Source organism: Curtobacterium sp. VKM Ac-2922, assembly GCF_022815645.1.
Lineage (GTDB): Bacteria > Actinomycetota > Actinomycetes > Actinomycetales > Microbacteriaceae > Curtobacterium.
In genome coordinates this window covers 189,199-246,504 of record NZ_JALGRO010000005.1, presented here as the reverse complement: position 1 = coordinate 246,504, position 57,306 = coordinate 189,199, and the positions used below count along the sequence as shown (strand labels likewise).

General features: G+C 70.0%; 55 protein-coding genes. 24 read left to right on the top strand and 31 right to left on the bottom strand.

Going from position 1 to position 57,306, the window contains the following annotated elements; all coding sequences use genetic code 11:
• Nucleotides 1-89: 89 nt before the first annotated feature.
• On the top strand, nt 90-1,382 hold the full coding sequence (locus MT346_RS08325) for an acyltransferase (protein ID WP_243562414.1): 1,293 nt from the start codon (nt 90-92) through the stop codon (nt 1,380-1,382).
• A 161-nt stretch (nt 1,383-1,543) separates the two neighbouring features.
• A complete protein-coding gene (locus MT346_RS08320; protein WP_243562412.1) occupies nt 1,544-2,362 on the top strand; it encodes a cytochrome c oxidase assembly protein in 819 nt (272 codons plus the stop codon).
• Nucleotides 2,363-2,657: 295 nt separating this feature from the next.
• On the opposite strand, the gene MT346_RS08315 is transcribed toward MT346_RS08320, so the two are convergent.
• Entirely contained in the window at nt 2,658-4,301 is a 1,644-nt protein-coding gene (locus MT346_RS08315) for a DHA2 family efflux MFS transporter permease subunit (RefSeq protein ID WP_243562410.1), read from the bottom strand.
• 47 nt (nt 4,302-4,348) lie between these two features.
• On the bottom strand, nt 4,349-4,906 hold the full coding sequence (locus tag MT346_RS08310) for a PadR family transcriptional regulator (RefSeq protein ID WP_243562408.1): 558 nt from the start codon (nt 4,904-4,906) through the stop codon (nt 4,349-4,351).
• A gap of 157 nt (nt 4,907-5,063) precedes the next feature.
• On the opposite strand from MT346_RS08310, the gene purS reads away from it, so the two are divergent.
• The 4 genes from purS to MT346_RS08290 are packed head-to-tail and all read left to right on the top strand — an operon-like array spanning nt 5,064 to nt 9,410.
• The gene (gene purS, locus MT346_RS08305) at nt 5,064-5,327 is read left to right on the top strand and encodes a phosphoribosylformylglycinamidine synthase subunit PurS (protein ID WP_056123105.1); all 264 of its coding nucleotides are present in this window, start codon (nt 5,064-5,066) and stop codon (nt 5,325-5,327) included.
• A 5-nt stretch (nt 5,328-5,332) separates the two neighbouring features.
• The gene (gene purQ, locus MT346_RS08300) at nt 5,333-6,028 is read left to right on the top strand and encodes a phosphoribosylformylglycinamidine synthase subunit PurQ (protein ID WP_243562428.1); all 696 of its coding nucleotides are present in this window, start codon (nt 5,333-5,335) and stop codon (nt 6,026-6,028) included.
• 59 nt (nt 6,029-6,087) lie between these two features.
• A complete protein-coding gene (gene purL, locus MT346_RS08295) occupies nt 6,088-8,469 on the top strand; it encodes a phosphoribosylformylglycinamidine synthase subunit PurL (protein ID WP_243562427.1) in 2,382 nt (793 codons plus the stop codon).
• A gap of 11 nt (nt 8,470-8,480) precedes the next feature.
• Nucleotides 8,481-9,410, top strand: coding sequence for an NAD(P)-dependent oxidoreductase (locus MT346_RS08290; RefSeq protein WP_243562406.1), 930 nt, complete (start codon nt 8,481-8,483; stop codon nt 9,408-9,410).
• An 18-nt stretch (nt 9,411-9,428) separates the two neighbouring features.
• Here the strand turns inward: MT346_RS08290 and MT346_RS08285 are convergent, their stop codons facing one another.
• The gene (locus tag MT346_RS08285; RefSeq protein ID WP_243562404.1) at nt 9,429-10,484 is read right to left on the bottom strand and encodes a beta-propeller fold lactonase family protein; all 1,056 of its coding nucleotides are present in this window, start codon (nt 10,482-10,484) and stop codon (nt 9,429-9,431) included.
• Entirely contained in the window at nt 10,481-10,786 is a 306-nt protein-coding gene (locus MT346_RS08280) for a chorismate mutase (protein WP_243562402.1), read from the bottom strand. The genes MT346_RS08285 and MT346_RS08280 overlap by 4 nt, the downstream gene beginning before the upstream one ends.
• A 31-nt stretch (nt 10,787-10,817) precedes the next feature.
• On the opposite strand from MT346_RS08280, the gene MT346_RS08275 reads away from it, so the two are divergent.
• Nucleotides 10,818-11,222, top strand: coding sequence for a DUF1304 domain-containing protein (locus MT346_RS08275; RefSeq protein ID WP_243562401.1), 405 nt, complete (start codon nt 10,818-10,820; stop codon nt 11,220-11,222).
• 136 nt (nt 11,223-11,358) lie between these two features.
• Here MT346_RS08275 and MT346_RS08270 read toward each other — a convergent pair whose 3' ends face one another.
• On the bottom strand, nt 11,359-12,372 hold the full coding sequence (locus MT346_RS08270; RefSeq protein ID WP_243562399.1) for an iron-siderophore ABC transporter substrate-binding protein: 1,014 nt from the start codon (nt 12,370-12,372) through the stop codon (nt 11,359-11,361).
• A gap of 58 nt (nt 12,373-12,430) precedes the next feature.
• On the opposite strand from MT346_RS08270, the gene MT346_RS08265 reads away from it, so the two are divergent.
• A complete protein-coding gene (locus tag MT346_RS08265; protein ID WP_243562397.1) occupies nt 12,431-13,315 on the top strand; it encodes a shikimate dehydrogenase in 885 nt (294 codons plus the stop codon).
• A gap of 56 nt (nt 13,316-13,371) precedes the next feature.
• On the opposite strand, the gene MT346_RS08260 is transcribed toward MT346_RS08265, so the two are convergent.
• The 3 genes from MT346_RS08260 to MT346_RS08250 are packed head-to-tail and all read right to left on the bottom strand — an operon-like array spanning nt 13,372 to nt 15,186.
• Nucleotides 13,372-14,337, bottom strand: a complete 966-nt coding sequence (locus MT346_RS08260) for an SDR family NAD(P)-dependent oxidoreductase (protein ID WP_243562396.1) — start codon at nt 14,335-14,337, stop codon at nt 13,372-13,374.
• 8 nt (nt 14,338-14,345) lie between these two features.
• Complete coding sequence (locus MT346_RS08255; protein WP_243562394.1) at nt 14,346-14,732, bottom strand: YchJ family protein; 387 nt, start codon at nt 14,730-14,732, stop codon at nt 14,346-14,348.
• 28 nt (nt 14,733-14,760) lie between these two features.
• Nucleotides 14,761-15,186, bottom strand: coding sequence for an organic hydroperoxide resistance protein (locus tag MT346_RS08250; RefSeq protein ID WP_243562392.1), 426 nt, complete (start codon nt 15,184-15,186; stop codon nt 14,761-14,763).
• Nucleotides 15,187-15,307: 121 nt separating this feature from the next.
• Between MT346_RS08250 and MT346_RS08245 the strand changes: the two genes are divergently transcribed.
• The 4 genes from MT346_RS08245 to MT346_RS08230 all read left to right on the top strand — a co-directional run bounded on the left by MT346_RS08245 (nt 15,308) and on the right by MT346_RS08230 (nt 19,104).
• Nucleotides 15,308-15,988 carry a hypothetical protein gene (locus tag MT346_RS08245; RefSeq protein ID WP_243562390.1) on the top strand — a complete coding sequence of 227 codons (681 nt, stop codon included), beginning with the start codon at nt 15,308-15,310 and terminating at the stop codon, nt 15,986-15,988.
• A gap of 5 nt (nt 15,989-15,993) precedes the next feature.
• On the top strand, nt 15,994-16,584 hold the full coding sequence (locus MT346_RS08240) for a hypothetical protein (protein WP_243562389.1): 591 nt from the start codon (nt 15,994-15,996) through the stop codon (nt 16,582-16,584).
• 707 nt (nt 16,585-17,291) lie between these two features.
• Nucleotides 17,292-18,065, top strand: coding sequence for an SOS response-associated peptidase (locus MT346_RS08235; protein WP_243562387.1), 774 nt, complete (start codon nt 17,292-17,294; stop codon nt 18,063-18,065).
• A 151-nt stretch (nt 18,066-18,216) separates the two neighbouring features.
• Entirely contained in the window at nt 18,217-19,104 is an 888-nt protein-coding gene (locus tag MT346_RS08230; RefSeq protein WP_243562385.1) for a VanZ family protein, read from the top strand.
• A 19-nt stretch (nt 19,105-19,123) separates the two neighbouring features.
• Here MT346_RS08230 and MT346_RS08225 read toward each other — a convergent pair whose 3' ends face one another.
• Nucleotides 19,124-19,447 (bottom strand): hypothetical protein, encoded by a 324-nt coding sequence (locus MT346_RS08225; RefSeq protein WP_243562383.1) that lies wholly within the window; start codon nt 19,445-19,447, stop codon nt 19,124-19,126.
• Nucleotides 19,448-19,741: 294 nt separating this feature from the next.
• Here MT346_RS08225 and MT346_RS18040 point away from each other — a divergent pair, with 294 nt between their 5' ends.
• Nucleotides 19,742-19,873 carry a hypothetical protein gene (locus tag MT346_RS18040; protein ID WP_279396832.1) on the top strand — a complete coding sequence of 44 codons (132 nt, stop codon included), beginning with the start codon at nt 19,742-19,744 and terminating at the stop codon, nt 19,871-19,873.
• Between the two features lie 79 nt (nt 19,874-19,952).
• On the opposite strand, the gene MT346_RS08220 is transcribed toward MT346_RS18040, so the two are convergent.
• The 5 genes from MT346_RS08220 to MT346_RS08200 all read right to left on the bottom strand — a co-directional run bounded on the left by MT346_RS08220 (nt 19,953) and on the right by MT346_RS08200 (nt 25,811).
• Entirely contained in the window at nt 19,953-20,501 is a 549-nt protein-coding gene (locus tag MT346_RS08220; protein WP_243562382.1) for a sortase, read from the bottom strand.
• Nucleotides 20,502-20,932: 431 nt separating this feature from the next.
• On the bottom strand, nt 20,933-22,750 hold the full coding sequence (locus MT346_RS08215) for a DUF4012 domain-containing protein (RefSeq protein WP_243562380.1): 1,818 nt from the start codon (nt 22,748-22,750) through the stop codon (nt 20,933-20,935).
• A 35-nt stretch (nt 22,751-22,785) separates the two neighbouring features.
• Entirely contained in the window at nt 22,786-23,757 is a 972-nt protein-coding gene (locus MT346_RS08210) for a GDP-L-fucose synthase (RefSeq protein WP_243562378.1), read from the bottom strand.
• Nucleotides 23,757-24,785, bottom strand: coding sequence for a GDP-mannose 4,6-dehydratase (gmd, locus tag MT346_RS08205; RefSeq protein WP_243562376.1), 1,029 nt, complete (start codon nt 24,783-24,785; stop codon nt 23,757-23,759). The genes MT346_RS08210 and gmd overlap by 1 nt, the downstream gene beginning before the upstream one ends.
• A 114-nt stretch (nt 24,786-24,899) precedes the next feature.
• Nucleotides 24,900-25,811: a polysaccharide pyruvyl transferase family protein gene (locus MT346_RS08200; protein WP_243562374.1), complete on the bottom strand. Its 912-nt coding sequence runs from the start codon at nt 25,809-25,811 to the stop codon at nt 24,900-24,902.
• Nucleotides 25,812-25,980: 169 nt separating this feature from the next.
• Between MT346_RS08200 and MT346_RS08195 the strand changes: the two genes are divergently transcribed.
• Nucleotides 25,981-26,838: a glycosyltransferase family 2 protein gene (locus tag MT346_RS08195; RefSeq protein ID WP_243562373.1), complete on the top strand. Its 858-nt coding sequence runs from the start codon at nt 25,981-25,983 to the stop codon at nt 26,836-26,838.
• A gap of 66 nt (nt 26,839-26,904) precedes the next feature.
• Nucleotides 26,905-28,281: an O-antigen ligase gene (locus MT346_RS08190; RefSeq protein WP_243562371.1), complete on the top strand. Its 1,377-nt coding sequence runs from the start codon at nt 26,905-26,907 to the stop codon at nt 28,279-28,281.
• Nucleotides 28,282-28,537: 256 nt separating this feature from the next.
• Here MT346_RS08190 and MT346_RS08185 read toward each other — a convergent pair whose 3' ends face one another.
• The 8 genes from MT346_RS08185 to MT346_RS08150 form a co-directional block, all read right to left on the bottom strand.
• Entirely contained in the window at nt 28,538-29,788 is a 1,251-nt protein-coding gene (locus MT346_RS08185) for an oligosaccharide flippase family protein (RefSeq protein WP_243562369.1), read from the bottom strand.
• Nucleotides 29,789-29,800: 12 nt separating this feature from the next.
• On the bottom strand, nt 29,801-30,943 hold the full coding sequence (locus MT346_RS08180) for a glycosyltransferase (RefSeq protein ID WP_243562368.1): 1,143 nt from the start codon (nt 30,941-30,943) through the stop codon (nt 29,801-29,803).
• Nucleotides 30,940-31,506 (bottom strand): serine O-acetyltransferase, encoded by a 567-nt coding sequence (locus MT346_RS08175; RefSeq protein ID WP_243562366.1) that lies wholly within the window; start codon nt 31,504-31,506, stop codon nt 30,940-30,942. Before MT346_RS08175 ends, MT346_RS08180 begins: the two co-directional genes overlap by 4 nt.
• A complete protein-coding gene (locus tag MT346_RS08170; RefSeq protein ID WP_243562365.1) occupies nt 31,503-32,564 on the bottom strand; it encodes a glycosyltransferase family 4 protein in 1,062 nt (353 codons plus the stop codon). The genes MT346_RS08175 and MT346_RS08170 overlap by 4 nt, the downstream gene beginning before the upstream one ends.
• A gap of 63 nt (nt 32,565-32,627) precedes the next feature.
• The gene (locus MT346_RS08165; protein ID WP_243562364.1) at nt 32,628-33,254 is read right to left on the bottom strand and encodes a WecB/TagA/CpsF family glycosyltransferase; all 627 of its coding nucleotides are present in this window, start codon (nt 33,252-33,254) and stop codon (nt 32,628-32,630) included.
• Nucleotides 33,255-33,425: 171 nt separating this feature from the next.
• On the bottom strand, nt 33,426-34,892 hold the full coding sequence (locus MT346_RS08160; protein WP_243562362.1) for a sugar transferase: 1,467 nt from the start codon (nt 34,890-34,892) through the stop codon (nt 33,426-33,428).
• Between the two features lie 13 nt (nt 34,893-34,905).
• The gene (locus tag MT346_RS08155; RefSeq protein ID WP_243562361.1) at nt 34,906-35,799 is read right to left on the bottom strand and encodes a hypothetical protein; all 894 of its coding nucleotides are present in this window, start codon (nt 35,797-35,799) and stop codon (nt 34,906-34,908) included.
• Nucleotides 35,800-35,871: 72 nt separating this feature from the next.
• Nucleotides 35,872-37,332 carry a polysaccharide biosynthesis tyrosine autokinase gene (locus MT346_RS08150; protein WP_243562359.1) on the bottom strand — a complete coding sequence of 487 codons (1,461 nt, stop codon included), beginning with the start codon at nt 37,330-37,332 and terminating at the stop codon, nt 35,872-35,874.
• A 152-nt stretch (nt 37,333-37,484) separates the two neighbouring features.
• Here MT346_RS08150 and MT346_RS08145 point away from each other — a divergent pair, with 152 nt between their 5' ends.
• The 3 genes from MT346_RS08145 to MT346_RS08135 all read left to right on the top strand — a co-directional run bounded on the left by MT346_RS08145 (nt 37,485) and on the right by MT346_RS08135 (nt 40,572).
• A complete protein-coding gene (locus MT346_RS08145) occupies nt 37,485-38,207 on the top strand; it encodes a CPBP family intramembrane glutamic endopeptidase (protein WP_243562357.1) in 723 nt (240 codons plus the stop codon).
• A 44-nt stretch (nt 38,208-38,251) separates the two neighbouring features.
• Complete coding sequence (locus MT346_RS08140; RefSeq protein ID WP_243562355.1) at nt 38,252-39,601, top strand: PP2C family protein-serine/threonine phosphatase; 1,350 nt, start codon at nt 38,252-38,254, stop codon at nt 39,599-39,601.
• 83 nt (nt 39,602-39,684) lie between these two features.
• Nucleotides 39,685-40,572, top strand: coding sequence for an alpha/beta hydrolase family protein (locus MT346_RS08135; protein ID WP_243562353.1), 888 nt, complete (start codon nt 39,685-39,687; stop codon nt 40,570-40,572).
• A 608-nt stretch (nt 40,573-41,180) separates the two neighbouring features.
• On the opposite strand, the gene MT346_RS08130 is transcribed toward MT346_RS08135, so the two are convergent.
• From MT346_RS08130 to MT346_RS08110, 5 genes are all read right to left on the bottom strand, one after another.
• Nucleotides 41,181-41,501, bottom strand: coding sequence for a hypothetical protein (locus MT346_RS08130; protein WP_243562352.1), 321 nt, complete (start codon nt 41,499-41,501; stop codon nt 41,181-41,183).
• 219 nt (nt 41,502-41,720) lie between these two features.
• Nucleotides 41,721-42,284, bottom strand: a complete 564-nt coding sequence (locus MT346_RS08125) for a low molecular weight phosphatase family protein (RefSeq protein WP_243562350.1) — start codon at nt 42,282-42,284, stop codon at nt 41,721-41,723.
• Nucleotides 42,281-43,570: an adenylosuccinate synthase gene (locus MT346_RS08120; protein WP_243562348.1), complete on the bottom strand. Its 1,290-nt coding sequence runs from the start codon at nt 43,568-43,570 to the stop codon at nt 42,281-42,283. Before MT346_RS08120 ends, MT346_RS08125 begins: the two co-directional genes overlap by 4 nt.
• 115 nt (nt 43,571-43,685) lie before the next feature.
• Nucleotides 43,686-43,856 carry a hypothetical protein gene (locus MT346_RS08115; protein ID WP_243562346.1) on the bottom strand — a complete coding sequence of 57 codons (171 nt, stop codon included), beginning with the start codon at nt 43,854-43,856 and terminating at the stop codon, nt 43,686-43,688.
• Between the two features lie 131 nt (nt 43,857-43,987).
• The gene (locus MT346_RS08110) at nt 43,988-47,614 is read right to left on the bottom strand and encodes a S8 family serine peptidase (protein WP_243562344.1); all 3,627 of its coding nucleotides are present in this window, start codon (nt 47,612-47,614) and stop codon (nt 43,988-43,990) included.
• Nucleotides 47,615-47,767: 153 nt separating this feature from the next.
• Here MT346_RS08110 and MT346_RS08105 point away from each other — a divergent pair, with 153 nt between their 5' ends.
• From MT346_RS08105 to MT346_RS08090, 4 genes are all read left to right on the top strand, one after another.
• Nucleotides 47,768-48,418, top strand: a complete 651-nt coding sequence (locus MT346_RS08105; RefSeq protein WP_243562342.1) for a TetR/AcrR family transcriptional regulator — start codon at nt 47,768-47,770, stop codon at nt 48,416-48,418.
• Nucleotides 48,415-49,143 carry a hypothetical protein gene (locus MT346_RS08100; protein WP_243562341.1) on the top strand — a complete coding sequence of 243 codons (729 nt, stop codon included), beginning with the start codon at nt 48,415-48,417 and terminating at the stop codon, nt 49,141-49,143. The genes MT346_RS08105 and MT346_RS08100 overlap by 4 nt, the downstream gene beginning before the upstream one ends.
• Entirely contained in the window at nt 49,140-51,374 is a 2,235-nt protein-coding gene (locus tag MT346_RS08095; protein ID WP_243562339.1) for a YhgE/Pip domain-containing protein, read from the top strand. The genes MT346_RS08100 and MT346_RS08095 overlap by 4 nt, the downstream gene beginning before the upstream one ends.
• A gap of 211 nt (nt 51,375-51,585) precedes the next feature.
• A complete protein-coding gene (locus tag MT346_RS08090; RefSeq protein WP_243562337.1) occupies nt 51,586-52,584 on the top strand; it encodes a LacI family DNA-binding transcriptional regulator in 999 nt (332 codons plus the stop codon).
• Nucleotides 52,585-52,684: 100 nt separating this feature from the next.
• Here the strand turns inward: MT346_RS08090 and MT346_RS08085 are convergent, their stop codons facing one another.
• The 3 genes from MT346_RS08085 to MT346_RS08075 form a co-directional block, all read right to left on the bottom strand.
• A complete protein-coding gene (locus tag MT346_RS08085; RefSeq protein WP_243562336.1) occupies nt 52,685-53,374 on the bottom strand; it encodes a TrmH family RNA methyltransferase in 690 nt (229 codons plus the stop codon).
• Nucleotides 53,375-53,392: 18 nt separating this feature from the next.
• The gene (locus MT346_RS08080) at nt 53,393-53,677 is read right to left on the bottom strand and encodes a hypothetical protein (protein WP_243562334.1); all 285 of its coding nucleotides are present in this window, start codon (nt 53,675-53,677) and stop codon (nt 53,393-53,395) included.
• A 117-nt stretch (nt 53,678-53,794) separates the two neighbouring features.
• Entirely contained in the window at nt 53,795-54,469 is a 675-nt protein-coding gene (locus MT346_RS08075; RefSeq protein ID WP_243562332.1) for a TetR/AcrR family transcriptional regulator C-terminal domain-containing protein, read from the bottom strand.
• Nucleotides 54,470-54,561: 92 nt separating this feature from the next.
• Here MT346_RS08075 and MT346_RS08070 point away from each other — a divergent pair, with 92 nt between their 5' ends.
• Together MT346_RS08070 and MT346_RS08065 are read left to right on the top strand one after the other, a co-directional pair.
• Entirely contained in the window at nt 54,562-55,359 is a 798-nt protein-coding gene (locus MT346_RS08070; RefSeq protein WP_243562331.1) for an HAD-IIA family hydrolase, read from the top strand.
• Nucleotides 55,360-55,361: 2 nt separating this feature from the next.
• Nucleotides 55,362-56,150 carry a methyltransferase domain-containing protein gene (locus tag MT346_RS08065; protein WP_243562329.1) on the top strand — a complete coding sequence of 263 codons (789 nt, stop codon included), beginning with the start codon at nt 55,362-55,364 and terminating at the stop codon, nt 56,148-56,150.
• A 158-nt stretch (nt 56,151-56,308) separates the two neighbouring features.
• On the opposite strand, the gene MT346_RS08060 is transcribed toward MT346_RS08065, so the two are convergent.
• A complete protein-coding gene (locus MT346_RS08060) occupies nt 56,309-57,181 on the bottom strand; it encodes a L,D-transpeptidase (RefSeq protein ID WP_243562327.1) in 873 nt (290 codons plus the stop codon).
• Between the last annotated feature and the right edge of the window lie 125 nt (nt 57,182-57,306).

Genomic DNA, 57,306 nt, shown 5'->3' with positions numbered 1-57,306 from the left:
TTCCCGTACCGGAATACAATGTGTCACGGTTCGGTCGCGATCGGCTGGACAGCGCCTGGGAACCGCCGACCGCCCGGTAGCGTCACGCCATGTCCACTCAGCAGGCGCAGACCCGCGTGGACGTCCGGGGGATCATCGCGCAGCGAGACCTGGTCGTCGACCTCATCCGGACGGCGTGCGTCGTCCTCGTCGTCGTCGTGCACGTCACGATGGTCGGGATCGCCGCCGACGACGCCGGCATCCGCGTCACCAGTCCCCTGCAGCAGGCGGACTGGTACGTGCCGGCCACCTGGGTCGGGCAGGTGATGCCGCTGTTCTTCGTGGTCGGCGGGTTCGCCAGTGCGGTCGGGTGGCGCAGCACCGTGGCCCGCGGCGGGGGCGCCCGCGACTGGACCGCGACCCGGCTGGTGCGGTTGTTCCGCCCGGCGGTCCCGCTGCTGGTCGTGCTCGCGCTGGGGCTCGGGGTCGCCACGGCCCTGGGCACACCGGCCGACCTGCTGGCGACCGTGGCGTTCGGCATCGGGTCGCCGCTGTGGTTCCTCGCCGCCTACGGCATCACCCAGTGCTGCGTGCCGCTGATGGCACGCCTGCACGCCCGCGCTCCGTGGCGCACCCTGGGCGCACTCCTGCTGCTGGCGGGCGTGGTCGACGCGGTCCGCCTGTCCACCGGGGTCGCCGACGTCGGGCTGCTCAACCTCGGCCCCGTGTGGCTGTTCGCGCAGCAGCTCGGGTTCCTGTGGGCGGACGGCTGGTTCCGGCAGCGCTCGCGCGCACGGCTCGCCGCCGTCGCCGTCCTGACGTACGCGGTCACCATCGCGATCACGCTCGTCGGGCTCTGGTCGCCGGACATGCTGCAGGACCTCAACCCGCCGATGCTCCCGCTGGCCCTGCTCGCCGTGGCACAGGTGTGCCTGGTGCAGGTCGTGCACGCGCCGCTCACCCGGCTCATGCGCACCCGTGCGGCGCAGGGCGTCGTGTTCCTGCTCGGCCGCGACGGCATGACGATCTACCTGTGGCACCTGCCCCTGTTCATCGCTCTCAACGGCATCGCCCTGTTCATCGGCATCCCGTTCCCGGCGCCCGGTTCGGCGACGTGGTGGGCGACCCGGGCCGTGGCCGTGGTGGTGGTGCTCGCAACGGCGTTGGCGGTGGCGCGGGGGCTGCGCTGGTTCGACCGGCCGCTCCCCCGCCTGGTCCCCGGCGCCGACCGTCCCGCCTGGCCCATACTCGCCGTCGCGGTCCTGTGCACGGTCGGCCCGGCGTTCGTCGTGATGCAGCTGCACCTGTCGCTCGGGGTCGCGCTCCTGGGTGCGGTACTGGTCCCGATCGGGGTCTGGCTGCTGTCCCGGACGGTCCCGGCGGCGGGCGTCACGCGGATCTGAACCCGTTCTCACCGGATCGGCTCCGGCTCCGAGCGGCATCGGTCCCCCGCGGGCCGAGGATGAACGTGCAGCGCGCCCGCACCGTGTGATCCAGGAGGCCCACCACGCCGTCACCGTCCGAGTTCTGGAGCATCTGGCACCTCGATCCGCTCGCGGTCGTCATGATCGTGGTCGCGGCGGTCGCGTACGGCTGGTGGGTCGTCGGGGCCCACCGCCGCCGAGCCACGTGGCCCTGGTGGCGCACGCTGTCGTTCGTCGGCGCGCTGGCGCTGTTCGGCGTGCTGCAGTTCGGGATCGTCGGCGTGTACGACCAGATGCTGCGGTGGGCGTTCGTGCTGCGGCTGGCACTGCTGTTCTTCGCGGTGCCCACGTTCGCCGCGATCGGTGCCCCGATCGCGCTGCTCCGGACAGGAGGCCCCGCCCGCCTGGCCGACGCGGCCACCGCGGTCATGCGGTCGCGTCCGGTGCGCGTGCTCGGCACCGCGATCGTCTCGCCCCTGGTCGCGCTGACGCTGTTCTGCCTGCTGCTGACACCCCTGTCGGCGACGATCCGCGAGTCCCCGGTGTGGGCTGTCGCGATCACGGTCCTGGTGCCGGTGCTCGGGTTCGGGCTGCTCGCGCCGCTGTCCGAACCGGGGCTGCTGCGGTCGTCGACGTTCGTCACGGCGGAGTTCCTGCTGGCCTTCGTGGAGCTCATGCTCGACGCGATCCCCGGCATCGTGCTGCGCATCACGAACCACGTGCTCGACGGGGCGACCGTGATGGCCTCGGGCCCCGCGTGGTTCCCGTCGCCCCTGCGCGACCAGCACCTGGCGGGCGACCTGCTGTGGTTCATCGCCGAGGTCGCGGACATCCCCGTGCTGATCTCGCTGTTCGTACGGTGGCAGCGGACCGACCGCCGCGAGGCCCGCGCCGTCGACGCCCTGTCCGACGACGAGATGGACGCGCTGACCCGCGAGCACCTGCAGCGCCGCCGCTGACGGCAGGTGCCGTCGGGCGCGAGCGGGCCCGTCGCCGTCGCGCCGACGTGTCGCCTTCGGGCCGAACTGTCGCCTTCGCGAAAGCGACAGAGCGCTGCCGACTGTTCGCGCCGATCTGTCGCTTCGGCGGAGGAGCCGGGCGGCCGACTCGCGAAAGCGACAGTTCGCGCCCGACTGTTCGCGCCGAACTGTCGCTTACGCGTAAGCGACAGAACGCCGCCGGGCTGTTCGCGCGCGCAAACGCACGACGACGCCCCCGGCCGCGGGTGCGGTCGGGGGCGTACGGGCGTGCGGGCTACTCGGCGCCGGAGTGGCGGCCGTGGTGGTCGACCACGGCGAGTTCCTCTTCGGGCGAGGCGGGCGCGGGCGCTGCGGCGTGGGCTCCGTGCCCGGCGGGGGCCGCGGGGCCGTCGGCAGGGGCGCCGGGCTGGGTCGCGACGGACCCGGTCTGGCTCCAGGCGACGGTCTGCTTCGGCTTCGCCAGGAACAGCGCCGCGACGATCGCGACGACCAGCACCACGGCCGGCAGCACGAGCGACTGACCCATCGCCGTGGCGAACGGCTGCTGCAGGAACGCGGGGAGTGCGCCGACCTGCTGCTCGGCGCCGCCGGTGGACGTGCCACCCGACTGTGCCGGGAAGTTCGCCGTGATGCGGGACTCGATCAGCGCCGCGATGCCCGCGGAGCCCAGCACGGCACCGATCTGCCGGGTGGTGTTGTAGACACCCGAACCGGCACCGGCGAGCTTCGGCGGCAGGTTGCGCGTCGCCGAGACGGACAGCGGGCCCCACATGCAGGCGTTGGCGAGACCGAGGAGCGCGCTCGGCAGGAGCGTCCAGCCCCAGTCGGCGCCCGACGACAGCAGCGCACCGAACCAGAACAGGCCACCCGAGAAGCAGGCGAGACCGAACGCAGCGACCCAGCGGGGGTTCCACACGGTGAGCTTCTTGCCGACGAGCGGCGAGAGCCCGGCGGCGATGACGGCCTGCGGCACGAGCAGCAGTGCGGCCTGGGTGGGCGAGAAGCGCAGGACGTCCTGGGCCCAGAGCATGATCGGCAGCGCGAAGGACGAGATCGCCACGCCGACGGCCGTGATCGCGATGTTGGCCAGCGTGAAGTTGCGGTCCTTGAACAGGCCGAGGGGCAGCAGCGGCTCGCCCTTCTGCACGCCCTGCCACACCACGAAGGCGACCAGCACGACGATGCCGGTGATGATGAGCGACCAGACCGAGATGACGCCCGTGATGACGCCCCAGTCGTAGGTCTCGCCCTCTTGGATGCCGAAGACGAGCAGGAAGAGCCCGACGGCGCTCAGGACGATGCCGAGCACGTCGAAGCGGTGGCCGTGGCGCTCGAACGACGGCACGAAGCGCTGCGCGAGGACGAACGCGACGACACCCACGGGCACGTTGACGAAGAAGATCCACTCCCAGCCGAAGCCGTCGACGAGCAGGCCGCCGAGGATCGGGCCGACGAGCGAAGCGACACCGGCGACGGCACCCCACAGGCCCATCGCGGCGCCGCGGTTCTGCGGCGGGAAGATGCGCGTGATGACGGCCATGGTCTGCGGCGTCATCATCGCGGCGCCGAGACCCTGCACGACGCGGGCGATGATCAGGGTCTCGATCGAGCCGGAGAACCCGCACCACAGGCTGGCGAGCGTGAAGACCACGAGCCCGATCTGGTACATGACCTTGGGGCCGAAGCGGTCACCCAGCCGGCCGGTGATCAGCAGCGGGACGGCGTACGCCAACAGGTAGGCGCTGGTCACCCAGATCACGCTGTTGATGTCGGCGGCGAGCTTCTGGGCGATGGTCGGGGTGGCCACGGAGACGATCGTGGAGTCGACGAGGATCATGAAGAACCCGACGACCAGGGCCCAGAGGGCTGGCCACGGCTTCTTCTCGGTGGTCGCGGGGGGCGACGAGACAGCAGTCATCGAGTGTGTTTCCTTGCTGGTGGTGTGGATGTGTTCGTCAGGACCGGTCAGGTCCAGGGGACGGCACCGTCGGCGATGCGGGCCGTCGTGGCACGGAGCCACTCGATCTGTGCGCGCAGCATGGCATGGACGTACGACACGTCCAGCCAGTACCGCTCGGGCAGGTCCTTCATGAGGACGACCCGACGGATCGTCTCGGCCTCGGCGAGCTGGGCCTCGAGCGCACGGGTCCGCGCGCGGAGTGCGTCGAGGGCATCGACCGCGGGCAGGTTCTCGATCTCGGACACCGCGAGGTGGAAGACCGGGTACTCCTCGGCAGGCTGGCTGAGCAGCACGAGCAGACGTTCCCGCAGGGCGGCCCGACCGGCTTCGGTGATCGCGTAGGTCGTGCGCTCGGGCCGGTTGCCCTCGCGGTCGGTGCCCACGACCTCGGCGTACCCGAGCTCCACGAGGCGCCCCACCTGGTGGTATAGCGTGCCGGGCCGGACCTTGACGTTCCGGTTGTCACGGCGGTGCACCATCGTCTGGAACATCTCGTACGGGTGGGTCGGCCCCTCGTTCAGGAGCCCGAGCGCGGCGAACGCGAGCGGCGTGAGTTCCGGCACCGGGCCTCCTGTCAGGGTCGGATCGAACTGGTCGAGCTGGACTATTCGACTTGGAATATACCGGACGGACCAGTTCTCCACAACCGGCCGCAGCAGTCGCTGCGCGGCATCTAGACTCGTGGTGTCCCCAACCGACCCACCGTGCTGGAGTGAACACGTGCCAACGATCGTCGTCGAGGTCATGCCGAAGGCCGAGATCCTCGACCCCCAGGGCAAGGCGGTGGGCAACGCCCTCGCCCGCCTCGGCAAGAACGACCTGACCAACGTCCGCATCGGCAAGCGGTTCGAGGTGACCGTCGACGGCCCCGTCGACGACGCCAAGCTCGCCGAGGTCCGCGAGATCGCGGCGGACATCTTCTCCAACGCCGTGATCGAAGACGTGGTCTCGGTCAGCGTCGCCGAGCACAGCAGCGCCGAGTGACCGCGATGCGCATCGGCGTCATCACGTTCCCCGGTTCGCTCGACGACCGTGACGCCCAGCGCGCGGTCCGTCTCGCCGGAGCCGAGCCCGTCGCGCTCTGGCACGGCGAGCACGACCTGCAGGGCGTCGACGCCATCGTGCTGCCCGGCGGGTTCTCGTACGGCGACTACCTGCGCGCCGGAGCCATCGCCGCCAAGGCCCCGATCATGGCCGAGGTCATCGACGCCGCCGGCAAGGGCATGCCCGTGCTCGGCATCTGCAACGGCTTCCAGATGCTCGCCGAAGCCCGTCTGGTCCCCGGCGCCCACACCCGTAACGCACACCAGCAGTTCATCCGGCGCGACCAGAAGCTGCGCGTCGAGAACACCGGCACGGCATGGACCTCCGGCTTCAGCGCCCAGCAGGAGATCACGATCCCGCTCAAGAACGCCGACGGCCGGTTCGTCGCCGACGCCGACGAGATCAAGCGCATCGAGGACAACGGCCAGGTCGTGTTCCGCTACGTCGGCGTGAACCCGAACGGGTCCATCGACGACATCGCCGGCGTGTCCAACGAGCGCGGCAACGTCGTCGGCCTGATGCCGCACCCCGAGCACGCGACCGAGCCCGGCTTCGGCCCGGACACCCCCGCGGCGATGGCCTCCGGCACGGACGGCCTGACCTTCTTCACCTCCGTGATCGCGTCGACGCTCGTCACGTGACCGAGCCGACCGACCCGACCGACGTGACCGACTCCACTGCAGCAGGGAACGACAACACCGTGACGACCCACGTGCGCCCCAAGCCCGACACCGTGCAGGACGCGGCGACGACCCCCGACAAGGACCAGCCGTACGAGGCCCTCGGGCTCAAGGCGGACGAGTACGCCAAGATCCGCGAGATCCTGGGCCGCCGCCCCACCTCGGGTGAGCTGGCGATGTACTCGGTCATGTGGTCCGAACACTGCTCGTACAAGTCGAGCAAGAACTACCTGCGGCAGTTCGGCAAGAAGGTCACGCCGGAGATGACCAAGGACCTGATGGTCGGCATGGGCGAGAACGCCGGCGTCGTCGACGTCGGCAACGGCTGGGCGGTGACCTTCAAGGTCGAGTCGCACAACCACCCCTCGTACGTCGAGCCGTACCAGGGCGCGGCCACGGGTGTCGGCGGCATCGTCCGCGACATCATCTCGATGGGCGCGCGGCCGGTCGCCGTGATGGACCAGCTGCGCTTCGGCGCGATCGACCACGAGGACACCGCGCGCGTCGTGCACGGAGTGGTCGGCGGCATCTCGTTCTACGGCAACTGCCTGGGCCTGCCGAACATCGGCGGCGAGACGTACTTCGACCCGGTGTACCAGGGCAACCCGCTCGTCAACGCACTGGCGGTCGGCGTGCTGCGGCACGAGGACCTGCACCTGGCGAACGCCTCGGGCGCGGGCAACAAGGTCGTGCTCTTCGGTGCCCGAACCGGTGGTGACGGCATCGGCGGCGCATCGATCCTGGCCTCCGACACCTTCACCGAGGGCGGCCCGACCAAGCGCCCCGCCGTGCAGGTCGGCGACCCCTTCGCCGAGAAGGTCCTGATCGAGTGCTGCCTCGAGCTGTTCCAGAAGGACCTGGTCGAGGGCATCCAGGACCTCGGCGCCGCGGGCATCTCGTGCGCCACGTCCGAACTCGCCAGCAACGGCGACGGCGGCATGCACATCTCGCTCGACGACGTCCTGCTGCGCGACCCCACGCTCACCGCCGAAGAGATCCTGATGTCGGAGAGCCAGGAGCGCATGATGGCGGTCGTCCGCCCCGACAAGCTCGACGCGTTCCTGCAGGTCGTCGGCAAGTGGGAGGTCGAGACCAGCGTGCTGGGCGAGGTCACCGGCACCGGCCGTCTCGTCATCGACTGGCAGGGCCAGGAGATCGTGAACGTCGACCCGCGCACCGTCGCCGTCGACGGCCCCGTGTACGACCGCCCGGTCGCCTACCCGACGTGGATCGACGCGCTGCAGGCCGACAGCGCCGACTCACTCGACCGTCCCGAGACGGGCCCGGCGCTCAAGGCCCAGTTCCTGCAGTTGCTCGGATCGCCGAACCTGGCGTCGAAGGACTGGGTCACGAACCAGTACGACACCTACGTGCTCGGCAACACCGCGCTCTCGTTCCCGGACGACGGCGGCATGATCCGCATCGACGAGGAGACCGGCCTGGGCGTGACGATCGCCACCGATGCCAACGGCCGCTACTGCCAGCTCGACCCCAAGCAGGGTGCTCGTCTGGCGCTGGCCGAGGCGTACCGCAACGTCGCCGTCACCGGGGCGATCCCGGCCGCGGTGACCGACTGCCTGAACTTCGGCTCGCCGGAGAACCCCGAGGTCATGTGGCAGTTCTCGCAGGCGGTCGAGGGACTGGCCGACGGCTGCATGGAGCTCGGCATCCCCGTCACGGGCGGCAACGTGTCGTTCTACAACCAGACCGGTTCGACGCCGATCCACCCCACCCCCGTGGTCGGCGTGCTCGGGGTCATCGACGACGTCGCCAAGCGCGTGCCCTCGGGCTGGCAGGACGACGGCCACAACATCTACCTGCTCGGCACGACCGACCTCGAGCTCGACGGTTCGGCATGGGCCGGCACGGTGCACGGGCACCTGGGCGGTCGCCCGCCCAAGGTCGACCTGGCGCGCGAGAAGGAGCTCGGCTCGCTGCTGGCCGCAGCCACCGACGAGCAGCTGCTCAGCAGCGCACACGACCTGGCGGACGGCGGCCTGGGTCAGGCACTCGCCGAGTCGGTCCTGCGCTTCCGGGTCGGCGCGCGCGTGGTCCTCGACGAGCTGCAGGAACGCGACGGCATCGACCTGGCCACGGCCCTGTTCTCGGAGTCGACTGCCCGGGTCATCGTCACCGTCCGCCGCGAGGACGACGTGCGGTTCCAGGGCCTGTGCAACGGCCGGGGCTTCCCGGTGCTGCGCATCGGCGTGACCGACGGCCACTCGCAGGCGCTCGAGGTCCAGGGCGCGTTCGAGGTCTCGGTCGACGAGCTCCGCGGCACGCACGGCGCGACCCTGCCGAGCCGCTTCGGTGACGTCATCGAAGAGACCGTGACCGAGGGCGTCCTGGGCCGTGGCCCGCTGGCGTCCGACGGCACCTTCTCGCCGCGCACCGACAGCTGAGCACCACGACCGTGTCTGCCGCCCACCTCGTCACGCTGCCCTTCGCCGAGCTCGTCGACCGCTTCGGCCCCGTGCCGGACGGCATCGAGCTGGGCGTGTGGGACGTCGGATCTCCCCACCAGCGACCGGACGACGTCGCGATCACGATGCTGCCGTTCTACTTCCAGGGTCGGCACCGGTGGCAGTACGTCCACGACCTGCCGAACCTGCGCCTGCTGCAGCTGCCGAGCGCCGGCTACGAGCACGCCGTGCCGCACGTCCCCGGGCACGCACAGCTGGCCAACGGCCGGGGCATCCACGACGACGAGACCGCCGAGCTCGCGGTCGGTCTGGCGCTCACGGCGCTGCGGGAGATCGGGCAGTTCCAGATCGACCGGACGAACGGCGTCTGGGACGTCCGCACGACCCGCTCGTTGGCGGACCGTCGGGTCACGGTGGTGGGCTACGGCGCGATCGGCGGCGCCATCGCGACCCGGTTCGAGGCCTTCAGGACCGACGTGACCGTCGTCGCCCGGACGGCGCGCGAGCAGGACGGCCGCCACGTGCACGCGTTCGGCGACCTGCCCGAGCTCGCCCGCACCACGGACGTGCTCGTGCTCATCGCTCCCCTCACCGACGAGACCGACCACCTGGTCGACGCCGCGCTGTTGGCGGCGCTGCCCGACGGTGCCCTCGTGGTGAACGTCGCCCGGGGTCGGGTGGTCGACACCGACGCCCTGGTCGCCGAACTGCAGCGCGGACGGCTGTCGGCCGGGCTCGACGTGACCGACCCCGAGCCGCTGCCGGTCGGGCACCCGCTCTGGACGACACCGAACACCGTGCTCACCCCGCACGTCGGCGGCAACACCGACCTGAGCGTGCCGCGGTCGATCGAACTGATGCGCCGACAGGTCTCGGCGCTGGCCGAGGGTCGCGCGTTCGAGAACCTGATCGAGTTCTGACCCGGCGCCGGACCAGGTCTACGAGAGCGGCACCACGCAGGTGGGCGTGCCGACGGCGATCTGTCCGACGGGCTCCCCCGGCATCCCGTCGTCCCCGACGGGCAGCACTGCCACGGCGTCGGACCGCTCGTTCGCGACCAGCAGGAACCCGGGCACACGGGCGAAGTGCCGCGGCCAGGTACCTCCGCACGGAACGGCGCCCATGAAGGTCAGCCCGCCGTCGGCCGCGTCGAGCACGGCGATCTCGTCACGACCCCGGACGGCGACGACCACGCGACCGGCGTCGTCGACCTCGATGTGGCTGAGCAGCGAGTCACCCGGCACGACCGAGCCCGTCCCCGCTGATGCGACGGTCCGGAACGATCCACTGTTGTCACGCCGCAGCCGGTGCACCTGGCCGTCGAGCTCGCCGGCGACGAACAGGTCGCCGTCGAACCACGCCATGTGCCGCGGGCCCGCTCCCGGCGCGACGTGGTGCACCCGCACCGACGACAGCCCGACGGACGACGAACCAGAGCCAGAACCAGACCCCGAACCAGAAACCGCGAACTCGTGCAGCGCGTCCCCGCCCAGGTCCGCCACCAGGATCGTGCCCTCGGGCGTCGCGATCGACTGGTGCGCGTGCGGCCCGTCCTGCCGGTCCGGATCGGGTCCGGTGACGTCGGGCAGCACCGCGGTCGCAGCAGCACCAGCACCAGCAGAACCAGCACAAGCACCAGCAGCGCCTGCACCGTCGAGCCCGACCGCGGTCACGGTCCCGGACGTGTAGTTCGTCAGCACGAGCACGCCCGCGGCGTCGACCCGCACGTGGCACGGCGCGTCCCCACCAGCGGGTGCGTCCCACAGGTGCTCGAGCGCCGAGCCGTTCCGACGGAAGGCACTGACGCTGCCGTCGACGACCTCGGACACGGCGTACACGCGGTCACCCGCGACGGCAAGGAACGACGGGTCGTCCATCACGGCCACGGTCGATGCGACACCGTCCTGCACCAGCGAGATCCCGGTCGCGTTCCCACCCCCGGTCGCGGTGTAGGACCCGACGAAGAACGACGGCACCGCAGCGCCCTCGCTCACGCCTCGGCCCCGGCGATCTGCTCGTGGTGGTGGATGACCTCGGCGACGATGAAGTTCAGGAACTTCTCCGCGAACGCCGGGTCCAGGTGCGACTCCGCCGCCAGGGACCGCAGCCGCGTCACCTGGATCTGCTCACGCGCCGGGTCGGCCGCGGGCATGCCGGCGCTGGCCTTGAGGTACCCCACCCGCTGCGTGTACTTGAAGCGCTCCGCGAGCATGTGGATCACCGCGGCGTCGATGTTGTCGATGCTCTGGCGGATGCTCCGCAGTTCCGACACGGCAGCTTCGTCGTACTCGCTCATGGCCAGAGCCTAACGGTGGGAGGATGGTCCCATGTCGGCGCTCCTCGTCCTGTCCACCGTGTTCGCGATCCTCGCCGGACTGCTGCACGTCTACATCTTCTTCATGGAGTCGATCGCCTGGACCAGCCCGCGCGTGCGCAAGACGTTCGGCATCGCCTCGGACGCCGAGGCACGCGCCACCCGGGGCCTCGCCTTCAACCAGGGCTTCTACAACCTGTTCCTGGCGATCGGCGCGTTCCTGGGTGTCGTCCTGGCGTACGCAGGCAACGGCGCGACCGGCTGGACCCTGGTCGTGTTCGCCACCGCGAGCATGCTCGGTGCCGCCGTGGTGCTCGCCGGCACCGGCCGCCGCTACTTCAGCACGGCGCTCATCCAGGGCGGCTTCCCGCTGATCGCCCTGCTCTTCGCGCTGATCGGCTCGACCATCGGGGGCTGAACCGCCCCACCAGCGCACGCCCGCCAGGGCGCGCGCACCAGGCAACGGCCAGGAGGCCCGGCGCACCCCCGGCGGACCGCAACCGGTCCGTGGGTGGTGATCCGGGCCTCCTGGCCGTTCAGCTGGTCGGGTCGGCTCAGCCGAGCTTCGCCGCGAACTGGTCGGGCAGGCGCTTGAGCGCCCACTCGATCGCGGCGGTGGTGCCCATCGAGAAGGCGGACGAGACGTCCTTGTCGTCGACGACGATGTCGTGGCCGGCCTGCACGGACGGCACCTTCTGGAACAGCGGGTCTGCCTCGGCCTTGGACGCGTCGACGTAGATCGGCAGGATCACGGTCAGGTCGGCGTCGAGCAGGTCGAGGTTCTCGTTCGACAGCGACACCGAGAACTGCTTGCCGGCTTCTTGGTCGATCTTCTTCGGGATCGTGAAGCCGAGCTGCTGCATGAACTGCGCGCGGCTGTCGGCCGAGGCGTAGGCGCCGAAGCCCTCGGACGTGTAGGCGCCGATGACGGCCGTCTTGCCCTGGAACTCGGGGTGGGCCTTGCGTGCTGCGGCGTAGGCCGTGTCGACGCCGTCGAGCAGCTTCTTGCCCTGGTCGACCTTGCCGAGCGCCTTCGCGATCATCGTGGTCTGCTGCTTCGTCGTCGCCAGGTAGTTCGCGCCGCCCTTCGGGATCGCCACGGTGGGGGCGATCGCCGAGAGCTTGCTGTAGCGGTCCTTGTCGCCCGAGGACTTGACGTCGAGGATCAGGTCCGGCTTGAGCTTGAGGATGTCCTCGTAGCTCGGCTCGAGCGTGTTGATGATCTTGGGCGACTTCGTGTAGGCGCCCTTGAGCCACGGACCGACGCCGTCGCCGCCGAACGCCAGCCAGTCGCTCGCACCGACGGGCTGCACGCCGAGTTCGAGGGCCGTCTCGGCGTCACCCCAACCGAGGGCGACGACGCGCTTGGGCTGCGACTCGATCGTCGTGGTGCCGAGGCCGGTCGTGATGGAGACGGGGAAGGCACCGTCGCCGCTGGAAGACGGGTTCGACTGGGCGGTCGTCGAGCCGGCAGAGCAGCCGGCCAGGACGAGCGACGCGGCCACGACGGCGCCGGCTGCGGCGAGCACGCGGCGCAGGCGCTGCTTGGGGAAGGAGGTTCGGATCACAGAAGTAAGGCTACCCTAAGCCCCTGACGCTGATTCGGGCTGACTATGCTCGCTGACCGTGACCCCCACCTGGCGCGACCCGGACCGCACCGCGCTGGCCGTGCTCGGCTCGCCGATCGCGCACTCGCTCTCCCCCACGCTGCACCTGGCCGCCTACCAGGAGCTCGGCGTCCCGTTCACGTACGGACGGCACGAGGTGGCCTCGGGCGGGCTCGACGCCTTCATCGCGGGACTCGGACCCGCGCAGCCCGGGTACCGCGGACTCAGCCTGACGATGCCGTTGAAGCGCGAGGTGCTGCCGCTGCTCGACCGCACGACGCCGCTGGTCGACGAGCTCGGGGTCGCGAACACCCTGGCGTTCCGCAGTGTCGGCGACGGGGTCGAGCGGTCGGGCGCGAACACCGACGTCGAGGGCATCGTGCGGCCCGTGGCAGCGCTCGGGCACGTCCCTGGCCAGGCCACGATCCTGGGCGGCGGCGCCACGGCGGCCAGTGCCCTGATGGCGTCGCTGCGGCTCGGCGCCGATCTGGTGCGGGTGTTCGTGCGCGACACCGGCCGCGCGGGCGACCTGGTCACGCTCGCGACGCGGCTCGGCGTCACCCTCGAGGTGCACCCACTGACCGAGCTGGCGCAGGCCGGGCCGCTCGGGTTCGTCGTGTCGACCCTGCCCGGGGGCGCGGCCGACGACCTGCCCCTGACCCCGAGCGGCCCCGACGCGGTGCTGTTCGACGTGGCGTACGAGCCGTGGCCGACGGCGGTTGCCCGGCGGTGGTCGACTGCCGGGGGTCGGGTGCTGAACGGCCTGGACATGCTGACCGAACAGGCCATCGGGCAGATCCGGTTCTTCCTGACGGGGGACGACGACGAGCTGCTGCCGGACGAGGCCGCCGTGCGCCGGGCGATGCGGCACGCGGTGCGGTTGCCTGAGACGATCGTCGGGTAGCGGGCCCGCGGAGCGCAGTGCTCAGTGCTCAGTGCTCAGTGCTCAGTGCTCAGTGCTCAGCGCCGGGTGCGTGCCTCGGCGTCGAGCAGCGCGACGGACACGTCCCACAGGCGATCGGCGTCGTGGGTGTCGAGCGCCCAGGGCAGCACCCCGTACAGGCCGTCCTGCACGGCATCGACCACGGCGGACTCGTGGCAGTCCTCGAAGTACTTCCCCGTGACGTCGGCGAGCTCGGGCGCCGTGGCCAGCAGCACGGACGTGGCCGCTCCCTGCGCCGGGGTCTTCACGACGTCGGCCGCGGCGACCTTCGTCGCGGCCAGGACGTCCGGGTCCCAGTGTTTCTGCAGCCCGGTCCAGATGCCGCCGGGCATGCAGGAGTTCGCGGTGATGCCGTCCTCCGCCCAGCGCAGCCCGACCCCGACGGCGAACAGGGCGTTCGCCGTCTTCGACTGGGCGTACGCCAGGCCCGGGTCGTAGGCGCGACGACGGAAGAACAGGTCGTCGAACACGACGGGCGACGAGCCGTGCCCGCTCGACGACACGGCGACGATCCGGGCGTCGCCGGCCGCGGTCAGGGCGTCGTGCAGCCCGAGCGCCAGGGCGAAGTGTCCCAGGTGGTTGGTGGCGAACTGCGACTCCCAGCCAGCAGGCGTGTAGCTCTCGGGGGAGTCCATCACCCCGGCGTTGGCGATCAGCATGTGGAGCGGGCCGTCCCACGCGGCGACGAACGCGTCGACCGAGGCCGGGCGGTCCAGGTGCAGTTCGACGACCGCGGGCGCAGGCCGACCGGTGGTGCTCGCGATGTCCTCGGCGACACGGTGTCCGGCGTCGGTGTCGCGGACCGCCATGGTGACCGACGCGCCGGCTCCGGCGAGCGCCCGGGCCGTCTCGACGCCGATGCCCGAGGCGGCACCGGTGACGATCGCGGTGCGGCCGGTCAGGTCGACGCCGTCCACCACCTGGGCGGCCGTGGTGCGGGCGCCGAACGTGGTGAGGTCGCGGGTGGGACGGGAGTCGGGCATGGTGCTCCTCAGGACGCCACGACCCCGTCCAGGTAGAACCAGCGGCCCTGCTCGCGGACGAAGTCGCTCGTCTCCTCGAGCGTGCCACGGTCGGTGTCGGTCCGCCACCACGCGCGGAAGGCGACCGTGCCCCGCGAGTCGAACGGGCCTCCCGCCTGGGTCGCGGTGATGTCGAGCCGGGTCCAGCGCTGGTCGGGGTCGAGTTCGAGCGTGGCCGGTCGGGTGCTCGGGTGCCACGAGCGCAGCAGGTACTCGGGCAGCCCGAGCGCGAACGCCGAGAACCGGGAGCGCATGAGCCGTTCGGCGGTGGGTGCTGCGGCCCCGGCGTGCAGGGGGCCGCAGCACTCGCCGTAGGGGTTGCCGCTCAGGCAGGGGCAGCGCGACACGGGGTCCATGGCCCCAGCGTGCCAGCCGCCGGGCCGGTCAGTCGACCAGCGAGAGCGTGACGGTGATGTTGCCGCGGGTGGCGTTGGAGTAGGGGCAGATCTCGTGCGCCCGCTCGGCGGCGCGCTGCCGCTTCGCCTGCTCGACGTTGGGCATGTACACGTCGAGCTCGACCGCCAGGCCGAAGCCGCCGCTGCCGTTCCCACCGATGCCGACCTCGGCGGAGACCTCGGCGCCGGTGGTGTCGACCTCGAGCTCCTTGCCCGCGGCGTGCAGCGCGCCGAGGAAGCACGCGGCGTACCCGGCGGCGAAGAGCTGCTCGGGGTTGGTGCCCTCGCCGCTGCCGCCCATCTCCTGGGGCGGACGGGTGTCGAGGTCCAGGCGGTCGTCCTCGCTGCGGACGTGGCCGTCGCGGCCACCCCCGGAGGCGTGGGCGACGGCGGTGTAGACGATGTCGAGACTCATGGCAGCAGGTGAGCGCCCCTGCCTGGACGATCGCTGATCCGGCCCGCCGCCGTGCGGTGCCGGGTGTGCGCGGTCGAGACCAGCCGGGCGTGTCCGGCGGCCGGCCGAGTAGGAACGATGCATGTACTCCCTCGGCTGGCGCGTGTTCCGCGACGAGTTCAGCCGCTGCGTTCCCGCCGAGCGTCGTCGCCGGTCGGTGGTCGTCGGTGTCCTCGTCGCGATCGCCAGCGCGGTGGTGCTGGTCGGCGTCGGGCTCGTCACGCCGTGGCCGGACCTGGGCAGCGCCGCAGGACTGGTCGGTGTCGTGATGCTCGCGCTCGCGGTCGGCGTGCTCGGCGCCGCACTCGTCCCCCTCCGCCCCACCGGCCCGGACGGCGCACGCCTTTACTGGTCCGGAGCCATGACCCAGGCGCGGGACGGCGTCGAGCAGTACTTCCGCCGCGGTGGCGCGCCGACGATCGACCCCGCCGACCGCGACGACGTGCTGCGGGATGCAGCGGTCATCCGCGCCGGGATGGTGCCCGAGGTGTACCGCGGGCTGCTCCTGCTGGTGGTCGTCGTGCTGGGCACCGTCGCGGTCGTCCTGCTCGAGGTGCCCGCCCGGATCGTGCTCTGGGTCGCGCTGATCGCCGTGGTCCGCACCGTGACGAACGTGATCCGCCTCGGCAGGGTCGAACGTGCACGTGCCCTCGCCGAACTCCTGCCGGACGCACCGCCCCGCGCCGCGAGCACCTCCGTGCGCCCGGGACGTCCGGGCACCCGTTCGGGCTCGAAGCTCGGCCTGCCGGGCGAGGACGGGTAGCGCCCGTGCTGCGACTCGGTTGGCAGACGTACTGGCAGCAGGTCGGTGACGCGGTGTCCCCGGCTCGCGTGCGCCGCGCGTTCGGGGTGGCGCTCGCGGCGATGGCGGTCGCCGCGGCCGGGATGACCGTGTTCGAGCTCGGCCGGCACTGGACCGGACTGCGGCCCGGTGGCGCCACGGTCATCGTGCTGCTGCTGGCGCTCGGGGTCGGTCTGGTCGCGTTCGCGTGCTGTCCTCTGTCGGGGCGGTCCGAGCCCGTCGCGACGATCAACGGCCGGCAGGTCCGCCCCGACACGGCCCGCACCGTCCGGTCGTCGATCCAGCGCTACCTGGCGGTCCGGCCACCGGCGATCGCGCCCGAGGACCGCGAGGCCGTCCTGATCGACACCGCGCTGTACCGCCGCGGCGTCATCGTGGACCTGACGCGGGGAACGGCACTCGTCGCCGGCGGGGTGCTGGCGGCGATCAGCTTCGCGGTCGTCGGGTCCGCGCACGTGTGGCCGGTGCTCATGCTCGTCTACGCCGGCAACCTGCCCTCGATGCTGACGCGCCTGGGCCGTGCCGAGCGCGCCCGCCGCGAGGCCGCATCCCTCTGACGAGACTCGGCCCCGCGGACCCCGCACGGCATCCCGACGGCGCAACCTGTCCGCACCACCGAGTCTCGGCCCCGCGGACCCCGCACGGCATCCCGACGGCGCAACCTGACCGCATCGCCGAGTCTCGGCTCTGCGGACCCCGCACGGCATCCCGACGGCGCGAACTGTCCGCATCGCCGAGACTCGGCCCCGCGGACCCCGCACGGCATCCCGACGGCGCGAACTGTCCGCATCGCCGAGTCTCGCCGCCCCGCCCCGCTTGGCCCCGCTGGCCTCGCCCCGCCGACCCCACCCCGCCGCCGTGAGCGCCTGTCCAGCGCACCGACCTGATCCCGCGGGCCACAGAGCCGCCCCCGGACCCGGACGGGTTCCCCCTGCAGGTTGGCCGATCTGGTCCGCGATCCCCGGGTTCCACCGACCAGATCGGCCAACCCGCAGGACGAACCACGCCGCACCGCCGCCGCTTGCCGCTCGCCACTCGCCACCCCCACTTGCCGCTCGCCACTCGCCACTCGCCACTCGCCGTAACGAGACTCGGCCCCGCGGACACCTTGCGGCATCCGGCCGGCGCGAACTGTCCGCTGCGCCGAGACTCGGCACGCGCGGCGGCACGCGCACGGGCACGCGCACGGGCACGCGCGGCGGCACGGCACGGGCACGCGCCGCGGCACGGCACGGGCGTCGGTGGGACGGGGCACACTGGGCGCATGTGTGGCCGCTTCGTCGTCTCCGACACCACCGCTGACCTGCTTCCGGAGCTCCTGGCCGAGCTCGCCTCGGGGACCGAGTACGTCGACCCGGACTCGGGCGAGGTGCACGCCGGCCTGGCCCCGAGCTGGAACGTCGCGCCGACCGACCCCGTGTACGCCGTCCGGCAGCGTCACGGCGAGCGCGAACTCCCCCGCATCAGCTGGGGCTTCGTGCCGACCTGGGCGAAGGACTTCGCGAAGCAACGTCCGAAGCCGATCAACGCCCGCATCGAGACCGTGGCCACGAGCGGCATGTTCAAGCGGGCCTTCCTGACGAACCGGTGCATCGTCCCCGCGCAGGGCTACTACGAGTGGGTCGTGCGCGAGGACGGCAAGGAACCCCACTTCGTGCACGAACCCGGCGGGGCGCTCGCGATGGCCGGCGTCGTGAGCGCCTGGCCCGACCCGACCAAGCCCGAGGACGACCCCGACAAGTGGAAGCTCTCGCTGGCGATCATCACGCGGGACGCCCACGTCGCCCCGGGCGAGGTCCACGATCGGATGCCGGCGTTCCTGACTCCCGACGGCTACGACGACTGGCTGGGCGGTGAGCTGGCGGCGGACGACCTGCTGGCGCTGCTGGACCACGAGTCGCTCGAGGTCGCAGCAGGTCTGACGCAGTACGAGGTCGCCCGCACTGTCAACAGCGTCCGGAACGACGGCCCGCAGCTGATCGAACCCGTGGATCCGGCCGGCACCGCCGAGCTGCGCGGCACCGACACGCTGTTCTGACGCGGCTCGACACACCCCCACGGGCCACGACAGCAGACTGGAGGCACGGATCACGTCCGCCGTGCGACGGCGGTGACCGAGACCTGCTGTCCGCCATCCGCGGGGCCCTGGCAGTCCGGGTTCCCGCCCGGCACCGGTAGCGTCGACCCTCGTGACCTTGTCCCGGACGGCCGTGATCGCCCGCCTCGTGCTGGGCCTGGCGGTGCTGGCCGTCCTGGTGGCCGCGACGCTGCCCGGGGTGGCGAGCGAGGCGGTGGCGCTGTTCCGTACCGGGGTCGCAGCGCTGCGGGGTGTCGGGCACGGCCTCCTGACCGTCGAGGACGGCTTCGTCACCGCGATGGCCGTGACGGCGGTCACCGTCCCGCTCCCCGCGCTCGTCGCGGCAGCCGGGCGCGGGTCGTCTGCCGTCACCGGGTGGCGCGCGTCCGCGTGGGCCGCGGTCGCCTGCGTGCTGGTCGTGAGCATCCGCGCGGCGCAGGGTGGCACGCCGGGCCGGACCTGGGCCTCCGGGATCGTGGCGTGCGCGGTCGGGGTACTGCTCGGCGCCCTGGTGCTCGCCGCGCTGCGGACCCGTGCCGTCGCTCCGACGCCGCGCAGTCGGCGGCTCGCGACGACGCTGCTGGTGCTGTACGGCCTGGGCGTGCTGGTGGTGGGGTACTGGGGCTCCCCCGTCGACGCCGGTGCCCACCCGGTGATCCTGCGCGTGCTGGACCTGGTGCACCGTGTCGGCGTCCCCGCGTGGTTCGGCTACGGGGCGCTGGAGTTCAGCGCGAACGTGCTGTTCTTCGTGCCGCTCGGGTTGCTCGTCGTGCTGCGGCTGGGGACCCGCGCGTGGTGGGTGGGCTGCGTGGCCGGGCTGGTGGTGAGCTCGGCGATCGAGATCGGGCAGGCGCTGTTCCTGCCGGCGCGGTTCGCGTCGTTCGACGACGTGCTCGCGAACACCAGCGGCGCGGTCATCGGTGCGCTGCTGGGCGTGGTGGTGCTGGGCGTGGTCGCCATGGGAACGACGAAGCCCCGCCGGAGTGCGGCGGGGCGTTGATCGTGCGGTCGGACCGGGGTCAGGAGCGGATGACGTCCGGCAGGACGGTGTGCAGTCGCTCAGCGAGGCGGGCCTGGGCTTCGTCGAGTGAGCGGAAGTCGCCGACGTACTGGCCGAAGGTGTCCGACACGAAGTAGTGCGAGCCCTGCTTGTCGACCGTGCCGCCGTAGTAGCCGCCGTAGTTCGCTGCCCACAGGCCGGTGTCGGGGCGGGTCCAGAGGATCCGTGCGCGCTGCGGAGCGGCGGAGGTGACGACCTGGGCTTCGATCGCAGCGATGACCTCGATGGTCTCCGTGTCGAGGGTCACCTCGGCCACGGCGGGGTGGGTCTCGGTCATGCTCATGTCGCTGCTCCTTCGCGATACGGGGTACGTGTCCTGATGACCCCAACGCTATGTCCTGCACCCCGGGTGACACGAGCGCTCCCGTGGATTCACGGGAGTTGTCAATGCGCGGGACAGGTGGAGCCCTGTGTTTCCGGGCTGGTACCAATGTGTTTCGGGGTACATCTCCTGCACGGGGTACTCGCGATCTGGACACCGTCCACAAACCCGGGCGGATCGGGAATGCGCAGGGGCTCATGTGCGTCGCTTGGCTGAGCCGTGTGGCGCACAGGTTGGTGCTGCACACTCCGGCGCATGGACAACCGCAACCAGCCCCCGCGTCAGCTGAAGCGGCCCGGGCGGACACCGCCGTGGCTGTACATCGTGCTGGCGGTCGTCGGTGTCGCCGCGGTCGTGCTGGTGGTGTTGGCGCTGCTCACGCGGTGACCTGCCCCGCGTCCACCCCGAGCATGACGAAGCCCCCGCAGCCAGACGGCTGCGGGGGCTTCGTTCAGTGTGTCGAGACTCAGACGGTCTCGCGCTGGCGACGGACCGAGCCGCGGACCACGAGCAGGCCACCACCGAGGACGACAGCGCCGCCGCCGACCCAGAGGGCCAGAGCGGAGATGGTGCCACCGGTGAAGGCGAGGGTGCCGTTGGTGCCGTTCGAGCCGGTGGCAACCGCAGCGTCAGCCGGAGCGACGGTGAACGAGGCCAGGCCGACGACGCCCGAGGTGGCGCCGGTGGCGGTCAGGTTGTAGGTGCCCGACGCGCCGGCCGGGAAGGTGACGCGGACGACGAGCGAGCCGTCGGACGAAGCCGTGTAGGACTTCGAGACGGTCGTGGTCGGCAGCGCACCCAGGGTGACGGCGCCGGCGCCGGTGACCTGGACGTTGACGGTCTCGTTGTCCTGGAAGGCACCCGGCGTGAAGCTCACGGCAGCGGTGCCACCGGCGGTGTAGCTGCCGGAGACGGAGACATCGGAGTCGGGCGTGTAACCGGCAGCGTTGGCGACGGCCGGCGTTGCGAGCAGTGCGGCCCCAGCCAGCACGACAGCAGCAATGAGCTTCTTCATGAAGTTTCCCCTAGTGATCTGATCATCCAGACCCTGGAACCAGAGCCCGCTCCCTCGCCGCATCGTGCCCAGGCCGTTGGTGATGATGGCGGGCGTTATTGGCGAAGTTCACTCAATGTATCGGCTTTTCCCAGTTCGTTGTCATGTTCTGTGCGTCGATCTCGTTAACTCGAGGTCACAGTTCGGGCGCGTCGGCATCGGTAGTCACCCTCGCCACGCCGGTAATTCCGTCGAAACCCCTGATCAAAAGCACTTTTTGTGTGGGCTCAGGCGTCAGCAAGTACCTGTGCACCAGGTGAACAACCCACTGTCCGATCGAGCAGGTTGACCCGGCGACCCCCGGAATGGGGGCACCGAACGCCGCGCATCTTGGACGAACACGTCTCGTCCGAGCGCCCTGTGGCGGCGCGGTGGGCATATGGTTCGCGCCGTCAGCCCTTGGTCGGGTCGGCGCAGTCGAACGTCAGTGGCAGGACCTTGCTCTGCCGGACGCCCGGGGTCGACATCGCCTGCACGCCGGCCTTGGCGTACTTCGCCTCACCCAGGAACGCCACACGGAACGTCGTGCTCTGCCCCGGGGCGAGCATCGTCTGCAGCTGCGCCACCGGGTGACCGCCGTCGCTGGCCGTCTGCACTCCGACCTGCTTGCCGCCCTGTGTGGACCCGAGGTAGAGCGCGTTCGTGGGCGCGTAGACGGCGATCAGTGTCTTGATCGTGCCGGGCTCGGTGCCGAAGTTGCCGCCGCCGGTGACGTACTCGGGCAGGCTCGTGGCCGCATCTGCGGGTGCGGTGTTCTTGATGGTGACCTGCACGACCGACGTCGGCCGGCCGTCCTTCCGACAGACCGAGGCGCCGACCGACACCGTCTTGTCGAGGTAGAAGTCCATCTTCGCTCCGGTGCCGTCGTTCAGGTAGACGCCGAACTGCCGGGTGGCCTTGGACACGCTCGGCAGGGCACCGGACACCGGGGTGCCGTCGATCAGCTGCTGCTCGCTGTCGTCAGCGCTCCACAGCCGGAGTCGGTCCTCGTCGGCGCCCTGGGTCAGCGCGCCGATGAACTGCTTGGTGTCGAACGTGCCGCTCGACACCTTCTCGAACACTGCGCTGGCGGCGGAGGCGAAGAACGCGTCCTGGACGCTCGGGTCCGGGTACTTGCTGTAGACGTCGCTCAGCAGCAGCTTGACGGCGTTGTCCGAGGTCAGCGTGTCGCCGGTCGGTAGCTGCACCGGACCGGTCGCCCGCAGGATGTAGCTCAACGTGACGGGATCGATGGCCAGCACGCCGTCGACCTGCTCGCCGAACTTCTGCTTCCACATCGCGCGCGCCAGCTGCGCTGACACGTCGAAGCGCGGGGTGAGCGTGACGTCCTGCATGTACTCGCCGGTGATCGAGCCGTACAGGCTCGCGGTGTCTGCTGCCAGCGGTAGCACCGGCTGGTCGTACGGTCCGAACGACGAACCGGCAGCCTGGTTCGTGAGGCTGATGTGTCCGTCCTCGACCTGGAGGCGAGCCACGGCTCCCGGGATCCCCCCGCCCGCGCGCAACTCGGCGTTGTTCTGGAACAGCAGCAGGTAGTTCCGGTCACCGTCGTGTCCGAGCATCGCGGGTGCGAGCTGGACGATGCGGTTTGCCGCCGTGGCCTGGGTCGAGGCCGATTGCAGGGCGTTCCGGAGCTGCCCGACGGCGGTGGTGACCGGCGACAGCGTGTCGCTCGTGTCGATCGCCTCGGCATCACGTTCCGCGCGCTGCAGGGTCGATGTCGCCTTCGCGACGGCTGGTTGCGCGTCCTCGATCGGCTGCAGGTCGATCTTGCCGTTCTTCGGCGCGAAGCTGTCGGTGCTGAACTTGCCGACGACGCTGGAGACCGGCGTCACCGCGTTCCGAGCGACGTCGTCGACCACCACGGAGACCTGCCGCACCGCGCGCAGGTTCGTCCCGAAGAACGGCACGTACTGCGACGCACCCCAGATCGGGTCTCCGGTCAGCGACCGGGCCGCACCCGCTTCGTCCTGCAGGTGCTTGGCGGTCTTCTGCACGGCAGCGGTGTCCCCGCTGGTGAGCTGCGTCCGCAGGGTGTCGACGTCACCGACGGCGCGTTCCAGATGCCCCTTCGCCAGGACACCACGGATACCCACCCACGCGACGGCGAAGATCAGCAGGAGGACGAGGGCGAGGACGACCCACAGGACAACGCGGGCCCCAGACCCCCGACGTGCTGCAGTGCGTCCTGACTCGGGCTGGTCGGACATGGGTTGATCCTAGGGTCGCGGAGTTGCCGTCGAGGTCACTGGCGCACGGTGTCCGCGTGTTCGCGGTACCACTCGACCGTGCTCCGGAGGCCTTCCTCGAGTCCGATCTGCGACGTCCACCCCGCATCCGCCAGCTTGGACACGTCGAGGAGCTTCTGCGGCGTTCCGTCGGGCTTGCTGGTGTCCCAGAGCGTCTCGCCCTCGAACCCCACGATCCTCGCGATGGTCTCGGCGATCTCGCGGATCGTGACGTCCGATCCGGTACCGACGTTGACCTGGTCCGGGCCGTCGTAGTGCTCCAGCAGGTGGAAGACCGCCGCTGCCATGTCGTCGACGTGCAGGAACTCGCGCCGAGGCGTCCCGGTCCCCCAGTTCTCGACCCGGTCGGCACCGGAACGCGCGGCTTCGTCGTACCGACGGATCAGGGCGGGGAGCACGTGGGAGCCCTGCGGCGAGAAGTTGTCGCCGGGCCCGTACAGGTTCGTCGGCATCGCCGAGATCCACGGCAGGCCGTGCTGGCGACGCACCGCCTGCACCTGGAGGATGCCCGCGATCTTCGCGATCGCGTACGCGTCGTTCGTCGGCTCCAGGTGACCTGTCAGCAGCGCGTCCTCGTGGATGGGCTGCTCGGCGAGCTTCGGGTAGATGCACGACGAGCCGAGGAACACGAGGCGCTCGACGCCGTGCTCGACGGCGGCGTCCATCACGTTGACCTGGATCTGCAGGTTCTCGCTGAGGAAGTCATGCGGATAGGTGTTGTTCGCCATGATCCCGCCGACCTTCGCCGCGGCGAGGACGACGTGCTTCGGCTGCTCGTCGGCGAAGAACCGGAAGACCGCGTCGCGGTTCTTCAGGTCGAGTTCCGAGGAAGAGCGACCGATGACGTCGGTGAAGCCCTCAGCATCGAGCTTCCGTGCGACAGCCGATCCGACGAGTCCACGGTGGCCGGCGACGTAGACCCGGTCGCTGCGGTCCACCGGGCCGGGGGTGAAGTCGATCTCGGCCATCAGGACTCCCAGCTCTGCAGACGGACGGTGTCGATCCACGGGCGACCTTCGTGCTCGAGGGCCTCGATGTCGGCGTCGACCATGATGCGAGCGAGTTCGGCGGTGTCGACCGTCGCCTCCCAGCCGAGCTTCTCCTTGGCCTTCGACGCATCGCCCACCAGGGCGTCGACCTCACTCGGGCGCAGGTAGCGCTCATCGAAGCGGACGTGGTCCTCCCAGTTCAGGCCGGCGTGCGAGAAGGCGGTGGACAGGAAGTCCTTGACGGTGAAGTCGCCGCCGGTGGCCAGCACGAAGTCGTCCGGCTCGTCGACCTGCAGCATCCGCCACATGCCCTCGACGTACTCGGCCGCGTAGCCCCAGTCACGCACCGAGTCGAGGTTGCCGAGGTAGATGTGGTCCTCGACGCCCGCCTTGATCCGGGCAACGGCACGCGTGATCTTGCGCGTGACGAACGTCTCACCACGACGGGGCGACTCGTGGTTGAACAGGATGCCGTTCACCGCGAACATGCCGTACGCCTCGCGGTAGTTCCGCGTGACCCAGTAGCTGTAGACCTTCGCGGCGCCGTACGGCGAGCGCGGCCAGAACGGCGTCTCCTCGTTCTGCGGTGGCGGCGTCGCACCGAACATCTCCGAGGACGACGCCTGGTAGAAGCGCGTGTGGATGCCGGAGACTCGGACCGCTTCGAGCATGCGCATCGTGCCGACACCCGTGACGTCGCCGGTGTGCTCGGGCTCGTCGAACGAGACGCGCACGTGCGACTGCGCGGCCAGATTGTAGACCTCGTCGGGCTTGAGGTCGGCGAGCAGGCTCACCAGGCGCGCTCCGTCGCCCAGGTCCCCGTAGTGCAGGTACAGCTTCGCGTCAGGGTTGTGCGGGTCCACGTACAGGTGATCGATCCGCGATGTGTTGAACGTCGATGCCCGACGGATCACTCCGTGGACCTCGTACCCCTTGCGGAGCAGCAACTCGGCCAGGTAGGAACCGTCCTGTCCCGTGATGCCCGTGATGAGCGCGCGCTTGGTCATGAATCCCCGAGTCTGATCGACCGCATCGAGCCCGTGCTCGATCCCGGCTAGAAGCAACGAACACTCAGCATAACGGCCGCAAACCAGGACGACGACAACTCCAGCTTTGGGTGGTCAAGCTTTCTCCCGGAGTTCCAGTTGGCTGCCGAAGCCCGAGAGCCAAGTTTGCGCGTACGCAGACAGCTTGCCGTAGCTGTTGTCGGTAGCGATGACCCTTCTCCCCATCTGGAGGCCCAGGAGCATGGCGTGAAGTCGATCAGTCACGATTACTTCGCCCTGCGACAAATACGCGATGCCGCGTTCGAGTCGTCGTTCGGCTTTGTGCATCCAGGTACTGGGCTTTCGCTGGAACAGATGCCTGATGGGCGGCATCTCCGCCGACCGATTCGCCCACCAACGCAACGCATTCAGATCCCGTGGGTCATCGGGCCAGTCGATTCCTTCCCGCAACCGGCCAGCTGACTCGTCGTCCCGTCGGCGCAAGTAAACGAACTCTTGAGTTGGCGGTAAAGCCGGAAGCTCCCCAAGCAGGTGGACCGGATCCGGACTGAGGACCACATCGTCCATCATCTGGCGGAGTACCTCGACACTCCGATCGTCACGACCCGCGATCCTCGTGTTCTCGCGCCGAGCGAACCGCTGCTCGAACTCCCTGCGGCGGGCTTCTGTCGCGAAGTGCACCGTCTGCGGCTCCTGGATGAGGACAGTGCCCCGCGGCAGAGCCGACGCGAGGCGGTAACGATGTTCGTCGGCGGCGGGATACAAGCCACCGATGTTTCCACCGCCGTGTACCGCGATCGTCATCGTGCTTCGAAGAGTCGCGCGGGTCAACGTCGGTTGGCTTTGTACTCTTGCCATCCGAATACCGGACTGATCCCAGAAACGTCGCTCACCGAGTGCAATTGCGGAGTCACCGATGTTTCCATGGTCAGGAAAGTCGGTCAGGATGAGGCTCGTAACGCCCGCATGCAACTCCTGGAGGCTCGATTGCGCCCGCAGTTGTAGCGCGGCCACTTGACTGCTCATGCAGAAGACCCCCTTCGATCCTGACGAAGGGTACAGGAACCAGGACGCGAAAATCGTTCCGCCGCGCTGCGCCCGCGGTGGCCCCAGTCGGTGGCTGCTCCCCAGTCGCCGAGCTAGTCGGATACGATCACCCTGACCCACCACGTCACTCGCACGGATCGGAGCGGAGTTGCAACTCTCCGTCGTCATCCCTGCCCGAAACGCAGCGAAGACTCTCCAAAGGGCCCTGACCTCAACTCTCAGGTCAGCCCCGGCACACTCCGAAGTCTTGGTGATGGACGACGGAAGCCACGATGGAACTGCCGACGTTGCTGCGAGCATCGACGACAAGCGGATCAAAGTTCTGCGTTCTTCTTCCGGTCTAGGAGTCGCATCGGCATTGAACACGCTGCTCGATGAGGCGCGGGGTGAGTTCGTCGCGCGGATGGATGCTGACGACATCACGCTTCCCGGACGCTTTCGCGCTCAGCTCAAGCGACTTCGTTCCGGTGCCGACTTCACGTTCGGCGGCGTCATCCATTTCGGCACGGGGTTGACGCTTCCGTACCCCTCTCCGCCGCTCGCGATATCACCCCTAGCCTTCCCGATAGCCCTGCTCGTCGAGAACCCTGTGGCTCACTCAACGATGTCTGCGCGGACGGCCTCGGTGAAGAGTTTGGGGGGATATCGCGTCTGTCTCGCCGAAGATTATGACCTTTGGCTTCGCGCTGCCGCCAGCGGACTCCGCCTCGAGCGGACATCGCGACCAGTGACCGCGCTCCGCCGCCATCGAGAGCAGGTGACCGCAACTCATGATTGGTCCGCTCGAGCTGCTGCGGAGGGCGAGTGGCAAGAGGCTTACTCTGCGCTGGCCAAGCACGTGTTCCCCACGCTGTCAGGCGACCGCGCGGAGGCGATGCAGGCGGCCGGATCCCCGACGCGGAAGCTTCGGACGCTCGGCGGCGCTCTCGAGGACGCGCTGGCGCACCTTGCTGCCCGAGACCGAGTTGCGTTGAAGGCCTTGTCCCGCCGGTCGTCTCGGAGCTAAGGCCGCACGCTCTTGAAACGGGAACGATCGGTCCCTGATCTGCCCGCCCCATGCTACGTTTCCCCTATGCTGCCAGGGGATCGTGTCACGCGTGTCCCCAAGGTGGTGGTGGGCACATCCGCGGTTGCACTGATTCTTGCAGCAACAAGGTGGGGATCGTACATCGGTGTATCGCCCGTCTTCTTGACCGACGTACTCCTGTTCCTGGGCCTCGCGCAGTGGTTCTTGCTCCGCCAGCGGAACGGTCAAGCCCCTCGAGACCTCTTTGTGGCTCGCGACCGTCCAGGCTTGCCATTAACACTGTTCTTCTGCTACGTACTGACGCGAATCGTGGTCGCGCTGGCGCAGGACGTGTCAATCGGCGACTGGGTCCGAGACTCAGCCCCATTCCTCTACTCATTCCTCGCCTTCGTCAGCGCCGCGTCCATCGCCCGGTCAACGAAGCTCGCACGAGACCGCTCGGCACGAGTGTTCATGGTCGCCCTGACGGCGCACCTCGTCTGGGCCACCTTCTCGATCTTCACGCGATTCGCTGGCTTCCCGCTTGCCGGCGGTGCTGCAGCGGTCTTCCAGATCCGGCCAGACATCGACATGGCAGTTCTCGGAATCGGATCCGGGATGTTCCTGCTCCGCGCTTTCCGAACGAAGAAACGCTTCTGGCCGATCGTCGCGATTTTCATCTCCCTCGCAGACGTCCTTTCCCTGCAGTCTCGCGCTGGGCTGCTGAGCGTGGTTGCATCCTTGTTGGTCGCGTACCTGATCTTCTACGCCGGAACTCCTGCGAGAAGCGGCCGAAGACTGTTCTCCCAGATGCTCGTTCCACTAGCCCTCGCTGCCGCGATCGTGGTGTTACCCCAGACCGGCCCGGGACAACGTCTGGTCGCGACGATCGATTCATCCTCCGCGACGACAGCCCAGCAGCTGAGCGCCCAGGGGACTGAACAGGCTCGGCGTCTTGTGTGGACGCGGGTCATTGAGTGGACAAACGAGACGCCCTCGCGGCAGATATTCGGTAGCGGGTTCGGGAACGACTTCCTGTCGGAATCCGGAACACTCTCCTATCTCGAGGGCACCACATACGAGAACGTTCGCAGTCCGCACAATTACTTCATTGGCATCTACGCTCGGATGGGCCTAGTCGGGGTCTTTCTGGTGGGCGGGGTAATCCTTAGCCTCGTTTTGACCGTTTTCCGCCGTCTTCGCGTTGCCGCTGAGGACGATGTCATCGCAATAGCATCACTGATTGTGCTGGCAATACTTCCCGTGGCCTCTCTAGGTGTCGTGCTCGAGGCACCATTCGGCGCTGTGCCGTTCTGGTGGGCCGCCGGAATCGTACTTACGACTGCGCCGCAACGACAATCTGCTCTCGACAGTCACAAACGGCGAGCCCTGCCCTTGCCGAGATCAACGGGCGACTTCGATTCGGCGGTGATCATCGAGTGATTGCGCTACAGAGCTGACCGCCCCAAGAACTCTCGTTCACGGGATTACGCTTTCGCCGCGGGCACAGTCCGAGGGGCCGATTCATTGAATTGCGGAGAAATCAGGGTCGACGGTGAAAGTACGGGCTCAGGATGAGGAGAATAATGGCCGTATCGAGTCACGCGATGAGCTTCGAGACGTCGACGCACTTGTCGTTTTGATTCAGTACTTTCTTGTCCCGTGTGGGTAGCGGAACGGACGACTCGCCACTGCGGGGTCAGAGGAACCCGACCACCGCTCCGCCGATCAGGGAGACTCCGACTGCCAGGAGAGTCGCTCGAACAGGTGTTGCTCTGCCGCAGGCGCCGACGAGCAGCAGGAGCAGCACGAGCTCTCTAGCAAGGAAGAACCATGCCGCGAGAACGATGCTGTGGGCGGCAGCAACAGCGATCGGTACCGCCAGAATTACTCCCACAACTTTTATAGGAGCTCCCCACCGCAGACGGCCACGCGCCATCAGTACCGGTGCAAGCGACCATGTGACGGTGGTGATGAGGATGCTCAGCGAAGCCGGGAAAACCGCCTCAAGCGGCTTCGACCACGAGTCGTCGAGAAGGGGACGGAGAACGAAACGGGTTCCGAGGTCCAACGCGACGACCAAGACCACCGAGAGCGCCACCGCGCGGATCAGCAGGTGGTCAGCCTTCGTACGGACCTCGCGAAGCTCCTCGACTCCATCGAGTCGCACCCGGAGAACGTTCGCGGTCGATGAGGACACCGCGTCGCCCGGATTGCGCGCGACCGCCATGGCGAGGTTGTAGGACCCGAGAGCCGCAGTTCCTGCCACCGCGCCGAGAAGAATCCGGTCGGCCTGGCCCTGCAACCACCCCAGGATGAAGAACCACGACGCATGTCGGAACTCCGCCGCCAGGGTGCGTCCAGCACCGATAGTGCGCAAGTGCTGAAGCATTCCGAGTCGTACCGCGGATCGATGGGCGAATACCGCGAAGAGCAGTTCCGCCAGGAGCACCTGAAGGGCCGCGCCTAGCAGGCTCTTCGTGAGGAAGAGCACCGGCAGCGACACGACGAGCGAGAGTCCCGCAACTCCCAGCTGCAGGTTTGCAAGACTCCGCCAGCGATCGGCGCGCTGCAGGAAACCGAGAGGGATGATTGCGTACGAATTGGCCACAGGCACAACGATCAGTGGGAGGAGAGCGACGATCTGCGGATGCAGACTAGTTGGGAACACCAGCCAGAGGACGGCGAGCGTGGCCGTCATTGCGACCACGCCGCAAATGCTCGCCCACCTCCTGTACCGCAGCAAGAAGTCGTAGGAGTTCTTGTTGGAGAAGCTCGGGACCACGACCTGACGGATGGCACCGTCGAGAGCTGAGTAGTAGAAGGTCAAGACAAGCATCGGCCATGCGTAGAGACCGACGACAACGGGAGTCACGTACTGCGCCAGCAGCACCATGAGGAGTGCGCTTGCTAGTCGCGGGAAGACTCGCTCGATGAGCGACCAGATCAAGCTGCGCACAGATCAGCTCACAACTTTGGTGGTCAAGCCGTCGCCATACAACACGAGCTCCCATGCGTCGGCGCCGGCACTGACTGTGCGATGACCATCGAAGAAGGACGAAGCGTTCTCTCCCTGTCGCGCGACAGCTGACGAGTCGGCAAGCAGCGAGTCGAGGGCACGTCCGATGCTGTCAACGTCACCCGTCGGCACCACGACTCCAGCGTCGGCGCGCATGACGTCGAGCGCAGCCTGGCCCGAGGCTGAACCGAGGTGGAAGACTCCGCGCCCAGCTGACATGGCGGCGTACACCTTGGACGGAACGCAGGTTCCGGTCATCTCTTCGGACAACGCAACGACGTGAAGGTCGGCATCTCCGTACGATCGCTGGAGTTCCGTCTCAGGAACAAAGCCCCCGATCGTGATGTTGCTTGCGGGTCGAACTGCGAGCCAGTCCCGAGCACGGTCGACTTCGGCGCCGGAGCCGCTGATGAGGAGTTCAACGCCGGGTCGGTCAGCAACTGCGGCAATCAGCCCCTGCAGAGGGTGGAGCTCCCGAGCGGAGCCCGAGTAGAGCAGACGGAGCGGCTCACCGGACTGTCGAAAGCGTGCCTGCCGCTCCATCTGGCGATGCCACAGCGGGATGACATCAGCTGGGCGATGTGCCAGTCTCTCTATTCGCGAGGCCATGCAAGATCCGATCGTCACGATCTCGGCGGTCGTCCGCAGGGCGATGAGCTCTACGGATGTTCGGGCGCGGGTCAGGATGTTCTTGCTCGGTCCGGCCAGCCGGTACAGGTCCATCACCCAAGCAACGTCGCGGACCCGCCCCCGGCTGAGACGTCGCGCGAACAGCCCGACCAGCGGCAGGCCAGAGGGTACATCGACGCTCACGAAAGCCTGAAGGCGATGGCCCTTCCGCACGACGACGCCCAGGAGCCTGAAGATGAACGACAGTTCGCTTCGCAACCGGCGAATCTTCTCAAGCCCGTTTCCACCCGCGGAGACGATCGACTCCGCGGGTATACCGATCACGCTCACATTCCGTCCGCGACGACGCAGTTCAGATGCAAGCTCTCCGATGACCCGGGCCACGGCGTCTCGCTCTGAAGCCGCGTAGGCGTAGGCAAAGACCACCAGATCTCGTTCAGGTCGGCCACGGGTCATGGGTTGACGCTCCGAGCCGGATTACCGACCACCGTGTCTCCCTCACGAACGTCTCGAACGACGACTGCCCCTGCTCCGACGCTCGCACCTCGGCCGATGGTGACTGCTCCGACGATGAGCGCTGTGGTCCCGATGTCGACGAAGTCGCGCAGGAACGGCGCGTGCTGCTCAGGACGCTTGTGACCGATGACCACCCCGTTGCGCAATACAACTCCCGTCCCGATCAGCGCGCGATCATTCACAACTAGTCCTGTTCCGTGAAAGATTGTGAGCCCCGGCCCCACGCGCGTCTTCGGTCGGAGTTCAATACCGAGGATGAATTCGGTCGCGAACCGATACATCGCTACAGCTGGGTAGGACCGCCGACGTGGATGCGCTCGGTCTCGGATGAGGTACTGACAGATCCGGAATCCGATGAGCACGACCCGCGATTTCGGATCCCCTCGATTGGCACGCAGATCGGCAGCCAGCGTCTCACGCATGCCGCGGAAGGACCGGAACGCCACCAAGGCAGCCCGCTCCTCGTCTGTGCCGATCCCTACCAGCGGAGCTGACTGATTCACGCTGCGTCCTTCTGCACGGACTCGATGACGTCGTTCCAGGCCGCACGGAAAGTGGCTTTGGAGTACTTCTGATCGAACGCTCGTCTCGCGCCCTCAGACGCGAGCCGGTGACGCTCGGGGTCGGTCGCGAGCAGCGAGACCGCTTGCACCGCCTCGTCGACCGTCGCCTCTGACAACAAATATCCGTTCTCTGGGCCAACCATCTCGCCTATAGCCCCCACGTCGGAAGCAACCACAGGCACGCCAAGGCTGAACGCCTCGACGATGGTCAGCGGTTGCGCCTCGAAACGATACCGCGACGGGAACACCAGGAGTTGCGCTCCTGCGAGCACGTCCCACTTGTCCTCGCCGAATCTCGGCCCGAGGAACTGCACGCGCGAGGCGTGGCCCGAGCGCACGACGCGCAGCTGTAGCGCGTCCGCCAGCGCTCGGTCTGCCGGCTGCCCCACGAGGGCAAACGTCAGCTGATCAGAGCGGTCACAGAGAGTGATCGCCATGTCGACGAACACGTCCGCGCCTTTCTCTTCCAGCAGGTTCGAAAGGAAGAGGATCGGCCCGCTCGTGTTCACACCGTCAGGCCGCCGACGTGTTTCGGCAAGGCGGTCAGGACGGTCGTCGATCGTGTTTGCGATGACGACGATCGTTCCCTTACCGACAAAGGGCGCGATGTCGGCGACCAACGAATCAGCAAGGCAGACCGTGGTTGCTCCGTGCGACAAGAGACGTTGCACCATCCACCGCCAGACCTTCCCGCGGGCCGCAAGGTCGGAGTAACCGCTGGTGTGCACGTAGTTGACAGTCGGCACACGGAACAGCCGAAGCACTTCACCCAGCACGACGTCCACGAGGAAAGAGAACGATCTGTTCGTGCAGAAGAAGATGCAAGCATCGGGACGGCGGACGACAGCCAGAGCCAGCCGGAGAACGAGTGACGGCACTGCGACGATCTTTCGGAGCGACAGCGCACCAACCTCGTCCACCGCTCTGCTGAAGCGTCGGTCAACGAGCTTCGTCCGGCGGCCGTCCTCTGCCAGGACCTCCAGGAGGATCTTGGTCATGATCGTCGAGCCGTGCGTCGGCGGTGGCACCTGGCTGATGACGACGACCTTCTTCGTACCCAATTAGTGGTCCCGCAGGACGGCGCCGAGGAAGACGAAGTTCCCGATGAGGTATCGACGCCAGAGTCTCTTGGGCTCGGACAAGAGGCGGTAGAGCCACTCGAGTCCTGCTGAGGTCATCCACACGGGCGCCTCTCGCTTGGTGCCAGCGGTGAAATCGAAAGCCGCACCGACCGCGCAAGCAACGCTCCCGAGTTCAAGCGCAAGTCGCTGAACCTCATGGTCTTGCTTAGGCGTCCCGAGCCCGACCCAAACGATGTCCGCACCAGACTCCCTGATCAAGGTGTCCTGAGTCGCAACTTCGTCGCTCGACAGCGTGCGGAACGGTGGGCTGTAGACCCCGACAATCTGGACGCCCGGAAACTTTGCGCACAGATTCTCTTGCAGCTTCACGAGAAGGTCGTCGGACCCTCCGAGCAGGAAGTGTCTGACATCGGCGGCACGGCCCGTGTCCATGACGTCGAGGAAGAACTGGGGCCCACGAACTTGGTGGAGACGCCTCTTCGAGAACCGAGTGACCCAGCTCAACGGCTTCCCATCGGGGAAGTTGCACGCGTCCCCTTGCAGTGCGCTTCGGAATCGATCATCGCTCTGAGCGAGAGCGATCGAGTAGGCGTTCAGCAGATGCACGGCTGCACCATTGTGTTCCGACCTGCTCAGTGCCACGACCACCCGAGAGGCGTCCTCTGGGGTTGCGATCAGGAGTGGGAGACCGCCGAGCGACCGGGTTTGGAGTTCGCCCAGCGGGCCAGGATGGCGTTGCGGCATTTCGCGACTTTCTCGATTGGACAAGGCGGGTGCTCAGTAAGCACCGTCGCTACGGACAACGGCTTTGATGGTGCGCCAGAGAATCAGCAAGTCGCCCACCAGCGACCAGTTCTCGACGTAGAACAAGTCGAGACGTACCGAGTCTTCCCACGAAAGGTCAGACCTACCGCTCACCTGCCACAGACCTGTCAGCCCGGGCTTCACCAAGAATCTACGGTGGACGTGGGTTTCGTACCGCGCGACCTCGGCGGACAACGACGGGCGCGGCCCCACGAGGGACATCTTGCCCTCGACCACGTTGAACAGCTGCGGCACCTCGTCCAGGCTGTAGCGCCGCATGAACGCCCCGACTCGGGTCACCCGGGGGTCGTTGCGCATCTTGAACAGCACGTCGTTGCCCTCGGCACGGTCGAGCGCACTGAGCTCCTGCAAGCGGTCCTCGGCGTCGACGACCATCGAGCGGAACTTGACCATGTGGAAGGTGCCACCGTTCAGCCCGACGCGCTCCTGCAGGAAGAACACCGGCCCGGGCGAGGTCGCCTTCACGAGCAGGGCCAGGACCAGCAGCACCGGCGACAGGACGATGATCAGCAGCGCCGACCCGATCAGGTCGAACGCACGCTTGGTGTAGAGCTTGCGGCCCGAGTAGGTCGGCGTCTCGACGTGGATCAGCGGCAGTCCCTGCACCGGGCGCGTGTGGATGCGCGGACCACCGATGTCGGTCAGGCTCGGAGCGACCACCAGGTGCTGCCGGCCGGGCTCGAGCGACCAGCTGAGTTCGCGGACGCGCTCAGGGGGCAGGTCGTCGGAGCTGGTGATGACGACGGTGTCGGCGCCGGTCTCACGCAACGCCGCACTCACGTCGTCGAATCCCCCGTGGCTCTGGATCGTCGAGCCGGGCAGCAGTCCGCGCAGCCCGGTGGACACCGCGGCACCGACGACCTGGTAGCCGGCCTCGGGCGAACGGCCGAGTTCCCGCCCGATGTGCAGCACGCTCGCCGGCGATCCCACGAGCAGGACGCGCGCCGAGTACGCCCCGCGCTTGCGCTGTGCGACGAGCCATTGGCGCCACATCCAGCGCGACACCAGCAGGACGAGGATGCCGATCGGGAACGCGATCAGCACGTAGCCGCGGGCCAGGTCGACGTGCAGCAGGAACGCGGCGATCGCCAGCAGCCCGAACACCCGGACGCTGGAGTCGGCGACCAGCCGGTACTCGGCGCTGCCGACACCGATCACGCGGTCCCCGCGGGTGTCGTACAGCGCCAGTGCGCCCATCCACACGACGATCACCAGGATCGAGATGCCGAAGTAGCTCAGGCGCAGATCTGCGGTGTTGGTCGCCAGGTTCGACCCGAGCCCGAGCCAGGCGATCTGCACGCCGAACACGACCCAGATCAGGGCGAGCAGGTCCGTGAACAGGACGCCGCGCGAGTAGCGGCGGCTCCAGTCGTCGGTCGTGCCCTGCGCCTGCGGCGTCCGGACCGCGTCGGCGGTCATCCCGGGCTCACCGTCACCACGACGCCCCGCCGTCCGCCGACACGGCAACCGTGTCGCCGGCCCACGCCCACAGGCTCGTGCCCGCCAGGTCGATCGCGACCGGCCCGCTGCTCGTCCCCTCGGTCCAGCACCCGACCGGGCTGACCGCCGACGACGCGGTGACCTTGACGGCCGGCAGGCTCAGGACCTCGACCCCGGCGCAGGTGGCCGCGCCGGTGCGCGCGAGCGTGTAGGTGTTGCCGGCGTCGGCGATGGACTGGATCCCCGCGATCGGTGCCGTCACCCACGCGCTGGTCCCGTTCCGCCAGGCGACGCTGTCCGAGCACGCGACCAGGGTCGTGTACTGCCCCTGGTAGGCGTCGACGGGGTCGGTGCACGGCGACGCGATGCGCCCGCTCTTCAGCTGCAGCGCCGTGTCCGTGACCCCGGCGCCGGCAGCGCCGGGCTGACCGGCTGCCCAGGTCGCACCGTCGTCGGCACTCGTCCGGACGGTCGCGGCGCAGTCGTCACCCACGCCGACCAGGACCGAGACCCCGGTCGTGGTGGCGCGCAGCCCCGTCAGGGCGCGCACGTCGTCGCCGAGCGCGACGGCGACCCAGGTCGCCCCGCCGTCCACGGAGTGCTCCAGCACCGCCTTACCGGCGGAACACGACGTCCTGGAGGCTCGCCATGCCTCCTTGCCGTCGACGGCGGACAGCAGACGGCTGGCTGACGCATCGTCTGCCACACCCGCCGACGGCGTGGCCGAGGCGCTGGGCGTCGGTGTGACGCTGGGACGAGCGCTGCTCGAGAAGGTGGGGATCGGCCCGGCTGGGCCGTTCTGCGCGGTCGCGGTGCGACCGAGTGCCAGCGAGACCAGCACGACGTCGACGACGATCAGCGCGACCACCGCGACGGCGATCCACACCAGTGTGGTCCGCGGCAGTGACCGGCCGAGGCCTCGGGTCCCCCGGCGAGCATCCATGTCCCCCAGCTCCGATCAGCGTTCCGCGCGGCGCAGGGCGTTGAGCTTCCTGCCGATCCGCTTGGGCGGCCGGACCGCGTCGGCAGCGGCGGCGCCGTCTTCCTCGTCGTTGCCGTAGCCGTAGCCGTAGCCGTAGCCGTAGCGGCCGTAGCCGTAGGCGCCCGGACCCTTGACCGGCATCATCGTGATGACGAACCCGGCGATCGGTGCGCCGACGTTCTCGAGCGAGGCGACGGCGGCGGCGAGCTGGCCCTTGTGGGTCTTGCCCGAGGCAACCGCCAGGATCGCACCCGAGGCCTTCTTCGACAGGATCGCGGCGTCGGTGACGGGCAGCAGCGGCGGCGCGTCGAACAGGACGTAGTCGAACTGGCCCTCGAGCCGCTCGATCAGTTCCTGCATCGACCGCGAGCCCAGCAGCTCGGACGGGTTCGGCGGGATCGGGCCGGCGGGCAGCACGACCAGGTTGCCGCGACCCCAGGGGTGCGCGACGTCCTCGAGCTCGGCGCGACCGATCAGCACGTCGGTCAGACCGGCGCTGCCCTCGACGTCCATGTACTCGGCGACGCGGGGACGGCGCAGGTCGGCGTCGATCAGGATGACGCGGAAGCCGGCGCTGTCGAGCGCGATGGCCAGGTTGGCGACCGTGGTGCTCTTGCCCTCGGACTGCATCGACGAGGTCATCACGAAGGTGCGCGAACCGGTGCCCAGGTCCAGGAACTGCAGGTTGGTGCGGAGCGTGCGGAAGGACTCGGCACGTGGGCTGCGCGGGTCGACCTGCACGATGAGCGGACGCTCCGAGGCCTTGCTGTCGTAGGCGATGCCGCCGACCACCGGCTTCTCGCTGATCTTCTCGACGTCGAGCTCGGTGCGCACGCGGTTGTCGAGCGTCTCGCGCAGCACGGCGATGCCGACGCCGAGCGCCAGCCCGACCAGCAGCCCGAGGGCGACGTTGACGGGCACGTTGGGGCTGATCGGCTTGCTCGGCACGTCGGCCTGCTTGACGCGGGTGAGCTTGACCGTGCTCGAGCCGTTGGCGTCGGTGGCCTCGATGTCCTGCACGACGTTGGTCAGGCTCTGCGAGGTCGCGTTCGCGATGTTCGCTGCCTGCACCGGGTCCGTGTCGTTGACCGAGATCGAGATGAGCGTGGTGCTGGTCGGCGCGGTGGCGCTGACCATCGTCGCCAGCTGGTCGGCGTTCATGTCGAGCTTCAGCGTCGAGATGACGGGCAGCAGCACGATGGGCGTCGACACCAGGTTGGAGTACGTCAGCACGCGCTGCTGCGTGAAGGTGTTGCCCTGGGCCAGGTCACTGGCGCTGCCGGAGGTCTCCGTGGAGACGAACACCTGCGCAGATGCGGAGTAGACCGGCTTCTTGACGAGGGAGAACCCCGCCGCTGCTGCCACTCCGACGAGTGCGAGCACCAGGATGAGGACCCATCCCTTGCGCAGCACTGTGATGTAGTCGCGTAGCTCCACGCGCCTGCCTTCCCCGATCCGAACCGTTCCTGTGGTCCCGACACAGGCAGACCGGGATACTCCCAGCACACGGCATTCAAATAGTGCCACATGTCCGAGGGGTTCTCGGGAGTTCACCGCGCCAGGCGGCCTCGGTCCTCTACGGTTGCCGCATGAGCTCCGAGCCGGCCCGCCCCACCACCGAGCCCTCGACCACCCGCCAGCGCGAGCTGATCGTGCTGCTGGTCGCCCTCGGCGTCGCGGTCGTCCTGGCCCGGGTCGTCGGCGGGTTCACCCGGTCCGGTGGCATCCCGTCGCCGGTCCTGCAGGTGCTCGCCGCGGACCTGGCGGTGTGGGTGCCGCTGGTGGCCGGTGTCGCCTGGGTCCTGCGCCGCAGCGACCGCTCGACGTTCAGGTCACGCTTCCGTCTCGATCTCGGCGACGCGGTCTTCGCGCTCGGCATCGTCATCATCTGCCGCGTGGTCGACGTCGCGCTGTCGATCGCGTTCACGGGGACGACCGGCCTGACGCCCGCTCCGTCGCTCGGCGAACCGCAGGTCGGGCTGCTCGTGACCTCGGCGATCGGCATCGTGCTGGTCAGCCCGGTGCTCGAAGAGGTGTTCTTCCGCGGGGTGTTCCAGCGGCGGCTGGCTGCCGAGCTCACCCCGCGCACCCGGTTCCTGGCCGTCCTGCTGACCGCGTTCCTGTTCGCGCTGCTGCACCTGCTGCTCGGCGCGGCGACGACGACCAACGGTGGTGTGCAGGTCTTCGTCACGACCTTCCTGCTCGGCACCCTGACCGGCACCCTGGTCGCGATGACCGGCCGCATCGGCGGCGCGATCCTGGCGCACGTGCTGTTCAACGCCGTGGCCGTCGTCGCGACCTGGCCGCGCTGAGCATCACGGCGGTGGACGTCCCGTTCCACTAATCTGGTCTGAGCATGTCTCGCCCAACCAGCATCACCGACAGCGCCCTCGTCCGACAGGTCCCGATCAGCGTCCTGCTCGCCGTCGCTGTGCTGGTCAGCGCCCTGGTGCCGACGATGCAGGCCACGGACACCGGGACCTTCCTGACGAGCATCCTGGTGGCAGCGGTGGCCACCGTCGTCGCAGCCGTCGCCGCCGCGATGCCGCGCGTGGTCTGGCTGGTGCCGGTCGTCCTGGTGCTCGACTTCGCCGCGATGGCACTGCTGCGGACGGGAACGGGCGCGAACACCTCCGTCTTCACCTCGCTTGTCGTGCTGCCCGTGGTCTGGTGGGCGTCGCTGTCCGGCTGGCGCACGATCCTGTGGTCGGTGCTCGGTGTGGTCGCGGTGATCCTGGCCCCGTACGTGCTGCTGCCGTCGATGGTGCCGAGCATCAGCGAACTCGTCCGCCTGGGCATCACCGCGACGGTGTTCGGCACGGTCGCCGTGGTGGTGCACGAGCTCGCCCGACAGGCCCGGTCGAGCGTGCGGCGGGCCGAACGCCGCGAGAAGACCATGGCGGCCGAGATCGCCCGCGCCGCCGAGGTCCAGCGATCGCTGCTGCCCACGCGCACCGGTTCGGGCGTGATCCCCGAAGCCGCGCCCGACGACGACGCGATCCGGGTCCGCACCGCCGGTGACCTCGACGTGGCCGGCGCATGCCTGCCCGCACGGAGCGTCGGCGGCGACTTCTTCGACTGGTACGCCACCGAGCACGGCCTGGCGGTCACGCTCGGCGACGTGATGGGCAAGGGCGTCGGTGCCGGGCTGATCGCCGCTGCCGTCCGCACGACCCTGCGGAGCGCCCGCACGGTCGACGACCCCTCCGAGGCCCTGCGCCGCGCGTCCGACGGGCTGAGCGCCGAGGACGGCGGTGGCATCGTCGCGTTCACGACCCTGTTCCACGCCCGACTCGACGACGACGGCACCCTGCGCTGGGCGGACGCCGGCCACGGGCTGAGCTTCGTGCTGCGCGCCGACGACGGGGTCGAACGACTGCGGTCGGTGGACCTGCCGCTCGGCCTCGGGATCCGCGACGAGTGGGCGACGACCGCGGACCGGCTCGAGCCCGGCGACCTGCTCATCTCGTTCAGCGACGGGGTGCTCGACCTGTTCGGCGGACGCGACGACGCCGTCGATGCCGTCGCCGCGATCGCCCGTCGTCACGGTCACCGTGAGCCGGCGACGCTCGTCGCCGCGCTCTCCGACCTGGCGGACGAGGTCCCCCACGACGACGACGTCACGGTCGTGGTGCTCCGGCGACAGCCGGCGCACGCCGAGCTCCGGGCCGCACTCGGCCCGGCGGCGGCGACCACCACGACCTGAACGTCCCCACCGTCTGCGCTGGCGATCCGCCCAGACCCGGCCCCGGGCCTCCCGTCCGGTCCTGCGGCTCGTCAAGATGAGCTGTGCCCACCTCGCTGACCCGACGCGCCCTGCTCGCCGGCGCCGGTGCCGTCGCTCTCGGCGGCGCCACCGTCGCCGCGGTCGACCTGCGCGTCGTGCCGGGGCGTTCGACGATGTTCCGTGTCCTGGGCCTGGACGGCACGGACGGCACGGTGCCGGACGTCACGCCGACACCGACCACCTGGGGGTCGTTCGTCTCGCACGCGCGCCATGGCCGGACGGTGGGCTGGAGCATCACCGCGCCGCCGTCCGAGCACCCGCTGCCCGTGGTGGTGGCGCTGCACGGGTACGGCGACGACCACCGCGAGTTCACGAGCAGCTCGCTCGGCTTCGACCGGTTCCTGGCGCAGCACATCCACCGCGGCGGTGCACCGTTCGCCATCGCGGCCGTGGACGGCGGCAACCGGTACTGGCACCGGCGCGCGGACGGCGAGGACCCGGCCGGCATGGTGGTCGACGAGTTCCTGCCGCTGCTGCGCGACCAGGGGCTCGACGTCGACCGCCTGGGCTTCACGGGCTACTCGATGGGCGGGTACGGCGCGCTGTACCTGGCGGGAGCGCTCGGCTCCGGGCGGGTGCGGGTGGCGTCCGCGCTGAGTCCGGCGCTGTGGAGGTCCGCCGGCGACACGGCCCGGGGCGCGTTCGACGACGCGGCCGACTTCCAGCGGAACACGGTCCTGGGGCGACAGACGCGACTGCAGGGAGTGGCGGTGCGGGTGGACTGCGGGACGGGCGACGGCTTCGAGCCGGCCGTGCGCTCGTACGTGGCCGGGTTCGCGGCCGGGCACCGGCCGGCGGGTGGCTTCGAGCCGGGAGGCCACACCCACGGCTACTGGCGCCGTCTGGCTCCGGCGCACATCGCGTTCCTCGGCGCGCACCTGACGGCGTGAGCGGGTGCGGCCGGCGCGCGGCCGGCCGGGCTTGCGCTCGGCGCGAGGTTGCCGGGTCCGTGCGGGGCAACAAGCGCGCACCAGGCGCGGAGCGCCGCACCACCCCCCAACCGCGCACGGTGCGCGCTGGCGCCGCCCACCACACGACGGGAGGCCCGGCGCGCGACGCGAGCACGGCCTCCAGCCCGGAACGTGCGAGCTTCACCGCACCGTGCGGGGCTACAAGCGCGCACCAGGCGCGCAGCGCCGCACCACCCACCAACCGCGCACGGTGCGCGCTGGTGCCGCCCACCACACGACGGGAGGCCCGGCGCACGACGCGAGCACGGCCTCCAGCCCGGAACGTGCGAGCTTCATCGCCCCGTGCGGGGCAACAAGCGCGCACCAGGCGCGCAGCGCGGCACCACCCCTGCGCCGCAGCGCACGGTGCGCGCTGGTACCGCCCACCACACGACGGGAGGCCCGGCGCGCGACGCGAGCACGGCCTCCAGCCCGGAATGTGCGAGGTTCACGGCCCCGTGCGGGGCAACAAGCGCGCACCAGGCGCGGAGCGCCGCACCACCCCCGCGCCGCAGCGCGCGGGACGCGCGGGACGCGCGGGACGCGCTCTAGTCGACGGAGCGGATGACCGGCGGCAGCATGACGTGCAGGCGCTCCGCCAGGTTGGTCTGGGCGTCCTCGAGCGAACCGAAGTCCCCGACGACCATGCCGAACGTGTCCGAGGCGACGTAGCGGCCGCCGAGCTTGTCGACCGAACCACCGAAGTACCCGCCGTAGTTGGCGATCCACTCACCGTCGGACTCCTGCGTCCAGGTGAGCTTCGCGCGGGCCGCACGGGTGCTGGTGGTGGCCACGGCGTCGAGCACGGCGATGGTGTCCACCGTCTCGGTGTCGAGGGTGAGTTCGCGCTGGGTCGTGGTGGTGCTCATGGCCGTGCTCCTGTCGCGGTTCGGGGTACGTCGTGCGGTACCCCGAACTTAGGGCGTCGACCACGGTGCCCGCCATGCAGCCCCGTGGATTCACGGCTCCCGTTCACCGCCTGTTCGCGCCGGGCCCGCATTCCGCGGGGGAACGGCGTCCGGATCGGGGTACATGTCCCCCACCGGACTGCGCAGAACGACACTGTCAGCAGCGGCCGGCCGGCAGGCTCAGGCGACGGCGCGCAGTGCGTCCGCGATGATCGTCAGCGCCCGGTCGATCTCGTCGGCGACCCGCTCGTGCGTCGCCGTGGAACGACGGTAGGGGTCGTCGACGTCGTCGTCCGCGGGGTCGGCCGGCGGCGGCACCGTGCCACGCAGCCGGGCGACGCGTTCCACGAGTGACTGGGGCGTCGTGACGTCGGCCAGGTCGCCGGGCTCGAGCCCCTCGAGCACCCGCGCGAACTGCTTGATCGTGAACGTCCGCTTCGAGGCCCGCGGCGCGAGCTGCACCGCCGCGGCACGGTGCGAGCGCTCCGCCGTCAGCACCAGGTCGGCGCCGTCGACGATCGCCGGCGTCAGGTAGCGCGACGCGTGCGCCGACGGGTCGCCGCCGAGCCGCACGGACTGCTCGGCCGCGGCGCCGTCCATCGCTGCCCCGTCGTCGGCGATCGTGCCCGCCGACTCGACGACGAACGACGGTGCCGCCGCACCCAGGCGCGCACGCAGGACCTGGGCCCCGAGCGGCGACCGGCAGATGTTGCCGCTGCAGACGAACAGGATCCGCACGCTCACGACCCCAGCAGGTCGTGCCGGACGACGATCGCGTCGCGCCCGGGGCCGACACCGATCGCCGAGATCCGTGCGCCCGACATCGCCTCGACGGCCAGCACGTAGTCCTGGGCGTTCTGCGGCAGGTCCTCGAACGACCGGGCGCCCGTGATGTCCTCGGTCCAGCCGGGGAACTCCTGGTAGATCGGCTTGGCGTGGTGGAAGTCGGACTGGTTGACCGGCACCTCGTCGACCCGCTGCCCGTCGACCTCGTACGCAACACACACGGGGATGGTCTCGAGCCCGGTCAGCACGTCGAGCTTGGTGAGCACGAAGTCGGTCACGCCGTTGATGCGCGCCGTGTACCGGGCGATCGGGGCGTCGTACCAGCCGCAGCGCCGCGGACGCCCGGTCGTGGTGCCGAACTCGAACCCGTTGGCGCGCAGGAACTCGCCCGACGCGTCGAACAGCTCGGTCGGGAACGGACCGGCGCCGACACGCGTCGTGTACGCCTTGACGATGCCGATGATGCGCTCGAGCTTGCCCGGGCCGATGCCCGAGCCGGTGGCTGCCCCGCCCGCGGTGGCGGACGACGAGGTCACGAACGGGTAGGTGCCGTGGTCGACGTCGAGCATCGTGGCCTGGCCGGCCTCGAACAGGACGGTGTCGCCCCGCTCGAGCGCCTGGTGGATCTCGAGCGCGGTGTCGGCGACCATCGGGCGCAGGCGGTCCGCGAACGACAGCAGCGACTCCACGACCTCGTCCACGTCGATGGCGCGGCGGTTGAAGACCTTGACCAGCAGGTGGTTCTTCTGGTCGAGGGCGGCTTCGACCTTCTGCCGCAGGATGTTCTCGTCGAAGATGTCCTGGATGCGGATGCCGACGCGGTTGATCTTGTCGGCGTAGGTCGGACCGATGCCGCGGCCGGTGGTGCCGATCTGGCGCTTGCCCAGGAACCGCTCGGTCACCTTGTCGATGGTGCGGTGGTAGTGCGTGATGACGTGGGCGTTCGCCGACACGCGCAGCTTGGAGACGTCGACGCCGCGGGCCTTGAGCGCGTCGAGTTCTTGGAACAGCACCTCGATGTCGACGACGACGCCGTTGCCGATGACCGGGGTGACGCCCGGCGTGAGGATGCCGGAGGGCAGCAGGTGCAGCGCGTACTTCTCGCCCCCGACGACGACCGTGTGCCCGGCGTTGTTGCCGCCGTTGAACTTGACGACGTAGTCGATGCGGCTGCCGAGCAGGTCGGTGGCCTTCCCCTTGCCCTCGTCGCCCCACTGGGCGCCGATGATGACTGCTGCGGGCATCTGGTTCTCCTCACGTTGGCGGAGGACCGCACGCGACCGTTGGTCGGTGGTCCACCCGAGTCTATCGGACGGCCATCTGCTGGCCTCCCGTCCGTCAGATGGTGACGAGCGTCACTCAGCCGCGGAAGAAGTCCGCGTAGCTGGGGTCACCCACCAGCTGGCTGTGGCCCGGCTGCGCCAGACGTTCCTCGACCATGGCCTGGATCACGTCCGGCGGGGTCAGTCCGCGCCGACGCCACTCGATCGGGTTCGTGCGGAGCTGGGAGAGGTCGTTCTGCGGTCGCATGGGACCACCGTGGCAGCGTTTCACTAGTTTGTCTAACTACTTGTCCGCTCACCGCACACAGCGCCGCGCAGAAGGACAGAAGACGCCGGATCCCGAACGGGACCCGGCGTCTTCCGGAGCGTGCCGCGCGACTAGCGGCGGGTGACCTTCGCGGTCTTCGCGGAGGTGGCGGAGCCGGTCTGGTAGCCCTTCGCCGTTGCCGTGACCGTCACCTGGAAGCGGTGGCCGACGTCCGAGGAGCCGAGCTTGTACCCCTTGCCGTCGGCACCCTTGACCGCCTTGCCGTCACGGAGCCACTGGTACGAGTACGTCACACCGCGGGCGTTCCAGTCACCGTGCTGCGCGGTCAGCTTCTTGCCGACCAGCGGAGAGCCCGACACCGTGACCGCGCTGCCCGGACGGAGGGCCAGGACGGGCTGCGCGACCGAGGTCCCGAGCGTGTCCGCCTGGTCGCCGACCGCGTTGTGCAGGTGCAGCAGCAGGATGCGCGGCGTCGACGTGGTGTCGGCGGCGCGGGTCACCTGCAGCGATCCGGCGTCGGAGAACAGCACGCCGGCGGTGCCGCCCTGGGCGAAGGACAGCGACGGGGCGGACGGGTCGAACGTCGCCGTGCCCGTCTCGTCCACCACGGACGAGCCGTCCGTGGCGCGTGCCGGGGCGTACGCCGACTCGGTCAGCACCGAGTAGTCGAACGCTCCCGTGACACCGATCGCGTCCTGCGACACGGTCAGCACCTTCACCGCGCTGTCGAACGTGTTGACGTCCTGTCCGGGCGCCCCACCGTTCAGCGGCTGGGCGTCGAGCGTCTCACCGGTGGCCAGGTCGATCGTCGTCGCGAACGTGGCGTCCACCGCGGCCGACTTGGCGTCGTACACCAGGTAGTCCGGCGTGCCGTCACGGTCGGCGTCGATGAGCACCTCGACGTTGGTCACGGCGCCGGGGTCGGCGTCCGGACCGGCCGTCTGCACCCCGAACGCCAGCGTGCCGTCGGCCGCACTGGCTCCGAAGGCGAGGACGTCAGCGGCCTGCAGCGACTGCTTCGCCGAGCCGTCCGCGAACGACTCCTGCGGGTCCGTCCCACCGAGCACGAACGGTGCCACCAGGGCTCCGGTCACGCCGCGGCCCGTCAGGGTCACGTCGGCGCTCGTCGTGTCGGCAGCGAAGGTGACGTCCCCACCGTGCACCGCGCTGACCGCCTTGGGAGCGGCGTAGGTCGCCAGTCGCAGCGGGTTCAGCTTGCTGTCGGTCGGGGTGAAGGTCACCAGGCCGGTGGCCGCGGCGACGAACTCCCGCTCGTAGCCCTGCTGGACCGACTCCTGCGTGGGGTCGATCGTGCGGGTGAGCTTGGTCGGGTCGGCGATCGTCATCGTCAGCGTGACGGTGGCGGTGCCGTGCGGGACGACCGTGACGCGCTGCTTGTCGACCGTGAATGCGACGCCCGTCTGGGCGACCCGCGACTGGTACGCCACGTCGTACGTGTGCGGCCGGCCGTCGGTGTTCTCGATCTGCAGGGTGCGCTTCTCGGTGGTCGGCGAGGCGACCTCGACGACACCGAACGACGCCGTCACGAGCTGGTCGTTCTCGACGCTGCGCACCGTGGTGCCGGCGGTGACCGCCTGCAGCGCGTCGACCCGGCCGGTGCCCTGGCGCAGCAGCGTCGCGTTGCCGTCACCGTCGCGCACGTCGTGCGTGGCGGTGTTCATGAGCGTCGCCTTGACGTCCGGAGCGGACCACGTCGGGTGCGACTCGAACGTCAGCGCGGCGATGCCGGCCACGTCCGGGGTCGCCATCGAGGTGCCGCTCATCGACATGCGGCCGTCACCGGTGCCGTTGGCCGCCGAGATCACGTTGACCCCGGGACCGGCGATGTCCGGCTTGACGATGTCGTCGAACGAACCGTGCACGCCGCGGCTGGTGAACGACGCGAGCGTGTTCACGGCGTCGGCGTCGGTCGCGAGCTGGAAGCCCTTCAGCTCGTCGGCGAACCGCACGTGCAGGGTCCCGGCCTGGGCAGCGGACTGGAGGCTCGCAGCACTGTCACGGGTCAGCTCGGCACCCGGGATGGTGGCGTTGCCCGCGATGCCGGAGTCGAAGGTGTTGATCGTCCCGGCGAGCAGGACGCCGACACCGCCGGCTGCCTGCACGTTGGTGAAGCGCACGCCGGAGCCGCACTCCAGCTGCGCGTCGGTCCACTTGAGCCAGACCACCTTGCCCGCGATCGCCGCCGCGTCCTCGGCGCTGAACGCCGCGCACCCGTCGACGTTGCTGGTCGGGACGACGACGTCGCCCTCGACGGGCAGCGTGCCCTGGTAGTTCTGCGAGTACTGCGCGCGGTAGGTCTTCGCGACGTCCGCCGGAGCGGTCGCCTGGACGCCGTCGTACAGGCTCTGGCCGGTGGCGCTCGCGGCGACCGTCAGGGCACCCTCGGCGTTCCCCGGCGAGCCACCGATGTCGGTGAAGTCGTCGGCGTTGCCCGAGGCGATCACGGGCAGGACACCGCGGGCGGTGAGCGCGTCGATCTTCGCGTTGTCGGGATCGTCCGGTGCGCCGTAGTCCGAGCCGAGCGACAGGTTCAGGACGTTGATGTCCTTGCCCTCGGTCAGCGCCTGGCCGACCCAGTCGAGCGCAGCGCCCGTGACGTCGGTCGAGCCGCCGTTGTCGCCGAAGACCTTGAGCGCGTACAGGCCGGCCTCGGGCGCGGTGCCCGGGCCGATCCACATGTCCTGCACGGTCTGCGTCGTGAGCTTCTTGTAGTTGCCCTGGAAGGTCTTCTTGTCGGCGTCGAGCCCGTAGCCGGCGATGGTGCCCGACACGTGCGTGCCGTGGTCGCCGCCCTTGCCGTCGATGGGGTTGTCGTCCGGTGCCGGGGTCGGGTCGTAGTCGGGGCTCGACGGGTCGGCGTTGTACGTGGGGCCGGCGAAGTCGTAGCCGCCCAGGAACTTCTGCGGGTCGTACGAGCCCGCTGCCGGAGCGCCCGTGTTCGCCAGCGCTGCGGCGTAGGCGTCCGCGGTGCCCGGTCCACCGAAGTCGGCCTGCGTGTAGTCCAGGCCGGTGTCCAGCACGGCGACGTTGACGCCCTTGCCGGTGTGGCCGGTCTGCTGCCAGGCGTCGAGGGCCCGCGTGTAGACGTCGCTGGCCGCGTTCTTCGGGGTGACGCCGTCCGCGCCCGGCTTGACCAGGTCGGGGTCGACGCCGCTCGGGGCCGCGGTGGTGCTGTCGTTGACCGTCGGCTGGACGATCTTCTTCGGGGTAAGCGGGATGACGCTCGCGACGTCGGAGCGCTCCGCGACCTTGCGGAGTGCTGCGACGTCCGCCACGACGGCGACACCGGGGACGGTGTACTCGGTCGTGTACAGCTCGGTCGCGTCGCCGTCGGCCGACTGCACCGCGGCCGTGACCTGGTCGGTCGTCGACGTGATGGCCGACACCCGCTGCTTCGCGGCGCTCGACTGGGTCGTCGACTTCGTCAGGTCGCCGCCCTTGGCCTTCGCGTCCACGGCGAGGGCGCCTTCGCCCGTCGTCCGAACGAAGGCCGCGATCGTGCTCTGCGGCTTGGCGTCACGCAGGGGCTGCGCGAGCTTCAGGTCCGCCGACGACAGGCCGGTCGGTGCTGCGACGGCTGCTCCACCGACGGCGAGTCCGCCGCAGGCCAGGGCGCCGGCTGCCACCAGGGCGGTCGCGACGCGGGTGAAGCGGCGGGTGTTCGGGGTCCTCGGGTTCTCGGGTTCGTTCGGTGTTGCACGGGTCACTGGGGGCACTTGGAGCTCCGTCCGTGTTGCTGGGGAATTGCCCCGAAGCTATGTGCTTCCACTCAGGCGGGGGAGTCGGCACTTCGGGGGACGTCCCCTGAACAGGGGTACCCCGAACCTCTGATCTTGCACAGCAGTGTGCACGTTAGTACGATGGGGTGCGTGACCACTCCCGAGCCCTCGACCCGCGCCCCGCGGCGCGACGCGACCGAGAACCGCGCGGCGCTGATCGACGCCGCGAAGACCGTGCTGCAGCGGGATCCGGACGCCTCGCTCGAGTCCATCGCGACCGCCGCCGGGCTGTCCCGCCGTGCGGTCTACGGACACTTCCCGTCGCGCGACGACCTGGTCCGCGCCGTCGTCACGGCCGGCGCCGCCCGCGTGGCGGGAGCGATGCCGACACCGTCCGACCTGCGCGACCTGCCCCCGGCAGCGCGTATCGCGGCCATCGCCGTCACCCTGTGGTCCGAGGTGTCCCACGTCCGTTCGATGGCGCGCATCGCCGTCAGCAGCCCGTACAGCGAGTCCGTGGCGCAGGTGTTCGCGTCGCTGCGGGCCCAGGTGCGGGACGCCTGCGCGCTCGGGATCGCCGACGGCTCGATGCGCAACGACGTCTCCGCCGACTCGCTCGGCCGCCTGGTCGAGGATGCGTGCATCGCCGTCCTCGACGAGGCCACCCGGTCGGGCACCTCGGACCACGACGGCCGGCGCATGGTCGTCGTGTCGGCGCTCGGCATCGCGGGCATCGACTGGCGCACCGCACTGCTCAGCGAACCCGCCGAAACCACCACCCCCACGGAGGCCCACGCGTGACCACCATCGAGATCCAGGACGCCGGCATCGGGGACGAACCGGGCGCGGCACTCCCCCGCGTGTCCGCCGTGGCCGGTCCGTACCGCCCGGGCATCGTCGCCGTCGAGACCGAACAGGCCCCGGTGCTGGCGTCGCTCGTCGCCGGCGGGCGGATGCACGCCGAACACGGACGGGTGCTGCTCGACGGCCATGAGGACCCCGCGGTCATGCGTCGCACCGTGGCCCTCGTCGACACCCCGGGCGTCGCCGAACCCTTCCCCGTGATGACACTCCGGCGCATCGTGCGCGAAGAACTCGCGTTCGCCGGGCAGCGCCCCTCGCGCCAGCACGTCGACACCGTGCTCGACGAACTCGGCATGACCACGTACGCCGACACGGCCGTGCAGCGCGTCCCAACCGCCGTGCGGGTCCGGCTGCTCGTCGAACTCGCCCTGCTGCGGGACGGCGTGACCGCGCTCGTCATCACCGCGCCCGAGCGCCACGGCGGTGCGGTCGACAGCTGGTTCGCCGTCGTCCGTGACGTCGCCGCGCGCGGCATCACCGTGCTGCTGGTCACCTCGAAGGCCGCGGCCGAGACCGCCGAGCGGCTGCTGGCGACCATCCCGGTGCCGCACGACGACCTGCCCGCCGAGGGCAGCCCCGAAACCCCCGGTCCCGACGACGCGACCCTTCCCGACGGAGACGCCCCGCGCCTCCAGACCGCTCCTGTGGAGAACCGCTCGTGACCACCACCTCGCTCGTCCGCGCCGAACTCGCGCGCCTCACCGCCACCCCGCTCGCCCGGCTGGCGTTCCTCGCCCTGATGATCGTGCCGCTGCTGTACGGCGGCGCGTACCTGTGGGCCAACCGCGACCCGTACGCGGCGCTCGACAAGGTGCCCGCGGCGATCGTCAACCAGGACGCCGGCGCGACCCTCGACGGCAAGCGCGTGGACTACGGCACCGACGTCGCAGACCGTGCGATCGACGGTGCCGACTTCGCGTGGAAGGAGACCACCGCGGCGGACGCCCGCTCCGGGGTGCGCAACGGCACGTACGACTTCGTCGTGACGATCCCGCACGACTTCTCGGAGTCGCTGGTGTCCGCGCAGTCGGACGACCCGAAGCGCGCCGAACTCGTGATGACCACGGCCGACACCAACTCGTACCTGGCATCGACCATCGCCGAGCAGGCGGGCAAGACCATGCGCACCGCCGTCGCCGAGCAGGTCGGCAAGCAGGCCGCCAAGACCCTGCTGGTCGGGCTGGCCGACGTGCGCGACAGTCTGGGCGACGCGGTCGACGGTGCTGGGCAGCTGGCGTCCGGCGCAGCCTCGGCGTCGTCGGGAGCGGACCAGCTGGCGTCCGGCAACGCGGCCCTCGCCTCGGGCGCGGCGTCGCTGGCGTCGGGTACGGCGTCGCTGCCGGCGCAGACCACGAAGCTGAACAACGGGGCGCAGCAGGTCGCTTCCGGGGCGTCGTCGTTGTCGAGCGGGTTGCAGTCCGCGGCCGACCAGACGGCGGCGTTGCCGGCGCAGACGGCGCAGCTCAACGGTGGCGCGAAGCAACTGCAGAGCGGCCTGCACGACGCCCGCGACGAGACGGCGACCCTGCCAGCGCAGTCCCAGGAGCTCGCCACCGGGGCGGCCGCCGTGGCCACGGGGAACGCGGACCTGGCTGACGGAGCCGCGCCGCTCATCGCCGGTGTCCAGCAGCTCGCTGCAGAGTCGCCGACGCTGGTCTCGAGCCTGAAGCCGGTCGTCGAGACGTCGACCGTTCTGACACCGGCGCAGAAGACCCAGCTGCTCGCTTCACTCGACACCCTGCAGGCATCGAGTGCCCAGCTGGGCACGGGCGCGACACAGGTCTCGAACGGGCTCAGCTCGTTGCGGGGCGCCAGCGCGCAGGTCGCCGCCGGCGCATCGCAGCTCGCCACCAAGGCCCCGCAACTGACGTCCGGCATCCAGCAGCTGTCTGACGGCTCCGACCGGCTCGTCGCCGGGACCGACGAGCTCGCGGGCGCTGCACCGAAGCTGTCGAACGGGATCGCGTCGGCGGCCTCGGGGGCGTCCACGCTGTCGAGCGGTGCGTCGCAGGTCGCAGCCGGCACGTCCAAGCTGGCCGCTGCCGCACCGAAGCTGTCCGACGGGGCGGCGCAGTTGTCGACCGGAGCCACGACGGCGTCCTCGGGTGCCGACTCGCTGGCGTCCGGGCTGCACACGCTGAAGGACGGCTCCACGAAGCTCGCCGACCAGCTCGACCAGGGCCGCACGAAGATCCCCGCATCGACGGCATCGCAGCGCAACGACCAGGCGTCGGTGATCTCCGACCCGGTCAAGGTCGGCGACGACAACGTCGCGGCGGCGGACAACTACGGCGCCGGCCTGGCACCGTTCTTCATCTCGCTGGCAGCCTGGATCGGCATGTACGCGCTGTTCCTCATCCTCAAGCCGATCTCGAAGCGGGCGATCACCGCCGTGCGGAAGCCGCTGTCGATCGTCCTGGGCGGGTGGCTCACGCCCGTGGTGCTCGGGATCGTGCAGATGGTGGCGCTGTTCTTCATCGTGCGGTTCGCCCTCGACCTGGGTGTGCAGCTGCCCGTCGCGACGATCGGCGTGATGGTGCTGGCCTCGGCGACGTTCGCGGCGATCCTGATGGCGCTCAACGTGCTGCTCGGGTCGGTCGGACAGTTCCTCGGCCTGGTGCTCATGCTCGTGCAGCTCGTCACGGCGGGTGGCACCTTCCCCTGGCAGACGCTGCCCGGGCCGTTGGCAGCGCTGCACTTCGCCCTGCCGATGACGTACTCCGTCGATGCGCTCCGGCAGACGATGTACGGCGGGTCGATGGGCGCCGCGTGGTCGGACGCTGGCGTGCTGGCGTGCTGGATGCTCGGCGCGCTGCTGGTCAGCTTCGTGGTGGCCTCCCGTCAGGGCCGCGCCCGCACGCTGCGCGACCTGCGCCCGAGCCTGATCGGGTAGCGCGCGCGGCCGCGCTCCGCCGCGCTCCGCTCGCGATCCGCGGATCGCACCCCGTGGCGAACATCGCGCTCCGTTCCCGCGGGGCGCGATGTCTGCAACGGGGTGCGAAGCCGCGCGGCGCGAGCGTGCGCGCGGGACGCGACGCTCCCTCACGAAGACTCCAGCGAGGCACCGATAGCATCGAGGGACGAGCTGGAGGTCGATGCCGACGATGCCTGACGCGAAACCCGCGACGATCTACGACGTCGCTGCCCGCGCGGGGGTGTCGAAGTCGCTCGTGTCCCTCGTGCTGCAGCGCTCCCCCCGGGTGAGCGAGCAACGCCGGGCCGCAGTGCTGCAGGCCATCCAAGAGCTCGACTACCGCCCCTCGACCGCGGCCGTCTCGCTCGCCGGCACCCGCAGTCGCACGATCGGCGTGGTGCTCGACGACTTCCGCAACCAGTGGTTCGTCGACCTGCTGACGGGCCTGCGCGAGTCGCTGCAGGACCAGGGGCACCGGCTCGTCGTGGCCGACCGGTTCCTCAACACGGGGCTCGACGCCTCACCCGTCGAGGGCTTCCTGTCGATGCGCGTCGAGGGCATCGTCATCGCTGGCGAGCCCGACACCGACCTGGCGATCCCCGCGTCCATGCCGCTCGTCATCGCCGGCGGCCGCGTGTCGATCCCCCGCGCCGACACCGTCGCGAACGACGACCGTGCCGGAGGCCGCATGGCCGCCGACCACCTGCTGAGCCTGGGCCACCGCACGCTCGGCTTCGTCGGGGCGGGCTCGGCCGCGTCCCTGGAACGTCGCGCGGGGTTCGAGGCCGGCGTGGCGGACAGCGGGACCGACGCGACGGTCGTGACCACGATCCTCCCGGGCGAGCTGACGGAGGACGCGGGCCTGCACGCTGCACGCACCCTGTTCCAGGAGCACCCGGACGTCACCGCGCTGTTCGCAGCGAACGACGTGATGGCACTGGGCGCCATGTCCGCATTGACCGAGCGCGGGCTGCGCGTTCCCGAGGACGTCTCCGTCATCGGCTACGACGACACCCCGGTGGCAGCGACGCGCTACGTGGGCCTGACGAGCATCGACGACCGGTCGGTGGAGATCGGCCGTGGGGCGGGCGAGCGACTGCTCGCGCGGATCGCGGACCCGTCCGTGGTCGCGCAGGAGTACCTGGTCGAGCCGCGGCTGGTCGCGCGGCGCACGACCGCCACGCGCTGACGCGGCCTGGAGGCCCGGCTCGGCCCCGGTGCGTCAGCCCGGCTCACTCTCGGCTCGGCTCGGCTCGGCTCGGCTCGGCTCACGCTCGGGTCGGCTCGGCTCACGACGACGGAGGCGGGGGCGCTGCGTGCTGGACGATCCAGCTGTGCATCACGATCGCAGCGGCAGCCGAGGCGTTGATGCTGCGCGTCGACCCGTACTGCGCGATCTCCAGGTGCGCGTCCGCGCCGGCGACGGCTTCGTCGGTCAGGCCCGGCCCCTCTTGTCCGAACAGGAACACGCAGCGCTCGGGCAGCTCGGTCGACTCGAGCATCGTCGCACCCGGGGTGTTGTCGATCGCGATGACCGGACGGCCCTCGTCACGCATGGCCTGCAGGAACGCGTCGACGTCGGGGTGGTTCCGCACGTGCTGGTAGCGGTCGGTGACCATCGCTCCGCGGCGGTTCCAGCGCCGGCGCCCGATGATGTGCACGGTGCCGGCCAGGAACGCGTTGGCGCTGCGGACGATCGAACCGATGTTCAGGTCGTGCTGCCAGTTCTCGATCGCCACGTCGAACCCGTGCCGGCGGGTGTCGAGGTCGGCGACGATGGCCTCCATCGACCAGTACCGGTAGTGGTCCAGCACGTTGCGGGTGTCGCCGTGCTCGAGCAACTCGGTGTCGAGTCGGGCATCGTCGGGCCAGGGCCGGGGGTGCGGTCCGACGCCGTTCGTCGTGCGCTCGTGCGAGGGCTCGGGCAGCGACGGTTGTGCCGGCGGCGACGGCTGCGACGGCTGGGGCTGGTCGGTCACCGGTCCAGCGTAGGGCGCTCACGGTGACGCCCTCGGCCTGCCGCTGAGCAGGAAGCCGGCGAGCGCTCCGATCACCCCGACGACGAGCGGTGCCAGGACCATGCCCGCGCCGCTCACCACCGTGACCGAGCCGTGCCCCTCGATCGTCCGGAGCATCGTGCCGAGCCGCACGAGCGGATCGCCGCGGAACGCTGCGCTGAACGCCCACGCCACGAGCGCCAGGTCCACGACGACCCCGGCCACGAACCCGAGCACCCCGCCGGCGACCACGACCTCGGTCTGCCGCCCCGTTCGCTGCCGCATCGCTCCTCCTGACGTGTGATGTTCCACACTCTGCCAGACGGTCGGACAGAAGGTCAACCGAACGGTGTCATCGAGGTCAGGTCAGCGCCTCCGAGCACGACCACACCCACCGCCACGTCAGGAGGCCTGCGGCAGCCGTGCCTCGATGCCCGCCAGCAGGATGTCCAGCCCCAGCTCGAACCGGGTGTCGTACGAGTGCGTGCCGAGGATCTCCCCCACCAGCGCGTGCCGCTCGGGCCGCCCGGCCTCGGAGTCCCCACGGCCGACCAGCACGCCGGCGTGCCCGACCACGAAGTCGTACACGACGAAGAACGTGTACATCGCCTCGACGTCGTCGAGCCCGCCGTCGCGCAGTGCCCCGACGACCTTGGCGACCACCGCGTCGGACTCCGACGACACGAGCGGCGCGCGCTGGCTGTGTGACTCGAGCACGAGCGGGTGGGTGACCATCAGGTCGCGGAAGGTCCTCGCGAAGGTCCGGACGACGTCCTGCCAGTCGGTGGGCCACACGAAGGTGGCGGTGAACTCGTCGACGGTCTTGCGCACGAGCTCGGCGTGCAGGTCGTCCAGGCCGCCGATCGTCCGGTGCACGGTCATCGGTGCGACGCCGAGTCGCATGCCGAGCGCGCGGAAGGACAGGCGGTCGAGCCCGTCCTCGTTGGCGATCGTGGTCGCTGCCTCGATCACCTGCTCGCGCGAGAGCGAGTTGGGCCGTCCCCGGCGTCGGGGCGCGGCGCCAGTAGCGGCAACCGCCACGGCCGCATCGTCGGCGGTGTTCGGTTCGACGAGCACGGGGCCTCCTGCTTCCGGTACGTGTCCCGCAAAAACCCTACCGGTGCTCGGTGTTCCCGGGTGCCCCGAGGCGCGCCGACTAGTCTGACCGCATGGCATCCCGCGACGAGGTCGAGTGCTGGCTGACGGACATGGACGGCGTGCTCGTGCACGAGAACCAGGCCCTCCCCGGCGCTCCGGAACTCATCCAGCAGTGGCTCGACGAAGGTACCGAGTTCCTGGTCCTGACCAACAACTCGATCTTCACGCCGCGCGACCTGAGCGCCCGCTTGCGCTGGTCCGGCATCGACGTGCCCGAGGACCGCATCTGGACGAGCGCGCTGGCCACGGCCGACTTCTGCAAGTCGCAGATGCCCGGCGGATCGGCGTTCGTGATCGGCGAGGCCGGCATGACGACGGCCCTGCACGAGGCCGGCTTCATCATGACCGAGACGGCCCCCGACTACGTCGTCGTCGGCGAGACCCGCAACTACTCGTTCGAGGCGATCACCAAGGCCGTCCGCCTGATCCGCGACGGCGCCCGCTTCATCGTCACGAACCCGGACGCGACGGGTCCGAGCGCCGAGGGCGTCCTGCCCGCCACGGGGGCGATCGCCGCGATGATCGAGAAGGCCACGGGCAAGCAGCCCTACGTGGTCGGCAAGCCGAACCCGATGATGTTCCGCTCGGCGATGAACCGCATCGGGGCGCACTCCGAGAACACGGGCATGATCGGCGACCGGATGGACACCGACGTGCAGGCCGGCATCGAGGCCGGGCTGCACACCGTCCTGGTCATGACGGGCATCAGCGACCAGGCCGAGATCGACCGCTACCCGTTCCGTCCCAGCGAGGTCATCTCCGGCGTGCACGAGCTCGTGCGCACGGAACCCATCGAAGTGGAGATGTAGCCGTGCGCTGGGACCCGACGCGGTACGCCGCGTTCCAGGACGAGCGGTCGCGCCCGTTCCACGACCTGGTCGCCCAGATCGGACTGGAGGCCCCTGGTCGCGTCGTCGACCTGGGCTGCGGTCCCGGGGCGCTCACCGCCACCCTGGCCGAGCGATGGCCGTCGGCTCGCGTGGTCGGGATGGACTCCTCGAGCGAGATGTTGTCGGACGCTGCGGCCCTCGCCGCCACGCACCCGAACCTGTCGTTCGAGCTCCGTGCCATCGAGGACTGGTCTCCCACCGCGGAGGACGACGTCGTGGTCACCAATGCCGCGCTGCAGTGGGTCCCGTCACACACGTCGCTGCTGCCCGGGTGGCTCGCCGCGATGCGCCAGGGCTCGTGGTTCGCGATGCAGGTCCCGGGCAACTTCGACTCCCCGTCACATGCGCTGATGCGGTCGGTCGCCGCCGAGGGCCCGTGGGCGTCCGCGCTCGACGGGGTCCTGCGCGCCGACCCCGTGCTCGATGCTCCTGGCTACCTCGAGCTGTTCGAGGACAACGGCTTCGCGGCCACCGCGTGGGAGACCACGTACATGCAGCTGCTGCCCGGCGAGGACCCGGTCCTCACGTGGGTCCGCGGCACCGGACTCCGCCCGGCACTGGCTGCGCTCGACGCGGCCGAGCCGAGCGGCGAGCTGACCCGCGCGTTCGAGGCCGCGTACGCCGAACAGCTGCGCCGGGCGTACCCGCGAGGCCGACACGGCACGGTGTTCCCCTTCCGCCGCGTCTTCGCGGTCGCCCACAAGCGCTGACCCGCCTGGCCCACCGCCCCCGGCCGCCCACACCTGCGCACGCCGAGTCTCGCCCCACCGGACATCCTGCGGCGCCCGGACGGCGCGAACTGTCCGCGGAGCCGAGACTCGGCGGTCTGGGCGGCGGGCGTCGCCCAGACCGCCGCGACGACCCGCAGCTACTCGACCGTCACCAGGGTGCCGAGCGGCAGGGCGTTGATCGCTGCGACGGCATCGGCGTCGAGCCGGACGCACCCGTGCGAGATCGCCCCCGCGGTGGCGGCGTTCCAGTGCATGCCGATCAGCCCGCCGTCGTGCCCGCCGTACGGTTCGTCCGCGACACTCGAGTGCAGTGAGGTCAGCTGGATCGGGTGCTCGCCGGTGCCCTGGGACGCGTCGACGTAGCGCTGCTCCAGGTAGCCCGTCACGCCGGTCGGTGTCGGGGTGTCCGTGGTGCCGACCCCGGCCGAGAACGACTGCTGCACGGCGCCCGAGGCGGACACGATCGACACGTGCTGGTCCTTGGTCGAGATGACGACGCGGGACGTCGGGGTCGCGGCAGGCTCGAGCGCGGCGACCGGTACCCACGCCGAGGTCTGCGCGGCCGCCCCGGACGAGCCCGCGGCAGACGGCAGCTGCTGGCGCGCGGGTGTCAGGACGAGCTCCCATGCTCCCTGTCGGCGGAGCCCCACGACGGTGCTCGGCTGCTGCAGGAAGTCCGTCGCGGCGAACCGGGCGACGGGGGTGTGTCGGTCCGAGCCGAACAGTGGGGCGTCGGCGCGCAGGTGGAAGACGGTGTCGCTCGTGACCGTCTGCGCGAAGGGCATCAGCCCGGCGACGACGGCGGAGTACTGCGCCTCGGGCAGCGCGGCGAGGGCCTGCGCGCTGACGGACGGCACCGCGGGCGTAGCAGCCGTGGCGGATGCCGAGGCCGACGGGTGCGCGGCGGGCGACGGGCTCGTGCCCCCGAGCAGCGGGACGGCGAGCGCGCCGGCGGCGACGACGGCCGCAGCGGCGATGCCGACGGTGGTCCAGAGGGTGCGCTTCTGCAAGGGGGAACTGGCTTCCTGGGAGACGTGCGGTGCGGGGCGGAGGCGGGTCGAGCCTCCAGGCCGTCGACAGACCGACGACCCAACCGGTGCGGGGGGGGGGGGGGGGGGGGGGGGGGGGGGGGGGG

Bases quoted from the DNA above. Each gene is read 5' to 3' on its own strand.
- MT346_RS08255 (WP_243562394.1), bottom strand. From the start codon at position 14,732: ATGGACCCCGTGTCGCGCTGCCCCTGCCTGAGCGGCAACCCCTACGGC.
- MT346_RS08160 (WP_243562362.1), bottom strand. From the start codon at position 34,892: ATGACCGCCGACGCGGTCCGGACGCCGCAGGCGCAGGGCACGACCGAC.
- MT346_RS08200 (WP_243562374.1), bottom strand. From the start codon at position 25,811: ATGAGCAGTCAAGTGGCCGCGCTACAACTGCGGGCGCAATCGAGCCTC.
- MT346_RS08130 (WP_243562352.1), bottom strand. From the start codon at position 41,501: ATGAGCACCACCACGACCCAGCGCGAACTCACCCTCGACACCGAGACG.
- MT346_RS08260 (WP_243562396.1), bottom strand. From the start codon at position 14,337: ATGCCCGACTCCCGTCCCACCCGCGACCTCACCACGTTCGGCGCCCGC.
- MT346_RS08115 (WP_243562346.1), bottom strand. From the start codon at position 43,856: ATGCGACCGCAGAACGACCTCTCCCAGCTCCGCACGAACCCGATCGAG.
- MT346_RS08210 (WP_243562378.1), bottom strand. From the start codon at position 23,757: ATGGCCGAGATCGACTTCACCCCCGGCCCGGTGGACCGCAGCGACCGG.
- MT346_RS08315 (WP_243562410.1), bottom strand. From the start codon at position 4,301: ATGACTGCTGTCTCGTCGCCCCCCGCGACCACCGAGAAGAAGCCGTGG.
- MT346_RS08070 (WP_243562331.1), top strand. From the start codon at position 54,562: ATGGCATCCCGCGACGAGGTCGAGTGCTGGCTGACGGACATGGACGGC.
- MT346_RS08170 (WP_243562365.1), bottom strand. From the start codon at position 32,564: ATGACCAAGATCCTCCTGGAGGTCCTGGCAGAGGACGGCCGCCGGACG.
- MT346_RS08120 (WP_243562348.1), bottom strand. From the start codon at position 43,570: ATGCCCGCAGCAGTCATCATCGGCGCCCAGTGGGGCGACGAGGGCAAG.
- MT346_RS08320 (WP_243562412.1), top strand. From the start codon at position 1,544: ATGATCGTGGTCGCGGCGGTCGCGTACGGCTGGTGGGTCGTCGGGGCC.
- MT346_RS08215 (WP_243562380.1), bottom strand. From the start codon at position 22,750: ATGTCCGACCAGCCCGAGTCAGGACGCACTGCAGCACGTCGGGGGTCT.
- gmd (WP_243562376.1), bottom strand. From the start codon at position 24,785: ATGACCAAGCGCGCGCTCATCACGGGCATCACGGGACAGGACGGTTCC.
- MT346_RS08180 (WP_243562368.1), bottom strand. From the start codon at position 30,943: ATGACCCGTGGCCGACCTGAACGAGATCTGGTGGTCTTTGCCTACGCC.
- MT346_RS08275 (WP_243562401.1), top strand. From the start codon at position 10,818: ATGTCGGCGCTCCTCGTCCTGTCCACCGTGTTCGCGATCCTCGCCGGA.
- MT346_RS08245 (WP_243562390.1), top strand. From the start codon at position 15,308: ATGTACTCCCTCGGCTGGCGCGTGTTCCGCGACGAGTTCAGCCGCTGC.
- purQ (WP_243562428.1), top strand. From the start codon at position 5,333: ATGCGCATCGGCGTCATCACGTTCCCCGGTTCGCTCGACGACCGTGAC.
- MT346_RS08220 (WP_243562382.1), bottom strand. From the start codon at position 20,501: ATGAAGAAGCTCATTGCTGCTGTCGTGCTGGCTGGGGCCGCACTGCTC.
- MT346_RS08190 (WP_243562371.1), top strand. From the start codon at position 26,905: ATGCTGCCAGGGGATCGTGTCACGCGTGTCCCCAAGGTGGTGGTGGGC.
- MT346_RS08235 (WP_243562387.1), top strand. From the start codon at position 17,292: ATGTGTGGCCGCTTCGTCGTCTCCGACACCACCGCTGACCTGCTTCCG.
- MT346_RS08280 (WP_243562402.1), bottom strand. From the start codon at position 10,786: ATGAGCGAGTACGACGAAGCTGCCGTGTCGGAACTGCGGAGCATCCGC.
- MT346_RS08325 (WP_243562414.1), top strand. From the start codon at position 90: ATGTCCACTCAGCAGGCGCAGACCCGCGTGGACGTCCGGGGGATCATC.
- MT346_RS08080 (WP_243562334.1), bottom strand. From the start codon at position 53,677: ATGCGGCAGCGAACGGGGCGGCAGACCGAGGTCGTGGTCGCCGGCGGG.
- MT346_RS08140 (WP_243562355.1), top strand. From the start codon at position 38,252: ATGTCTCGCCCAACCAGCATCACCGACAGCGCCCTCGTCCGACAGGTC.
- MT346_RS08145 (WP_243562357.1), top strand. From the start codon at position 37,485: ATGAGCTCCGAGCCGGCCCGCCCCACCACCGAGCCCTCGACCACCCGC.
- MT346_RS08225 (WP_243562383.1), bottom strand. From the start codon at position 19,447: ATGAGCATGACCGAGACCCACCCCGCCGTGGCCGAGGTGACCCTCGAC.
- MT346_RS08090 (WP_243562337.1), top strand. From the start codon at position 51,586: ATGCCTGACGCGAAACCCGCGACGATCTACGACGTCGCTGCCCGCGCG.
- MT346_RS08250 (WP_243562392.1), bottom strand. From the start codon at position 15,186: ATGAGTCTCGACATCGTCTACACCGCCGTCGCCCACGCCTCCGGGGGT.
- MT346_RS18040 (WP_279396832.1), top strand. From the start codon at position 19,742: ATGGACAACCGCAACCAGCCCCCGCGTCAGCTGAAGCGGCCCGGGCGG.